The sequence below is a fragment of the Rhodococcus ruitaii genome (assembly GCF_055230935.1).
This window is the reverse complement of record NZ_JBUYWC010000012.1, coordinates 56,649-110,868: the sequence shown is the minus strand read 5'-3', so window position 1 is coordinate 110,868 and position 54,220 is coordinate 56,649. Positions and strand designations below refer to the sequence as shown.

General features: G+C 63.9%; 61 protein-coding genes and 1 pseudogene (2 of these 62 only partly in view). 31 read left to right on the top strand and 31 right to left on the bottom strand.

All coding sequences use genetic code 11. From position 1 onward, the window contains the following. The 7 genes from urtD to ACZI8W_RS17045 form a co-directional block, all read right to left on the bottom strand. Positions 1-517: the 5' portion of an urea ABC transporter ATP-binding protein UrtD gene (urtD, locus tag ACZI8W_RS17075; protein ID WP_463369689.1), read on the bottom strand. 266 nt of this gene lie to the left of the window's left edge; the window shows 517 of its 783 coding nt (coding positions 1-517); the start codon lies at positions 515-517; its stop codon lies off the left edge, out of view. After that, a complete protein-coding gene (urtC, locus tag ACZI8W_RS17070) occupies positions 514-1,632 on the bottom strand; it encodes an urea ABC transporter permease subunit UrtC (RefSeq protein ID WP_463369688.1) in 1,119 nt (372 codons plus the stop codon). The genes urtD and urtC overlap by 4 nt, the downstream gene beginning before the upstream one ends. Further along, positions 1,632-2,516 carry an urea ABC transporter permease subunit UrtB gene (gene urtB / locus ACZI8W_RS17065; RefSeq protein WP_463369687.1) on the bottom strand — a complete coding sequence of 295 codons (885 nt, stop codon included), beginning with the start codon at positions 2,514-2,516 and terminating at the stop codon, positions 1,632-1,634. Before urtB ends, urtC begins: the two co-directional genes overlap by 1 nt. A 30-nt stretch (positions 2,517-2,546) precedes the next feature. Beyond that, positions 2,547-3,815 (bottom strand): urea ABC transporter substrate-binding protein, encoded by a 1,269-nt coding sequence (gene urtA / locus ACZI8W_RS17060; protein ID WP_463369686.1) that lies wholly within the window; start codon positions 3,813-3,815, stop codon positions 2,547-2,549. A 218-nt stretch (positions 3,816-4,033) separates the two neighbouring features. Continuing rightward, positions 4,034-4,435 carry a TIGR03618 family F420-dependent PPOX class oxidoreductase gene (locus tag ACZI8W_RS17055; protein WP_463369685.1) on the bottom strand — a complete coding sequence of 134 codons (402 nt, stop codon included), beginning with the start codon at positions 4,433-4,435 and terminating at the stop codon, positions 4,034-4,036. Positions 4,436-4,450: 15 nt separating this feature from the next. Continuing rightward, the gene (gene ramB, locus ACZI8W_RS17050; protein WP_463369684.1) at positions 4,451-5,863 is read right to left on the bottom strand and encodes an acetate metabolism transcriptional regulator RamB; all 1,413 of its coding nucleotides are present in this window, start codon (positions 5,861-5,863) and stop codon (positions 4,451-4,453) included. Between the two features lie 54 nt (positions 5,864-5,917). Further along, on the bottom strand, positions 5,918-7,078 hold the full coding sequence (locus ACZI8W_RS17045; RefSeq protein ID WP_463369683.1) for a globin domain-containing protein: 1,161 nt from the start codon (positions 7,076-7,078) through the stop codon (positions 5,918-5,920). Positions 7,079-7,605: 527 nt separating this feature from the next. Here ACZI8W_RS17045 and aceA point away from each other — a divergent pair. The 4 genes from aceA to ACZI8W_RS17025 all read left to right on the top strand — a co-directional run bounded on the left by aceA (position 7,606) and on the right by ACZI8W_RS17025 (position 11,239). Continuing rightward, complete coding sequence (gene aceA / locus ACZI8W_RS17040) at positions 7,606-8,895, top strand: isocitrate lyase (protein ID WP_463369682.1); 1,290 nt, start codon at positions 7,606-7,608, stop codon at positions 8,893-8,895. Between the two features lie 169 nt (positions 8,896-9,064). After that, positions 9,065-9,961 carry a 3-hydroxybutyryl-CoA dehydrogenase gene (locus tag ACZI8W_RS17035; protein WP_463369681.1) on the top strand — a complete coding sequence of 299 codons (897 nt, stop codon included), beginning with the start codon at positions 9,065-9,067 and terminating at the stop codon, positions 9,959-9,961. Positions 9,962-9,975: 14 nt separating this feature from the next. Beyond that, complete coding sequence (locus ACZI8W_RS17030; RefSeq protein ID WP_463369680.1) at positions 9,976-10,167, top strand: hypothetical protein; 192 nt, start codon at positions 9,976-9,978, stop codon at positions 10,165-10,167. 10 nt (positions 10,168-10,177) lie between these two features. After that, entirely contained in the window at positions 10,178-11,239 is a 1,062-nt protein-coding gene (locus tag ACZI8W_RS17025) for an NAD(P)-dependent alcohol dehydrogenase (RefSeq protein WP_463369679.1), read from the top strand. 25 nt (positions 11,240-11,264) lie between these two features. Here the strand turns inward: ACZI8W_RS17025 and ACZI8W_RS17020 are convergent, their stop codons facing one another. Both ACZI8W_RS17020 and ACZI8W_RS17015 read right to left on the bottom strand, forming a co-directional pair. Further along, a complete protein-coding gene (locus ACZI8W_RS17020; protein WP_463369678.1) occupies positions 11,265-12,047 on the bottom strand; it encodes a SigB/SigF/SigG family RNA polymerase sigma factor in 783 nt (260 codons plus the stop codon). Continuing rightward, a complete protein-coding gene (locus ACZI8W_RS17015) occupies positions 12,044-12,415 on the bottom strand; it encodes an ATP-binding protein (RefSeq protein WP_463369677.1) in 372 nt (123 codons plus the stop codon). The genes ACZI8W_RS17020 and ACZI8W_RS17015 overlap by 4 nt, the downstream gene beginning before the upstream one ends. Positions 12,416-12,745: 330 nt before the next feature. Between ACZI8W_RS17015 and ACZI8W_RS17010 the strand changes: the two are divergent. Next, positions 12,746-13,144: pseudogene (locus ACZI8W_RS17010) on the top strand (STAS domain-containing protein); the annotation flags it as partial. Here the strand turns inward: ACZI8W_RS17010 and ACZI8W_RS17005 are convergent. From ACZI8W_RS17005 to ACZI8W_RS16995, 3 genes are read right to left on the bottom strand one after another with little or no spacing between them, the layout of a single operon-like run. Further along, positions 13,049-13,825, bottom strand: a complete 777-nt coding sequence (locus ACZI8W_RS17005) for a glycosyltransferase (RefSeq protein ID WP_463369775.1) — start codon at positions 13,823-13,825, stop codon at positions 13,049-13,051. The pseudogene ACZI8W_RS17010 and the gene ACZI8W_RS17005 sit on opposite strands and share 96 nt — an antisense overlap. A 57-nt stretch (positions 13,826-13,882) precedes the next feature. Next, complete coding sequence (locus ACZI8W_RS17000) at positions 13,883-14,239, bottom strand: hypothetical protein (RefSeq protein ID WP_463369676.1); 357 nt, start codon at positions 14,237-14,239, stop codon at positions 13,883-13,885. 9 nt (positions 14,240-14,248) lie between these two features. Continuing rightward, positions 14,249-14,488 (bottom strand): hypothetical protein, encoded by a 240-nt coding sequence (locus ACZI8W_RS16995; RefSeq protein WP_463369675.1) that lies wholly within the window; start codon positions 14,486-14,488, stop codon positions 14,249-14,251. A 241-nt stretch (positions 14,489-14,729) separates the two neighbouring features. Here ACZI8W_RS16995 and ACZI8W_RS16990 point away from each other — a divergent pair, with 241 nt between their 5' ends. From ACZI8W_RS16990 to ACZI8W_RS16980, 3 genes are all read left to right on the top strand, one after another. Then, a complete protein-coding gene (locus tag ACZI8W_RS16990; protein ID WP_463369674.1) occupies positions 14,730-14,975 on the top strand; it encodes a DUF6480 family protein in 246 nt (81 codons plus the stop codon). An 82-nt stretch (positions 14,976-15,057) separates the two neighbouring features. Continuing rightward, positions 15,058-15,294 carry a microaggregate-binding protein 1 gene (mbp1, locus tag ACZI8W_RS16985; RefSeq protein WP_463369673.1) on the top strand — a complete coding sequence of 79 codons (237 nt, stop codon included), beginning with the start codon at positions 15,058-15,060 and terminating at the stop codon, positions 15,292-15,294. A 261-nt stretch (positions 15,295-15,555) separates the two neighbouring features. Continuing rightward, positions 15,556-15,936 carry a hypothetical protein gene (locus tag ACZI8W_RS16980; protein WP_463369672.1) on the top strand — a complete coding sequence of 127 codons (381 nt, stop codon included), beginning with the start codon at positions 15,556-15,558 and terminating at the stop codon, positions 15,934-15,936. 96 nt (positions 15,937-16,032) lie between these two features. Here the strand turns inward: ACZI8W_RS16980 and ACZI8W_RS16975 are convergent, their stop codons facing one another. The 4 genes from ACZI8W_RS16975 to ACZI8W_RS16960 all read right to left on the bottom strand — a co-directional run bounded on the left by ACZI8W_RS16975 (position 16,033) and on the right by ACZI8W_RS16960 (position 20,466). Next, positions 16,033-16,602: a type 1 glutamine amidotransferase domain-containing protein gene (locus ACZI8W_RS16975; RefSeq protein ID WP_463369671.1), complete on the bottom strand. Its 570-nt coding sequence runs from the start codon at positions 16,600-16,602 to the stop codon at positions 16,033-16,035. Next, positions 16,599-17,186, bottom strand: coding sequence for a DUF2231 domain-containing protein (locus ACZI8W_RS16970; protein ID WP_463369670.1), 588 nt, complete (start codon positions 17,184-17,186; stop codon positions 16,599-16,601). Before ACZI8W_RS16970 ends, ACZI8W_RS16975 begins: the two co-directional genes overlap by 4 nt. 54 nt (positions 17,187-17,240) lie before the next feature. Then, entirely contained in the window at positions 17,241-18,263 is a 1,023-nt protein-coding gene (locus ACZI8W_RS16965; protein WP_463369669.1) for an SDR family oxidoreductase, read from the bottom strand. Positions 18,264-18,702: 439 nt separating this feature from the next. Further along, complete coding sequence (locus ACZI8W_RS16960; protein WP_463369668.1) at positions 18,703-20,466, bottom strand: glycoside hydrolase family 15 protein; 1,764 nt, start codon at positions 20,464-20,466, stop codon at positions 18,703-18,705. A gap of 209 nt (positions 20,467-20,675) precedes the next feature. Between ACZI8W_RS16960 and ACZI8W_RS16955 the strand changes: the two genes are divergently transcribed. From ACZI8W_RS16955 to ACZI8W_RS16945, 3 genes are read left to right on the top strand one after another with little or no spacing between them, the layout of a single operon-like run. Then, a complete protein-coding gene (locus ACZI8W_RS16955; protein WP_463369667.1) occupies positions 20,676-22,469 on the top strand; it encodes a thiamine pyrophosphate-requiring protein in 1,794 nt (597 codons plus the stop codon). Next, positions 22,456-23,583, top strand: coding sequence for an enolase C-terminal domain-like protein (locus ACZI8W_RS16950; RefSeq protein ID WP_463369666.1), 1,128 nt, complete (start codon positions 22,456-22,458; stop codon positions 23,581-23,583). Before ACZI8W_RS16955 ends, ACZI8W_RS16950 begins: the two co-directional genes overlap by 14 nt. 51 nt (positions 23,584-23,634) lie before the next feature. Then, entirely contained in the window at positions 23,635-26,550 is a 2,916-nt protein-coding gene (locus ACZI8W_RS16945) for an FAD-binding and (Fe-S)-binding domain-containing protein (RefSeq protein WP_463369665.1), read from the top strand. A gap of 141 nt (positions 26,551-26,691) precedes the next feature. Here the strand turns inward: ACZI8W_RS16945 and ACZI8W_RS16940 are convergent, their stop codons facing one another. Together ACZI8W_RS16940 and ACZI8W_RS16935 are read right to left on the bottom strand one after the other, a co-directional pair. Then, on the bottom strand, positions 26,692-27,345 hold the full coding sequence (locus ACZI8W_RS16940) for a superoxide dismutase family protein (RefSeq protein WP_463369664.1): 654 nt from the start codon (positions 27,343-27,345) through the stop codon (positions 26,692-26,694). 159 nt (positions 27,346-27,504) lie between these two features. Beyond that, a complete protein-coding gene (locus ACZI8W_RS16935) occupies positions 27,505-27,774 on the bottom strand; it encodes a DUF7218 family protein (RefSeq protein WP_463369663.1) in 270 nt (89 codons plus the stop codon). A 117-nt stretch (positions 27,775-27,891) separates the two neighbouring features. On the opposite strand from ACZI8W_RS16935, the gene ACZI8W_RS16930 reads away from it, so the two are divergent. From ACZI8W_RS16930 to ACZI8W_RS16920, 3 genes are all read left to right on the top strand, one after another. Then, a complete protein-coding gene (locus ACZI8W_RS16930; protein ID WP_463369662.1) occupies positions 27,892-28,422 on the top strand; it encodes a hypothetical protein in 531 nt (176 codons plus the stop codon). After that, positions 28,422-28,901, top strand: a complete 480-nt coding sequence (locus tag ACZI8W_RS16925) for a DUF421 domain-containing protein (RefSeq protein WP_463369661.1) — start codon at positions 28,422-28,424, stop codon at positions 28,899-28,901. Before ACZI8W_RS16930 ends, ACZI8W_RS16925 begins: the two co-directional genes overlap by 1 nt. 79 nt (positions 28,902-28,980) lie before the next feature. Beyond that, positions 28,981-30,498: a catalase gene (locus ACZI8W_RS16920; RefSeq protein WP_463369660.1), complete on the top strand. Its 1,518-nt coding sequence runs from the start codon at positions 28,981-28,983 to the stop codon at positions 30,496-30,498. 10 nt (positions 30,499-30,508) lie between these two features. On the opposite strand, the gene ACZI8W_RS16915 is transcribed toward ACZI8W_RS16920, so the two are convergent. Next, entirely contained in the window at positions 30,509-31,000 is a 492-nt protein-coding gene (locus ACZI8W_RS16915; RefSeq protein WP_463369659.1) for a DUF4383 domain-containing protein, read from the bottom strand. Positions 31,001-31,256: 256 nt separating this feature from the next. Here ACZI8W_RS16915 and ACZI8W_RS16910 point away from each other — a divergent pair, with 256 nt between their 5' ends. From ACZI8W_RS16910 to ACZI8W_RS16895, 4 genes are all read left to right on the top strand, one after another. After that, positions 31,257-32,345, top strand: a complete 1,089-nt coding sequence (locus ACZI8W_RS16910; protein WP_463369658.1) for an Rv2629 family ribosome hibernation factor — start codon at positions 31,257-31,259, stop codon at positions 32,343-32,345. A gap of 331 nt (positions 32,346-32,676) precedes the next feature. Continuing rightward, positions 32,677-34,299, top strand: a complete 1,623-nt coding sequence (locus tag ACZI8W_RS16905; RefSeq protein WP_463369657.1) for a phytoene desaturase family protein — start codon at positions 32,677-32,679, stop codon at positions 34,297-34,299. After that, positions 34,206-35,117: a HemK2/MTQ2 family protein methyltransferase gene (locus ACZI8W_RS16900; protein WP_463369656.1), complete on the top strand. Its 912-nt coding sequence runs from the start codon at positions 34,206-34,208 to the stop codon at positions 35,115-35,117. Before ACZI8W_RS16905 ends, ACZI8W_RS16900 begins: the two co-directional genes overlap by 94 nt. Then, positions 35,101-35,301 carry a CDGSH iron-sulfur domain-containing protein gene (locus tag ACZI8W_RS16895; RefSeq protein WP_463369655.1) on the top strand — a complete coding sequence of 67 codons (201 nt, stop codon included), beginning with the start codon at positions 35,101-35,103 and terminating at the stop codon, positions 35,299-35,301. Before ACZI8W_RS16900 ends, ACZI8W_RS16895 begins: the two co-directional genes overlap by 17 nt. A 156-nt stretch (positions 35,302-35,457) precedes the next feature. Here ACZI8W_RS16895 and ACZI8W_RS16890 read toward each other — a convergent pair whose 3' ends face one another. Continuing rightward, positions 35,458-35,613 carry a DUF6131 family protein gene (locus ACZI8W_RS16890; protein ID WP_463369654.1) on the bottom strand — a complete coding sequence of 52 codons (156 nt, stop codon included), beginning with the start codon at positions 35,611-35,613 and terminating at the stop codon, positions 35,458-35,460. Between the two features lie 151 nt (positions 35,614-35,764). On the opposite strand from ACZI8W_RS16890, the gene ACZI8W_RS16885 reads away from it, so the two are divergent. The 3 genes from ACZI8W_RS16885 (at position 35,765) to ACZI8W_RS16875 (ending at position 37,211) form a co-directional block, all read left to right on the top strand. After that, positions 35,765-36,193 carry a DUF5709 domain-containing protein gene (locus tag ACZI8W_RS16885; protein WP_463369653.1) on the top strand — a complete coding sequence of 143 codons (429 nt, stop codon included), beginning with the start codon at positions 35,765-35,767 and terminating at the stop codon, positions 36,191-36,193. A 160-nt stretch (positions 36,194-36,353) separates the two neighbouring features. Further along, positions 36,354-36,905, top strand: coding sequence for a Dps family protein (locus ACZI8W_RS16880; protein WP_463369652.1), 552 nt, complete (start codon positions 36,354-36,356; stop codon positions 36,903-36,905). 81 nt (positions 36,906-36,986) lie between these two features. Then, entirely contained in the window at positions 36,987-37,211 is a 225-nt protein-coding gene (locus tag ACZI8W_RS16875; RefSeq protein ID WP_463369651.1) for a hypothetical protein, read from the top strand. A 63-nt stretch (positions 37,212-37,274) separates the two neighbouring features. Here the strand turns inward: ACZI8W_RS16875 and ACZI8W_RS16870 are convergent, their stop codons facing one another. Further along, complete coding sequence (locus tag ACZI8W_RS16870) at positions 37,275-38,285, bottom strand: iron-containing redox enzyme family protein (RefSeq protein ID WP_463369650.1); 1,011 nt, start codon at positions 38,283-38,285, stop codon at positions 37,275-37,277. A gap of 153 nt (positions 38,286-38,438) precedes the next feature. On the opposite strand from ACZI8W_RS16870, the gene ACZI8W_RS16865 reads away from it, so the two are divergent. The 3 genes from ACZI8W_RS16865 (at position 38,439) to ACZI8W_RS16855 (ending at position 40,291) form a co-directional block, all read left to right on the top strand. Next, positions 38,439-39,416, top strand: a complete 978-nt coding sequence (locus ACZI8W_RS16865) for a helix-turn-helix domain-containing protein (protein ID WP_463369649.1) — start codon at positions 38,439-38,441, stop codon at positions 39,414-39,416. Further along, positions 39,413-39,985, top strand: a complete 573-nt coding sequence (locus tag ACZI8W_RS16860; protein ID WP_463369648.1) for a dihydrofolate reductase family protein — start codon at positions 39,413-39,415, stop codon at positions 39,983-39,985. Before ACZI8W_RS16865 ends, ACZI8W_RS16860 begins: the two co-directional genes overlap by 4 nt. A gap of 84 nt (positions 39,986-40,069) precedes the next feature. Then, complete coding sequence (locus ACZI8W_RS16855) at positions 40,070-40,291, top strand: hypothetical protein (RefSeq protein ID WP_463369647.1); 222 nt, start codon at positions 40,070-40,072, stop codon at positions 40,289-40,291. Positions 40,292-40,294: 3 nt separating this feature from the next. On the opposite strand, the gene ACZI8W_RS16850 is transcribed toward ACZI8W_RS16855, so the two are convergent. From ACZI8W_RS16850 to ACZI8W_RS16840, 3 genes are read right to left on the bottom strand one after another with little or no spacing between them, the layout of a single operon-like run. After that, positions 40,295-41,152: a polyphosphate kinase 2 family protein gene (locus ACZI8W_RS16850; RefSeq protein WP_463369646.1), complete on the bottom strand. Its 858-nt coding sequence runs from the start codon at positions 41,150-41,152 to the stop codon at positions 40,295-40,297. Positions 41,153-41,181: 29 nt separating this feature from the next. Beyond that, positions 41,182-41,538, bottom strand: a complete 357-nt coding sequence (locus ACZI8W_RS16845) for a DUF4873 domain-containing protein (RefSeq protein WP_463369645.1) — start codon at positions 41,536-41,538, stop codon at positions 41,182-41,184. A 41-nt stretch (positions 41,539-41,579) separates the two neighbouring features. Then, a complete protein-coding gene (locus ACZI8W_RS16840; protein WP_463369644.1) occupies positions 41,580-42,284 on the bottom strand; it encodes a TetR/AcrR family transcriptional regulator in 705 nt (234 codons plus the stop codon). Between the two features lie 211 nt (positions 42,285-42,495). Here ACZI8W_RS16840 and ACZI8W_RS16835 point away from each other — a divergent pair, with 211 nt between their 5' ends. The 6 genes from ACZI8W_RS16835 (at position 42,496) to ACZI8W_RS16810 (ending at position 47,789) form a co-directional block, all read left to right on the top strand. Continuing rightward, positions 42,496-43,707, top strand: a complete 1,212-nt coding sequence (locus ACZI8W_RS16835) for a DUF445 domain-containing protein (protein ID WP_463369774.1) — start codon at positions 42,496-42,498, stop codon at positions 43,705-43,707. A gap of 60 nt (positions 43,708-43,767) precedes the next feature. Continuing rightward, on the top strand, positions 43,768-44,313 hold the full coding sequence (locus tag ACZI8W_RS16830) for a helix-turn-helix domain-containing protein (RefSeq protein ID WP_463369643.1): 546 nt from the start codon (positions 43,768-43,770) through the stop codon (positions 44,311-44,313). 1 nt (position 44,314) lies between these two features. Further along, complete coding sequence (locus tag ACZI8W_RS16825) at positions 44,315-45,220, top strand: heparin-binding hemagglutinin (RefSeq protein ID WP_463369642.1); 906 nt, start codon at positions 44,315-44,317, stop codon at positions 45,218-45,220. Positions 45,221-45,309: 89 nt separating this feature from the next. Then, entirely contained in the window at positions 45,310-45,600 is a 291-nt protein-coding gene (locus ACZI8W_RS16820) for a DUF2516 family protein (RefSeq protein ID WP_463369641.1), read from the top strand. 106 nt (positions 45,601-45,706) lie between these two features. Continuing rightward, a complete protein-coding gene (locus tag ACZI8W_RS16815; RefSeq protein ID WP_463369640.1) occupies positions 45,707-46,651 on the top strand; it encodes an AurF N-oxygenase family protein in 945 nt (314 codons plus the stop codon). Positions 46,652-46,775: 124 nt separating this feature from the next. After that, entirely contained in the window at positions 46,776-47,789 is a 1,014-nt protein-coding gene (locus ACZI8W_RS16810) for an alpha/beta fold hydrolase (protein ID WP_463369773.1), read from the top strand. An 8-nt stretch (positions 47,790-47,797) separates the two neighbouring features. On the opposite strand, the gene purU is transcribed toward ACZI8W_RS16810, so the two are convergent. The 3 genes from purU to ACZI8W_RS16795 are packed head-to-tail and all read right to left on the bottom strand — an operon-like array spanning position 47,798 to position 50,098. Further along, complete coding sequence (purU, locus tag ACZI8W_RS16805) at positions 47,798-48,685, bottom strand: formyltetrahydrofolate deformylase (RefSeq protein ID WP_463369639.1); 888 nt, start codon at positions 48,683-48,685, stop codon at positions 47,798-47,800. Then, a complete protein-coding gene (locus ACZI8W_RS16800; protein WP_463369638.1) occupies positions 48,682-49,560 on the bottom strand; it encodes a class I SAM-dependent methyltransferase in 879 nt (292 codons plus the stop codon). The genes purU and ACZI8W_RS16800 overlap by 4 nt, the downstream gene beginning before the upstream one ends. A 10-nt stretch (positions 49,561-49,570) precedes the next feature. Then, a complete protein-coding gene (locus tag ACZI8W_RS16795) occupies positions 49,571-50,098 on the bottom strand; it encodes a GNAT family N-acetyltransferase (RefSeq protein WP_463369637.1) in 528 nt (175 codons plus the stop codon). Between the two features lie 65 nt (positions 50,099-50,163). Here ACZI8W_RS16795 and deoC point away from each other — a divergent pair, with 65 nt between their 5' ends. Next, a complete protein-coding gene (deoC, locus tag ACZI8W_RS16790; RefSeq protein ID WP_463369636.1) occupies positions 50,164-50,829 on the top strand; it encodes a deoxyribose-phosphate aldolase in 666 nt (221 codons plus the stop codon). 9 nt (positions 50,830-50,838) lie between these two features. On the opposite strand, the gene ACZI8W_RS16785 is transcribed toward deoC, so the two are convergent. The 4 genes from ACZI8W_RS16785 to ACZI8W_RS16770 all read right to left on the bottom strand — a co-directional run. After that, on the bottom strand, positions 50,839-52,413 hold the full coding sequence (locus ACZI8W_RS16785) for an ABC transporter substrate-binding protein (RefSeq protein ID WP_463369635.1): 1,575 nt from the start codon (positions 52,411-52,413) through the stop codon (positions 50,839-50,841). A gap of 293 nt (positions 52,414-52,706) precedes the next feature. Continuing rightward, entirely contained in the window at positions 52,707-53,306 is a 600-nt protein-coding gene (locus ACZI8W_RS16780; protein WP_463369772.1) for a TetR/AcrR family transcriptional regulator, read from the bottom strand. Positions 53,307-53,369: 63 nt separating this feature from the next. Continuing rightward, a complete protein-coding gene (locus tag ACZI8W_RS16775; protein ID WP_463369634.1) occupies positions 53,370-53,804 on the bottom strand; it encodes a nitroreductase family deazaflavin-dependent oxidoreductase in 435 nt (144 codons plus the stop codon). Between the two features lie 7 nt (positions 53,805-53,811). Next, a protein-coding gene (locus ACZI8W_RS16770) for a cytochrome P450 (protein ID WP_463369633.1) crosses the window boundary here: on the bottom strand, positions 53,812-54,220 show its 3' end. Its footprint extends 848 nt past the window's final position; 409 of the gene's 1,257 nt are visible here — the last part of the coding sequence; the start codon falls outside the window, past its right edge; the stop codon is at positions 53,812-53,814.

The window sequence follows — 54,220 nt, the reverse complement described above, 5'->3', positions numbered from 1 at the left end:
CATTCTGCACGAGCAGCATCCCGATCTCGAGCCACTGCTTCTGACCGTGAGCCAGGATGCCGGCGGCCGTGTCGCGGTGAGCGGTGAGGCCGATCGTTTCGAGGGCCTGTTCGATCTCGGGGAGGACGCCGCTGCGGCGGCGGAGCAGCTGCCACGGTGAGCGGCCTGCGCCGGCGGCGATGTCGAGATTCTGAAGCACCGACAGTTCCTCGAACACGGACGCGGTCTGGAAGGTGCGGCCGACACCGAGACGTGCGATCTTGTGGGTCTTCCTGCCGAGCAGTTCGACACCGGATTTGGTGACCGATCCGGTTGCGGGGACGAGACCGGTGACTGCGTCGACGAGCGTCGTCTTGCCAGCGCCGTTGGGGCCGATGAGAAACCTCAGATCGCCCTGGAACAGGGTGAGGTCGACTCCGTCGACGGCGGTGAAACCGTCGAATTGGACTCTCAGGGCACGGATTTCGAGGTACTCGGCAGACATGCCGGCGTTGCCGCCGAATTCGGGTGTGCTCATCGAGCGGGCTCCAGTTCAGGTTCGGACGGGGACGTCGTCGGATCGTCGGAGGAATCTGCTTTCGCGCGGCGTCGTCGGAGCTTGGCAAGCCCGGCGATTCCGGCGGGGAAGAAGCCGATGACAACGATGAACAGCAGGGCCTGCGCGTAGGTCCAGGCGGAGGGGAAGTTCTCGGACAGTGCGGTCTGGGCCCAGGCGACACCGATGGCACCGAGGACCGGGCCCAGCAGGGTGGTGCGGCCGCCGATCGCGACACCGATGAGGAAGGCGATCGAGGGCACGATTCCGATGTCGGCGGGGGAGATGATACCCACGATCGGAACGAACATCGCGCCTGCGATTCCGGCGAAGAACGCGGCGACGGTGTACGCGACGACCTTGATATTGGCCGGGTCGTATCCGAGGAATCGGACGCGTTCCTCTTGGTCACGGACTGCGATGAGCAGTTCGCCGTAGCGAGACTGCATGAGCTGGCGGGTCGCGGCGACGACGAGCAGCAGGATCGCGGCGACGATGAAGAACAACATTCGCCTGTTGGCGGGATCTGCCAGATCGAAGCCGAAAAAGCTGCGGAAGCGGTTGAGTCCGTTGGATCCTCCGGTGGACTGCTGACCGATGAGCAGGATCGCGAAGGCGGCGGCGAGCGCCTGCGAGAGGATCGCGAAGTAAGCGCCCTTGACCCGGCGCTTGAAGACGCCGAGTCCGAGCAACAGTGCGACGAGGGCCGGGAGCAGGGCGATCGCGAGGATGGTCACGATCGGGGAGGCGAACGGCGCCCAGTAACCGGGTAGTTCTCGGATTCCGGCGATTTGCATGAAGTCCGGGACGGTGTCGCCGCGGAGTTCGGCGTCGGCAATCTTGAGGTGCATCGCCATGATGTAGGCGCCGAGACCGAAGAACACGCCCTGACCGAGCGTGAGCATGCCGCCGCGGCCCCAGGCGAGTCCGATACCCACGGCCACGATCGCGAAGCACAGGAACTTGCCGAGTAGTCCGAGCCGGAAGTCGGACAGCACTGCGGGGGCGACGGCGAAAAGCAGCGCTGCAGCGAGGGCGAATCCCGTGGCTGTGCGCACGGGGCCGGGGCGAGTGAGGTCGCCGAAGGTCACCGACATCAGACCAGACTCCTTGTCTTGACCGCGAACAGGCCCTGGGGGCGGACCTGGAGGAAGATCACGATGAGTACGAACACAATCACCTTCGCGATCGAGGCGGTGGTCGAGTACTCGATGAACGAGTTGAGCAGGCCCAGAGCGACTGCGGCGATGACGGCGCCTTCGATTCGGCCGAGGCCGCCGATGACGACGACGAGGAACGCGTCGATCAGGTAGGCCGACCCGATGGTCGGGCTCGTCGACCCGATGAGCGTCAGTGCCACCCCGGCGAGGCCGGCGAGTCCGGAGCCGAGGAAGAAGGTGGTCAGGTCGGTGCGGCGGGACGAGATTCCGACGGTTTCCGCGAGATCGCGATTCTGCACGACCGCGCGGATCCGGCGACCCATGGAGGTGTATTTCATCGCGGTGATCAGGGCGACCACGCACGCGGTGGCGAGCACGAGGATGAACAGGCGGGTCTTGGGAACTACCGCTCCGAGGATCTCGATTCCGCCGGAGAGCCATTCCGGTGCAATGACGTTGACGGCTGGTGCGCCGAAGATGTCGCGGGCGAGCTGCTGGAGCAGCAGGCCGACACCGAACGTGACGAGCAGTGTGTCGAGGGGACGGTGATACATCCGCCGGATGAGGGTGACCTCGAGGAGGACACCGAGTGCACCGCCGACGAGGAAACCGACGAGGAGGGACACGAACAGGGAGACTCCTGCGGACGAGATCACCTGCTGTACCACGAACGCGGTGTAGCTACCGGCCATGATGAACTCGCCGTGAGCCATGTTGATGACGCCCATCTGACCGAAGGTCAGCGACAGCCCCAATGCTGCCAACAGTAGGATCGATCCGATGCTCAATCCTGTGAACAACTGTCCTGCAACAATATCCATATCGGTCCTCCTCGTCGACGGTGGTACCGGTCAGTTCCCGGAGAGAGACGCAGCCCAGTCGTAGGTCTCGAGGTACGGGTCGGGGTCGACCGGCCCGTCGGATTCCCAGATCGTGTAGATCAGGCCGTCGCCGCGGATTTCACCGATGCGTGCGGTCTTGGTGATGTGGTGGGTGTCGCCGTCGATCGTCACGGTGCCTTCGGGCGCGTCGAACGTCACTCCGTCGGCGGCCTCCTGGATCGCTGCGACGTCGAACGATCCGGCCTTCTCGACGGTGTTCTTCCACAGGTACACCGAGGTGTAGGCAGCTTCCATCGGGTCGGACGTCGGCTTCACCTCGCCGTACTTCGCCTTGTATGCCTCGACGAATGAAGTGTTCTCGGGCGAGTCGACGGTCTGGTAGTAGTTCCATGCGGTGAGCTGGCCCTCGATGTTCTGCGCGCCGATACCCACAACCTCTTCTTCGGCGATCGAGACCGACACGACGGGCATCTCCGCGGCAGTGAGACCCGCGTTCGTGTATTCCCGGAAGAACGCGACGTTGGAATCGCCGTTGAGCGTGTTGAACACGGCGTCGGCGTCGGCGGTACGGACCTTGTTGACGATGGTGGAGAAGTCGGTCGAGCCGAGCGGGGTGTAGTCCTCGCCCTTGATCTCGATACCGTTCGCGTCGGCGTAAGCGCGGATGATCCGGTTGGCCGTCTGCGGGAAGACGTAGTCGCTGCCCACCAGGTACAACGACGTCACACCCTGTTCTTTCAGGTAATCGAGTGCGGGCACGATCTGCTGATTGGTCGTTGCGCCGGAGTAGAAGATGTTCGACGACGACTCGAGACCCTCGTACTGAACGGGGTAGTACAGCAGGGAGTTCCGGTCTTCGAATACCGGAAGCATCGCCTTGCGGCTCGAGGATGTCCAACCGCCGAACACTGCTGCGACACAGTCGGAGCTGATGAGCTTCTCGGCCTTCTCCGCGAACACGGTCGGCTCGGAGGCGCCATCTTCCGCGACGATCTGGATCTGCTTACCGAGCACACCGCCGTCGGCGTTGATCTGCTCGACAGCCAGGGCGATCGAGTCGCGTACGGTGACCTCGGAGATCGCCATGGTTCCGGACAGGGAGTTCAAGGAGCCGACCTTGATGCTGTCGCCGGCGGTGTCGACGCACGATGTTCCGGCAGCGACGGAGGTGTCGCCGGTGGAGGTGTCACCTGCCCTGCTTCCGCATGCGGTGAGGGTGAGTCCGACGGCGACCAGCGCTGCGGCGCTCGTGGCGAACTTGGATCGGGCAACTGTCATGGGGGTGTCCTTCGCGGAAGGGGACCGGGCGGCGTATACAGCGCTGTATCCGTGGATCCACACGATAGGCGGGTGTTATTGCGCCGGAGTGTCTTCCGGTGACCGTTCCGTGAAGTTGATGACGTCGGTGTTACGTCGTGCTCACATCGGTTCGCGAGGGGAATTGCTTCCCGCTACCGCGATAGCGGTAGCGGGAAGCGAAAATGCGCGCGGGAAGGTCAGGCGGGGTCGAGTACGGAACCCATGACCCGCTCGACTGCGATTTCGATGACGACGCGGCGCGGGTTGGATCGGGGCTCGCGGTAGCGGGTCGCGTACAGACGCTCGCCCTTGGTGACGGCGTCATCGTCGCGTGCGACACGCGCCGGGCCCTCCAGCGTCAGCCACCGCCGACCGTCGATCTGGCTGACTGCGGCGTATTCACCTCGCTCGACGTTGAGCGACTTCTGCGTGCCCTCCGACGTGATGATCCGGACGAGCCCGGTATCAGCGTCCCACGTGAACCCGACCGCGACGACGTGAGGGGTCCCATCCTTGCGCAGCGTGGTGAGGGTCGCGAGGTGGTATTCGGACAGGAATTCGAAGGCTGTGTCGCCCAGCGCGGCGGGTGTGCGTGACATGTGGGTAGAGGGTACTCAGCGCACGAGGTACGGCGACACGGAGCTGCGGTGTTCGTTGATGTCGATGTCCTTACCGAGAGGAGGGAAGGCGCGCTGGGGGCAGTTCATCCGCTCGCACACGCGGCAGCCGGAGCCGATCGGGGTGCCGGGGTTCGACTCGTCGAGCTCGAGGCCTTCCGCGTAGACGAGCCGGTGCGCATGGCGCAGGTCGCAGCCGAGGCCGATCGCGAACGTCTTCGAGGGTTGTCCGAAGCGTGCCGCGCGGCGTTCGACCGTCCGTGCGACCCACAGGTAGCGTCTGCCATCGGGCATCTGCGCGATCTGAGTCATGATCTTGCCCGGGTATGCGAAGGTCTCGTACACGTTCCACAGCGGGCAGGTGCCACCGCTCGTCGAGAAATGGAACCCGGTGGCGGATTGGCGCTTGGACATGTTGCCGGCCCGGTCGACACGGACGAACGAGAACGGCACACCGCGCAGTTTCGGACGTTGCAGCGTAGACAGGCGATGCGCGACCGTTTCGTAGCTCTGACCGTAGAACGCCGAGAGTCGCTCGACGTCGTAGCGGAAACTTTCGGCGATCTCGTGGAACTGTGAATAGGGGAGGATCAGTGCTGCTGCGAAGTAGTTCGCGAGCCCGAGTCGTGCAAGCGTGCGCGACGAATCGCTGGTGAAGCCGCCGTCGTCGACGAGGCTGTCGATGAGATCGCCGCACTCGAGGTACGCGAGTTCGGCCGAGAGCTTGAACACCTGCTGGCCGCCCGACAGCTGCGGTGCAATCTCGAGGACGCGGGTCTCGGGATCGTAGCGGTGCAGGACGTTCTCGCCGAGGTCGATACGTTTGACGACCTGAACGTCATGGACCGCGGTCATGCGTTTGGCGATCTCGCCACCCACGTCGCCTCGGTGGAATCGAATCCGGTTGGCAAGCTCCTCTGCAGCGGTGTCGAGTTCGTGGAGATAGTTCTGCCGCTGATAGAAGTAGTCGCGGACTTCCTCGTGCGGCATCGTGATGGCGCCGCTTCCACTGCCGTCGCTGTAGCGATCCTCCGTCGCCGCGGCGAGTTGCGCGGTGGTGTTGCGGAACCTACGGTGCATGTTGACCATCGCGCGCGCCAGGCCGGGATGCGCTGTGACCATGTCGGCGATTTCCTGCGCATCGGCTTCGATACCCATCTCCTGGTCGAGCGCGACCTCCCGCATCTCGGCGATCAGGCGGGTGTCGTCCTGTGACGAGAAGAACGTCGTGTCGACGCCGAACACTTCGCTGATCCGCAGCAGTACCGGCACGGTCAGGGGTCGGACGTCGTGCTCGATCTGATTGAGATAACTTGCGGAGATCTCGAGTGTCTTGGCGAGTGCGGCTTGGCTGAGTCCACGCTCGGTCCGTAGCTGGCGCAACCGGGCGCCGACGTAGGTCTTGGCCATTCGCCCAGCGTAAGATGCTTCCACCAGCTTTGCAACGTCGGGTTCGCAACAAGGTTAAGGGATGAGGGCGTGCTCGCTCTCGAGCCCGAGCCACGAGCCCGGAGCGAATGCCTCGAAATGGATCGATGCCGGCGGCAACCCGGCGACGATCAACTCGGACCGGATCGACCGCATGAACTCGACAGGCCCGCACACGTAGGTCTGTGCGTTCGACGGCAACAGGACACCGGTCAGCGGGTTCCGCCCGTCGTCGTGCTCGACGTCGAAGTCCTTGTAGCGCAGGAACAGCTGTGAGTTGGGCAGCGACTTCGCCACCGCGCTGAACTCGATGCGCCGTACCTGTTCGTACGCGGACCTCTCCACATGCACGATGGTCACCTCGCGTGCCGGGTGATACGTGGCCAGATGCTGGATGGTCGCCAGCGTGTTGGTGACACCGATGCCGGCGGAGATCAGGAGTAGCGGGGTGTTGTCGTTCTCGACCACGACGCCGCCGAACGGCTGCGACACGGTGATCTGATCGCCGTCTCGGACCTTGTCGACGAGGATCGGCGACACGAGTCCATCCGGCACTCGCTTGACGGATATCGCCCACTCGCCCGATTGGCGGCCCTGGGTCACGGTGTACTGGCGGATCTGTTCTGTCTCGTCTGCGAAGCGGATGCGGACCGAGGTGTACTGGCCCGGGCGGTGGATGCGGAAGGGTTTGCCGTCGAGGGGGCGCAGGAACAGGGTTGCGGAGTGGGCACCGTCGTACTCGTGCGCGGCGACCAGGGCTTGCCGCCACACCTGGCCCGCCGTCACGCCGGCCTCGTGGTACATCTGCGACTCCTGTTCGGCCAGGGAGTTGGCCATCAGGGTGTACACCTCGTTCCATGCGGTCGCGACCTGAGGAGTGACTGCATCACCGAGGACTTCCCCGATCGCGGCGAACAGGTGGGTGCGCACGACCTCGTAGAGGTCGGACGTCACACCCAGGGACGCGTGTTTGGCGGCGATCCGGGCCATGATCGCGTCGATGTCGCCGGGATTCTGGGTGACGAGCAACCGTGCGAAGGAGGTGACGGAACTTGCGAGCGCTTGCTGCTGGGCGCTGCTCGCTTGGTTCGTTCTGTTGAACAGATTGGTGCGCAGTGAGGGTTCTGCGGCGAACAGCTTCTCGTAGAACGTCTCGGAGATCACGCCGATGTGCGCCTCGACCGCTGGCAGGGTCATCTCGACGATCGGACGCGACGTGGGTGAAAGAATGACTGCTCCTCGGTTGTGCGGACGGTGACCGTCGCAGGAGGGCGCGCAGTACGGTGCGCGACCGGCCCCGATCCGGTCGTGCGGCACATCGTACGACCGTCCAGGGTGTTTTCAAGGTCATCTACCTGGTGTGTGCATGCCACGGAATTCTGTGAATACGGTCACAGCGGGGCGTGTCGAGGAATCCCCCCGCGGACGGTCGCGGCGGGGAGGTGCTACCTCGCGTTCGGCAACGCACGGCCGCAAAGGTGGAGGTCAGTGCTACCGGCGGGTAACTTCTGCTCGCGATGGCATGATCGTTGGCCTCCCCATCGATTAGCAATATTTGCAAATCGACGGTCAAAAATTACCGAGATTGGCATTAGCAACAGGTAGCGGGCAGTTTTCAGGTGTGCCATTGTCGTCATGTACATCCGAATGGTCCGCAAAGGATGTGAAGTAGTACAGATGTACTGCTGACGTCGAGCGGAGTAGATCTAGAGAGTGGAGCTTTGATGTCGACCACCGGCACCCCGAGGACCGCTGAAGAAATCCAGAAGGACTGGGACACCAACCCCCGCTGGAAGGGAATCACCCGCAACTACACGGCCGAGCAGGTCGTGAAGCTGCAGGGCTCCGTCGTCGAGGAAGCCACCCTCGCCCGCCGTGGTTCGGAGATCCTGTGGGACCTCGTGAACAACGAGGATTACATCAACTCGCTGGGTGCCCTCACCGGCAACCAGGCCGTTCAGCAGGTGCGCGCCGGCCTCAAGGCCATCTACCTGTCCGGCTGGCAGGTCGCAGGCGACGCCAACCTGTCGGGTCACACGTACCCGGACCAGTCGCTGTACCCGGCGAACTCGGTTCCGCAGGTCGTTCGCCGCATCAACAACGCGTTGCTGCGCGCCGACGAGATCGCCAAGGTCGAGGGCGACACCTCGGTCGACAACTGGCTCGCTCCGATCGTCGCCGACGGTGAGGCCGGCTTCGGTGGCGCGCTCAACGTGTACGAACTGCAGAAGGCCATGATCGCGGCCGGCGTCGCCGGTTCGCACTGGGAAGATCAGCTTGCTTCGGAGAAGAAGTGCGGCCACCTCGGTGGCAAGGTGCTCATCCCCACGCAGCAGCACATCCGCACCCTGACCTCGGCTCGTCTCGCCGCCGATGTCGCCGATGTCCCCACCGTCGTCATCGCCCGCACCGACGCCGAGGCCGCCACCCTCATCACCTCGGACGTCGACGAGCGCGACCGCGAGTTCCTCGACGGCACCCGCACCGCAGAAGGCTTCTTCGGTGTCAAGAACGGCATCGAGCCCTGCATCGCTCGCGCCAAGGCGTACGCCCCGTACTCCGACCTCATCTGGATGGAGACCGGCGTGCCGGATCTCGAGGTCGCCAAGAAGTTCGCCGAGGCAGTGCGCAGCGAATTCCCCGACCAGCTGCTGGCCTACAACTGCTCGCCGTCCTTCAACTGGAAGGCACACCTGGACGACGCGACCATCGCGAAGTTCCAGAAGGAGCTCGGCGCGATGGGCTTCAAGTTCCAGTTCATCACCCTCGCCGGCTTCCACGCGCTGAACTACGGCATGTTCGACCTGGCCCACGGCTACGCCCGCGAGGGCATGACCGCCTTCGTCGACCTGCAGGAGCGCGAGTTCAAGGCTGCGCAGGAGCGCGGCTTCACCGCGGTCAAGCACCAGCGCGAGGTCGGCGCCGGCTACTTCGACTCGATCGCCACCACGGTCGACCCGAACACCTCGACGGCTGCCCTGAAGGGCTCCACCGAGGAAGGCCAGTTCCACTAGGAGCCGAACCGCATCTCCTGGTCTCGGCGTACAAGATCGGCGGCCCGCGACTTTCGTTGCGGGCCGCCGGCGTCGAAACCCGAGATTTCTGGATGTACCCGGTGAGTTACCCGTGTGCTCACCAGATCTGTTGTCACTCCAGCGCAGTCGAGGTTGAGGGAGAGCTGACGTGAACACCGACAAGGTTCAGCGCGTCGGCGTGATCGGCGCCGGCATCATGGGCTCGGGTATCGCCGAGGTGTGTGCGCGCGCTCACGTCGATGTCCTGGTGTTCGAGCAGACCCGCGAACTCGCGGCAGCCGGACGTGCACGGATCCTCCGGTCCCTCGACCGCGGAGTGAGTACCGGGAAGATCACCGAACGTGAGCGCGAACAGGCTGTGTGGCGGTTGCGGTTCACCTCCGACCTCGAGGACTTTGCCGATCGGCAACTCGTGGTGGAAGCGGTCGTGGAGGACGAGAAGATCAAGGCCGAGATATTCGCGGAGCTGGACACGATCGTCACCGACCCCGGCGCGGTACTTGCCTCCAACACGTCGTCGATCCCGATCATGAAGCTGGGTGTCACGACTACGGCACCCGAACGCGTCATCGGAATGCATTTCTTCAACCCCGTACCGGTACTTCCACTGGTCGAAGTCGTGACCACCCTCAAGACCGGCCACGCGGTGGCGGAACGCGCAGAGACGTTCGCGGGCGACATTCTCGGCAAGCAAGTCGTGCGGTCTTCCGACCGGGCAGGGTTCATCGCGAATGCACTACTCGTGCCGTACCTGCTCTCAGCAGTCCGGATGGTCGAATCCGGTTTTGCGACCAAGGACGACGTCGACAAGGCGATGGTCCTCGGGTGCGCCCACCCGATGGGTCCGCTCGCGCTGACCGATCTCGTCGGGCTGGACACCGTCAAATCGATCGCGGATTCCATGTACGACGAGTTCAAGGAGCCACTGTATTCGGCGCCTCCGTTGTTGCTCCGTATGGTCGAGGCCGGGCTCGTCGGCAAGAAGTCCGGAGCCGGCTTCTACGAGTACGCCGACAACGGCCGTGCGACCAAGAAGGCCGGGTAGTCGGCGAGCTCCCAATGCGATGTGCATGGGGGAGAAGCGATTCCTACTGGCACGGCGAAGGCACCCGCGACGAGATCATCGCGGTCCAGCTCGAGCCGTCGCTACGCAACCTGGTCGCCGCGGCACGCAGGGTGCGCCGGCGCGTTGCAGCCCAGGCGGGCACCAGCAACGACCCCGCGGGTGCGCCGTCGTTCGCGGGGGAGTAGACGTAGAAATATGAGCAACTCGGCTGTTCCGACCATCACCGCGGCTGCCTTCATCGCTACCGCCGCGGATGCCCCGCTGACGAAGACCACGATCGAGCGTCGGCCGCTGGGCCCGCACGACGTGCTGATCGAGATCGAATTCGCGGGCATCTGCCACTCGGACATCCACATCGCCCGCAACGAATGGGGAGGTACGAAGTATCCGGTAGTGCCCGGTCACGAGATCGTCGGACGTGTCGCCGCGATCGGTTCCGATGTTACGACGCACGTGGTAGGCGACCGGGTCGGCGTCGGATGTTTCGTCGATTCGTGCGGTGAATGCGACCCGTGCAGAACCGGATTCGAACAGCACTGCGTCAAGAGGGTCACCGCGACCTACAACTCCGTCGGCCGCGACGGGCAGGTCACACAAGGCGGCTACTCGACACACATCGTCGTGACCGAACACTTCGTGCTGAAGGTGCCGAACGGGCTCGATCCTGCAGCGGCGACGCCGCTGCTCTGTGCCGGAATCACCTTGTACTCACCGTTGAAGCGCTGGAACGCCGGCCCCGGCACCAAGGTCGCGATCATCGGGATGGGCGGGCTCGGGCACGTCGGCGTCAAGATCGCCGCTGCGCTCGGTGCGGAGGTGACCGTGCTCAGTCACTCGTTGACGAAGAAGGACGACGGTCTGCGCTTCGGTGCCGTCGACTACCGCGCGACGACCGACGAGAACCTCTTCAAGGAACTCCGCGGCACGTTCGATCTGATCCTCAACACCGTGTCGGTCAACCTCGACCTCGACCGATACCTGTCGCTCCTGTCTTTGCGGGGCGTCCTCGTCGAACTGGGCCTGCCCGAGAACCCGCTGTCGCTGCGGGCGTTCTCGCTCGGCAACAACGACCGTGCGATCGCGGGATCGAACGTGGGAGGGATTGCATTGACACAGGAGATGCTCGAGTTCTGCGCGGTGAACGGCATAGCCGCAGAGATCGAGTTGATCTCCGCCGATCGCATCAACGAGGCCTACGGCCGAGTGGTCGCGAGTGACGTGCGGTACCGATTCGTCATCGATGCCGCGACCTTCTGAGCCGGATCGGGTAGGAACGGGCTGGTCAGAAGTTGTTCCCGAGCTGATCTCGCAGTTGCGCGAGGGTCTTCGCCAGGAGACGTGAGACGTGCATCTGCGACACCCCGACCCGTTCGGCAATCTGTGTCTGCGTCATGTTGCCGAAGAAGCGCAGCATGACGATCGAGCGTTCGCGTTCCGGCAGTGCGTCGAGCAACGGGCGTAGCGCTTCGTTGTTCTCGACCTCGTCGAGGGCCGTGTCGTACTCGCCGAGTGTTTCGGCCAGGGTCAGACCGTTGTCTGTCTGTGACGACGGGCGGTCCACGGAAACGGTGGTGTAGGCATTGCCCGCAACCAGCCCCTGCAGCACTTCTTCCTTCTCGATGCCCAGTTCCTGCGCGAGTTCGCTCGGCGAGGGTGCGCGCCCGAGACGTTGCGACAGATCGGCCGTGGCATGGCTCAGCGACAGGTGCAGTTCCTTCATGCGCCGGGGAACCCGCACCGCCCAGGCAGTGTCGCGGAAGTGCCGGCGTACCTCGCCCATGATGGTGGGCACCGCGAACGACACGAAGTCGGCCCCGCGATCCGGATCGAATCTGTCGACCGCGTTGACCAACCCGAGACGTGCGACCTGGACCAAGTCTTCGAATGACTCGCCACGCCCATCGAAGCGCCGCGCGATGTGTTCTGCGAGAGGGAGACAACGCTCGACTACGCGCTCGCGGATCGCGGCGAGCTCGACATCCTCCCCGTCGAGGACAGCGATCCGTTTCAGGTCGTCGACGACGTCGGCGTAGTCGTCGTTCGTCTTCCTGTTGCTCGCATTCACCGAGCGGCGCCACGTTCGGAGATCGTCAGGTCGATGATGCTCAGCGTCTTACCGTGGCCGTCGATCTCCGACGACACGGATACCGAATCAGTGAGCGAATTGAGGACATGCCACCCGAACGACCGGGGTTGTCGAGCGGGGGCGTCGGGGCGGGCGGGGGCCGACAACCTGATCCTCACTCCTGACGGAGAGACTTGAAAGCTGCACAGAAGCGTCGATGATTCGGTCGAATTCACGATCAGTCTGGTAGCCGATTCATCGACCGCGAGTTTGATGTCCTCGACGGTGTCGAGATCGAAGTCGTGTTGCAACGCGATCGCCGCTGCGACCGCGCGCAGCACCGAAAGCTGGTCGGCATCGGCCTTCACCCGCAACTCGACGGTAGGGGGACTATGGTCGTGTGCCGAATCTAGCGACGCGGAATTCGCCATGGGTGCTTGTTCTCCGTGACTACGTGTAGCGGTGCTGAATGTCTGGTGGGTCCTGCTTCCTTCTCCAGACGAAGACTACCCAGCCCGGAGGGGGTTCAACCCGCCCAGCCCGGAAGGGTTCAACCCGATGGATTCGTGCGCGCGGCAGTGCCGATGCACCGTGGCCGACGCACGGTGAGGGATTGTGGCTCGGTTGAGTGTCTGTCGGGTTTGTACTACTGTCGAAGGCGGTTGAGCACACAGCCTGGAAGTTGAAGGTGCCGCAGAATGAGGCGGCGTTCCTGCGGGGCGATCGTGTGCCGCCGACGTCGCATCTGTAGCGCCTTCGGAGTTTTCAGACTCAAAGTTTCTCAGACGTTGGGAAGTGCAATGATTGCTACAGAGAACCTTGCCACGCCGATCATGTCCAGGCGTGTTGTTCCGCGTGATGCTTCGATCGGCAGGGCTGCTGGTGCGCAATTCTGCGCACAACAGATCAGCTCGACCTTGGTTCGCATCGGTGTCACCGGAGAAGTCGACCTCCGTAACGCGGAGGCATTGAATAGTTACGTGTGCAGGTATCGTCAGTCTTCACCACGGATCATTCTCGATCTGTCCGAGGTCGGGTTCTTCGGGGCAGCGGGGCTCGTAGTGTTTCGAGAGCTCGATGGAGTGAATCGACAGAACAGTGCACGTTGGGCACTCGTGTGCGGGAGACCGGTTCAGCGATTGCTGCGTGTTGCCGATCCCGAACAGCACTTTCTCCCGTTCACTTCGATGGAAAGTGCTATGCGATCGCTGAGTATCGCGGCCTGATGCCATTCGAAGATCGCAGCGGGCTGCAGTGGGCAGTGCGTTGTGAATCCGTTGCCGTGCATGGTAATCCGTGCACGGCAACGGTGTTTCATCGGGTAGTTGTCTGCGATACCGGTCCATGTGTGCAGGAAACGGGGTCGCCGCAATGACCGGTCGTCTGCATGCCATTGCCTCCAGCGCGGTTTGCGCAGTAGGAATTGCCTGTGCTTGCGCAGCCAACTGAGCGGCGACTCCCGAAATCCAGAAATGGGCGTGCACGACATCTGGACGTTCGCGTGACCATTCATTCTGGAGAAATGAACTGAAATCTCCTGTGGAGTAGAATAATTCATTTTCTGATAGGTGTTCGGAAGGGCCGGATGGAACGTGCACCACCTCGTAGTTCCCCGCGGTCTTCATTCGTTGGGGCAGGCCTGGCTGGTCGCGGCGTGTGTACACCACCACGCGATGCCCTGCCCGAGCGAGTGCCGCGGAGAGCTCAGCAATGTGAACGCAACGTCCGTCGAGATCTGCGTCATCGGAGGCAAGTGGACTCGCGCCTTCGGACACCATCGCGATGTGCATCGACTTCCCTTCCGCGGCGTCGAATGGCAGACCTCCAGTGTGGGGCTACCTCACGGCGGTCGCCGAGATGCCGGCGTACATCACCATCAGAACGAAGAGCGCCCACCCCGCTCCATGCCAGATGGGCCACCGCCCACCGTTCTTCCAGACTTGATAGGTGCGGACGAACGCCCCGAGCCCTCCCAGGAGAAGGACGACGACAGGTCCGAACATGAGAATCTGGCGAGCGGGTTCCGTGCAGACAGCGAACTCTTCGTCTGCGCAACTATCGCCGGATGTTGCCGACCACACGATCATTCCTGCCATGACCAGCAGCGCGATCGCGATCACTACGGCCGCATATCGGACGGCGTTACGAAATTCCTTCGGGTCGTGCCAGCGCTTCTCCACATCCTGCGTCATGGCCGACGGTCAGCTCCCGACCCGGTCGGTCAGCTGGTCTTGGCCGACTTGGCGTGCGCAATGGGCGCAGCAGAACATCGCGCCGTTCGCCTCGACTCCATGACCGAGGATCTTGCAGTGGCAGTGGGCACACTCCGGTGCCATTGCTTCGACTGCACACTCGAAGCTGTCGTATGTGCCGGTAAGGTTTTCGCGCGTGACAGTGAAAGCCTTGTCGTAGTCGTTTCCGCATGTATCGCACGTGGGCATGCCGAAGCTCCTTTCGAGTGAATTGCCGTGCTCATCGGATGCCCTGGTTCGTGACCGGGTAAACGTGCGGGTCGCGGTGCCGATTCGGGGTGGTGGCGGGGGTGTTCCGAGCGCTCGGGTTTCAATGGCGAGGTGAGCGGGCATTCGGTAGGGGCGACCCAATACGAATCGGTCGCTGATCGCCGGTTCAGAATCTTCGCGGATTCAGGATCTTCGACCGACACGTTGCCGAGGAGGGCACATGAGCGTCTCCGATCCCGAGCCGCACGGCAACACTGATCCGGCGCCCGAGAAGACGCCGGATCTGGATGCTGGTGGCGGCGTGCGTCCCGGAGCGACCCCGCCCGAGTCGGCGGGCACTTCGGGCCTGTCTGCGCCGGAACCACGTACCAGCTACAGATTTCCACCGACCGGGTGGGTGGCGGTCGGAGCGGCCCTGGTGATCTTTTTGATCTTCCTGGCTGCGGCTATCGGATTGCTGCTATGACGAGAGTGATCGACCGGAAGTCGAAGCGACAAGCAGACAGCCGACCGAGATGTGCAAGTCCACACGAGAAAGGATCGTCGGAATGACAGATGACAAGAGCGGCCCCAGCGAAGGCATCAAGGGCGCCGTCGAAGACGTGAAGGGTAAGGCCAAGGAAGCTGCCGGAGCCTTGATCGGAAATGACGAACTCACCCGAGAGGGACGTGCACAGCAGGATAAGGCCGAGAGCCAGCGGGAAGTCGCGAAAAAGGAAGCGGAAGCCGAAAAGGCACGCGGCGAAGCTGAGGTGGACGAAGCACGTCAGCGTTCACAGCAGTAGCGTTCACCTCAGTAGGCCGCGACAATAACTGTCGGGGGGCGTCCGAGGCCTGGTCAGGCCTCGGACGCTCGTCCGGCGGCATTCGTTCGTTCGAGGCAAAGAGCGATGCGGCAGCGCATGCTCGCCGCGATCCCACTCAGCGACGACGAACGCACCGCCGTCGACGACGGCCTCGCCCGGGTAGCGCCGTTTTCCCCGGCGGAGCCGTGTCGTCGACCGAATGGGCGTCGTTGACCGAATGGGCACAGGCCCCACGGCGACTTGGGTGAGGCCACCCACCAGCCGTCGTCCGTGAGCCTGGTGCCGTATCTACCATTCGTCCCCGTACACCCGGACGAGAACACGCACCGCACTTTCGGGCCGCTGCATCGACTCGATCCGCACGTGCCTGCCCCCGGCCGGCGCCCCGCTCCGGTGCCCGCCTGCCGTCAAATCCACGGCATCTACTACGCCGCGGCGCACTCGAACGGTCCCGCACTGGCGTTGTGGAACACCGAACCCCGCATCGAGGTGGTTCAGGTCCCGCGGGGACGTCCAGGACTTCGCGTTGGCGATCCGATGATGTGGCCGCGTATCGTCGAGGCCACGGTCGGTCTGGGAATGCGCGCCGACCTCGTCCCCCACTGCTCCCTCTGCCTGTAGGGCGGACGCTCGATGAGATCGACGGGGAGTCGGTTCGCCACCACGGCGAACTCGCTCGGTGTCGCTTCTGGCATCGTTCTGCTCAACTGTTCGCACTCATCGCACTCGCCCTTGATCGGAGAATACGTCGACCACCGCCGAACAGAACGCGGGAAGGTCGTCGGGATTGCGGCTCGATACCAGGTTCTGGTCGATCACCACCTCTTTGTCCACCACTGTGCCGCCGGCATTTCGGATGTCGGTGCGGACGCTCGGATACGACGTCAGCGTCCGATCGCGGACGACGTCGGCTTCGACGAGAGTCCACGGTCCATGACAGATCACCCCGACGGGTCGTCCCGAGGTGACGAAGTCGCGGACGAACGCGACGGCCTTGGCGTCCTGCCGAAGATGATCGGGATTGGTTGTCCCGCCAGGCAGGAGAAGACCGTCGTAGTCGTCTACCGAAGCATCGGCGACGACCTGGTCGACGGCGTACCTGCCAGCGGCCTGCACGTCTTTTTGCATCGCCTGGATTTCACCGCTCGCCAGTGACAGCAATCGCACCGTGGCGCCTTCCTGCTCCACTGCGCGCCGAGGCTCGACGAGTTCCACCTCCTCGACACCGTCGGTCGCAAGGATGGCGATGGTTCGGCCCGACAGGAGTCCGTTGTTTGCTGTGCTCATGATGGTCGACCCTCCTTCGAAGTGTGCTGCTTCCGCATACCCATCACGCGTGATTCCATGCGGCGAGATGCTCTGCGGCCCACTCGTGCGCCCTGCGCAAACGCCAAATGACCGCCGAGCGTGCCGCCGATACCGATCATCGCGGTCGCCACGGTGCTCGCTGCCACCGCAGCGGGACGGTTGCCTGTGTGTCCACGTCGTCCCAGGTAGGACAAACCCATCAGCGCGATGCCGCTTCCGTTGATCGCAGCATGGACCAGGCCCACCCGTCGTTGCTGTGTGTCGCATTCGGCGAAGTCCGCCCAACCTGTGAGCGCAGACGGTAAGGCGGCGACCAAGCCGATTCCGATCAACTGCCGGGCTGTCTCCGGTTTGCGGAAGACGAAGTCGAACAGCGGGGTACACGACCAGGCGCCGATCGGAATCGCTACCAGTGCGGGGTGCAGTGGGTGGCCGGGGGCCACGTCACCGCGCAGCAGATCGCCCTGTGGCCCCGAGGTGATGCGGCGGACAGCGTCGCGGACGGCCGTCGATGGGCGGTCGAGGGCCGTCGCGGATTCCAGTGTTGAAAACAATCCCGTCATAGAGGACGGGTACCTCGGACGAACGGTCCGAAACCGCGGGGCCCGAAAACGCGGCTATCGACGCCACCGGCTCCCGAGAGCAGACGCCACACCGACTGCGACTGCCCCTGCCGCGGCGCCGATGATCCCATGGTGCTGGGAGAACCACAGCTGCCGACACTGTGGGAGTGCCCGGTCGTCGAAAACGCCGTGTGCGCCGAAGTCGCGACCGTTCGGTCCGTCGGCCGGGTGCCACAGATTCGATGGCCGGTGTCGGTCGCGCGGCTGGTCGGTCTGCTGGGAGCTGAATCCGGTGGCGGCGAGGTACCGATCGAGTAGGCCAGGTGCGATCGCGTTGAGCGCGAGGGTGGTGGCGGTGCTGGCGCCGACCCAGTATTCGCGGCGTCGGGGGTGCTCGGCCGCGTACAGGACGGCGCGGGCGGCGACTTCCGGCTGGAAGATCGGTGGCACAGGCTGCGCGTGGTTCGGCAAGCGCGAGCGAACCCAGGAGAACTGAGGCGTGTTGACCGCAGGCATCTGGACCATCGTGACGCGGATGCCCGATTTGTTGTGCAAGAGCTCGCACCGCAGTGCCTCGCTGAAACCCTGGATGGCATGTTTGGCGCCGCAGTATGCACTTTGCAGAGGAATTCCGCGATAGGCGAGTGCGGATCCCACCTGCACGATGGTCCCGGCACCTCGCGGTTGCATACGGCGCAAAGCCGCCATGGTGCCGTAGACGTACCCGAGATAGCTGACTTCGGTCACGCGCCGGAATTCTCCCGGTGTGATCTCGTGCAGCGGCGCGAAGACCGAGGTGAACGCCACGTTGATCCAGATGTCGATCGGGCCCAGCGCGTTCTCGATTCCGGTCGCCGCTTCCTCGACCTGATCGGGGTCGGCGACGTCGGTGGGCACGGTGAGAACCTGTGCTCCGGCACGCTCGGCTTCTTCGGCCGCTCGCGCGAGACCTTGCTCACCACGGGCGAGCAAGGCGATTCTGTCGTGGCGCGCAGCGAATACACGGGTTACGGCGCGGCCGATTCCGCCGGAGGCGCCGGTGATCACCACGACGCGTCCGGGTTTCGGTGTGGTCATCATCTGGTGTTCAGCGCGGATACTCCTTCGTTCACGAGAGAGTATCCGCGCTGTCCTCCTTTCAAAGGAGTGTGGTGGCGGGGAACTTGTCGGTTGGGGGTGTGAGCAGGACCGCGACCGCCACCGACGCGCAGTTCGATCTGTCGCATGCGCAGTATCGGAACCGGCGTGCGGCGGAGTTGGCGAAGTCGACGATGGCGCGGAAGGCTGCGGATTCGGCGATCGAGTGGATGAAGCGGGAACGTGTCGAATGCTGCCGGAGTGATTCTGGCTGTGGCGGAGCGTGGCCACACCGGTGTCGACGATGTCGGTCACTGGGGTCCGCCTCCTTCGGGGTCGGGTGTGGTTTGAGCTGGGAATCTCCTGTCAACAAGGCAGGAGAGACGGTAAGAAGCGGATGTCCTTCCTGGAGTGGTGGGCTGCCTGGAGGTGCTGGTCGCTACTGGCGTTGACTGGGTCCGGCGAGATAGTGCGCCGCTTGGAAGAGCAAGGCATGGACGAATGCTTGTGGGAGGTTGCCGCGTAGCTGGCGTTCGATGACATCGAACTCCTCGGTGAACAGGGCAGGAGAGCCACACGCGGCTCTGTTGCGTTCGAACCAGCGGGCAGCGGCGACCCGGTTGCCTTGCTGGTGCTCGGCCACGGCCATGATGAATCCACACAGCAGGAACGCCCCTTCGGTGTCGGAAAGGGGGCCGTCGTGCTGGCGGAAGCGGTAGACGTAGCCTTCATGGCCGAGTTCGGCACGCACCGCAGCAAGTGTCGCTGCGGTGCGTGGGTCTGCGGCAGAGGGAGCGCCGCGGATACTGGGTAACAGCAGTGCGGCGTCGACCCGGTCGTCGTCGGGAGCGCGTTGCCAGCGGCCGGTGGAGTGCTGGCAGTCTCTGCCTGTGTCGGCGACCAGTTGTTCGGACAGTCCGGTCCACTGGGCCGCCTGCGCGGCAGGTGCGACAGCGGCGATGCGTCGGAGGCCGGCTGCGCAGATCAGCCGTGAATGGGCCCAACGACGACGTGCGAGTTCCCATATACCGGCGTCGGGCTCCCTCCAGCGTCGCTCGATCGCGTGCACTGCAACTTCCGCCGCCTTCCAATGCTCGCGATCGAGACGACCATGCCGTTCGGCGGCGGCCAGCAGCAACAGCGCCTCCCCGAATGCGTCCAGCTGGAACTGGTCGTTGACATGATTTCCGACGCGTGCGTCGGCCCCTGGGAAGCCCGGAAGGTCGAGCGAAGTTTCGTCGCGAACTCGGCCGCCCGTCACGGTGTAGGCGGGCACCAGATCAGAGCCGTCGGCGAGGAGACGGTCACTGACGAACCTGACGGCATCGTCGAGCAATGGATGCGGCCCGGCCTCGGCAACGGCTTGACCTGCGTAGCACTGATCGCGGATCCAGCAGTATCGGTAGTCGTAGTTTCGACCCTGCTCTGCTCGTTCGGGTAGCGCGGTCGTGGCCGCGGCGACCATGCCACCGGTGCAGCTCGTCAGGCCGCGCAAAACCGAATACGCGTGCTGGGCGTCGCGATCGGCGAGGGAACCTTCTATCTGCGGAACGGCGTTGTGCCAGGCGCATTCGGTGTGGTTCCACAACCGGTCTGCATCCGGCGGCTTGTTGGGCAATGGCCGATCACCGACTTCGAGAACCAGGTCGTGATGATGCCCGGCCGGTACGTCGAGGACGGCTTCGAGTCTGCGGTGCTGGTGGTGCACCGCCGGTGCTCCGGCAAAGCGAACCCGTAACGCCCCTGCCCGAAAAGTCCGTACCCCGTTGAGTTCGTTCGTCTGCTGCATCGGACGCGCACCGAAATCTGCGGCCAGATCGAGACTTACATCGAGCTGCGCATCACCTTCAACCGCTGTGATGCGACGCAGCACTATCGCGGTATGCGCATCTCCGGGAAAGGCCAGTGCCTCCCGGCATTCAACCGTGCCCGAGCTGGTGACCCAACGACTACGCCAGATCAAACTGCCGGGTTCGTAGTAACCGCCCCACGTGAATCGCCGAACGGAGGGGCGGACTGTGTACGCACCTTCTCCACCGAGCAAGGCGGAGAACACGGCCCCGGAGTGCCACCGCGGCGCGCACATCCACGCGATATCCCCACGCGGACCGATGAGAGCTCCGCGTTCCCCATCCGCGATCAGCGCGTATTCCCGAAGCACGTGCGGTGTCGGGCCGTCGTCGAGTACTGGGTGTCGCGTCATGCTTACCGCCTCTGCGAGCGCTACCCAACAGTCTGGGTGGTCATCCATTGCGCGTACCCGGCAGCGCGCTACCGCAACCATTGCGGAATGGCAAATTGTTCCGCGATTCGGTTTCGGTGACTCCGCACAGGGTAGACGAGATGCTGGAACTGCTCCGTGTGTTCCGGGAACGGCCTTCCGTACACCCGATTCGTGCTCAGGAGGACTCGATGGCCAGTCAGAATGTCGCGGACTTTCTGCTCGAACGATTGCGGGCGTGGGGGGTCGAACACGTATTCGGGTACGCAGGTGACGGAATCAACGGTATTCTCGCCGCTTGGGAGCGGGCGGGAAACAACCCTCGATTCGTTCAGGCCCGGCATGAGGAGATGTGCGCGTTCGAGGCCGTCGGATACGCGAAGTTCGCGCGGCGCGTCGGGGTATGTATCGCAACCTCCGGCCCCGGAGCGATTCATCTGCTCAACGGCCTCTACGATGCGAAACTCGATCATGTACCGGTGGTCGCGATCGTCGGACAGACGAACCGCTCCGCCATGGGCGGATCCTACCAGCAGGAAGTCGACCTGCTCAGCCTGTACAAGGATGTCGCCAGCGACTACGTGCAGATGGTCACCGTTCCGGAGCAGCTGCCCAACGCTCTCGACCGAGCGATCCGGACAGCGGCGACCCGACGGGCTCCTACCGCACTTATCATTCCGGCGGATGTCCAAGAACTCGAGTACTCCCCACCGACGCACGAGTTCAAAATGGTGCCGTCGAGCCTCGGATTCGACACCCCGACCCTCGCTCCGGACGACGCGGCGGTAGCGCGCGCTGCGGAAGTCCTCAATTCGGGTCGCAAGGTCGCCATATTGGTCGGGCAGGGTGCGCGCGGTGCACACAATGAGATCGCCGAGGTTGCCGATCTGCTCGGCGCCGGTGCAGCCAAAGCGCTCTTGGGGAAAGACGTGCTCTCCGATGAACTCGCGTGGGTGACCGGGGCAATCGGGCTGCTCGGTACCCGCCCGAGCTACGAGATGATGGCGGGCTGCGACACCCTTCTGACGGTCGGGTCGTCCTTTCCGTACGCCCAGTTCCTACCTGACTACGACCAGGCCCGAGGTGTGCAGATCGACATCGACGGTCACATGATCGGGATGCGATACCCGAACGAGGTCAACCTGGTTGCCGATGCGAGAACAGCTTTGCAGGCCCTGATTCCGCACCTGTCCCGGAAGGAGGACCGCTCCTGGAGAGAGGAGATCGAGGCCAACGTGGCGCGCTGGTGGGAGACCATGGAGATGCAGGCGCAGGTGGAAGCCGATCCCGTGAACCCGTTGCGGTTGTTCGCCGAGTTGTCGCCTCGACTACCCGAAAACGCGATCGTTACGGCAGATTCGGGCTCGTCGGCCAACTGGTACGCGCGTCAACTGCGGTTCCGCGGTCGGATGCGTGGCTCTCTTTCGGGGACTCTGGCGACCATGGGGCCCGGCGTCCCCTATGGGATCGGAGCGAAGTTCGCCTATCCGGACCGTCCGGTGATTGCGTTTGCCGGCGATGGCGCAATGCAGATGAACGGCCTCGCCGAACTGATCACCGTCGAACGCTATTGGCAGGAGTGGGCGGACCCCCGGCTGATCATTGCGGTCCTGCACAACAATGACCTCAATCAGGTGACCTGGGAAATGCGCGCCATGTCCGGATCTCCCAAATTCGCCCCCTCGCAGACCCTCCCGGATGTCGACTATGCGTCTTTCGCTGAGAGCCTCGGCTTGCGGACAGAGACCGTCACCACACCCGAGCAACTCGCCGGAGCATGGGAGAATGCTTTGTCAGCGGATCGGCCCACTGTCCTGGACGTGCATACCGATCCGGATATGCCGCCGATCCCGCCGCATGCGACCTGGGAACAGTTCAAGTCGGCCACCGCAGCAGTCCTACAGGGAGATGAGGACGCTTGGGGATTCATCAAGACCGGGATCAAGACCAAGGCGCAGGAGTTCCTCCCGCATGAGAACGGCTGAGTGTCCGACGATGATCGACACCCCGATCACCGCGCTGTCCGCGGCCGCGTACACGGTCCCCACCGATACCCCGGAGGCGGACGGCACCCTCGACTGGGATTCCACTACATTGGTGCTCGTCCAGGCCAGGGCCGCGGACCGGGTCGGAGTGGGGTGGACCTACGCACCCTCGGCCTGTTGCGCTGCAGTCGCCGAGCTTCTCGCGCCATTGGTCTGTCATTCGGATCCGTTCGATATTCAGGGGATCTACGAGCGGATGGTGAAAGCAGTTCGCAACGTCGGTCGGGCCGGTATCGCCGGGTGTGCGATCTCCGCCGTCGATATCGCGCTGTGGGATCTGAAAGCTCGGCTGTTGTCGGTTCCGCTGTGTCGGCTGCTCGGTGCGGTCCGTGACACAGTACCGGTATACGGATCCGGTGGATTCACCAACTATACGTCTCGGCAACTCGGGGATCAGCTCGGTGAGTGGGTGCACGACCAGGCAATCCCTCGGGTGAAGATCAAGATCGGCGAGTCGTGGGGGACTCACACAGACCGTGACCTCGCTCGAATCCGACAGGCCCGGTACATCATCGGCGATGACAGTGAACTGTATGTGGACGCCAACGGTGCATACGGACGCAAGCAAGCCATTCGGGCGGCCTGCGAGATGGCTGATGCAGAGGTGACCTGGTTCGAGGAGCCGGTCTCTTCCGATGACCTCACTGGGTTGGCGCAGGTCCGCGCCGCTGTGTACCCGGACGTATCTGCGGGCGAATACGGGTACGATCCACCGTACTTCGAACGAATGTGCGCTTCCGGTGCGGTGGACTGCGTGCAGGCCGATCTCACCCGTTGCGGCGGTGTCACCGGCTGGCGGCAGGCTGTCGCCATCGCTGCCGCCCATCACCTGCAGATCTCCGGACACTGCGCCCCGCATCTGCACGCGCATCCCGCCGCCGCCACCGCCAACCTGCGGCATCTGGAGTGGTTCCACGACCATGTCCGGATCGAACAGCGATTCTTCGACGGAGCACTCGACCCCACAGGCGGCACAGTTCGCCCCGATCTGGAGCAATCGGGTCACGGATTGTGCGTCCGCGTGCCGGATCTCGAACACTTCCGCGTCCGGTGACGGCCATAGCCCAGTTCGGCAAGGTGCCGGACCAATCCGAAGGAGGCGGTCATGGCCATCGATCACCGCCGTACCCGTACCCCGCTGTTCCAGGAACTCGAACAGCGATTGCGTGAAGACGTCGAGGGAGAGGTTCGGTTCGACTCCGGATCACGTGCTGCGTATTCGACCGACGCCTCGAACTACCGACAGATTCCGATCGGTGTTGTCGTGCCCCGCACTCCGGCGGCCGCGGCGGACGCGATCGCGGTGTGCCATGACTTCGACGTCCCGGTCCTTTCCCGCGGAGGAGGGACCAGTCTGGCCGGGCAGTGTTGCAATACCGCGGTGGTGCTGGACTGGAGCAAATATTGCACCGAGATCGAATCACTGGATACCGAGACCGGGGTCCTGGTAGTGCAACCGGGCATTGCCCTCGACACGCTGAACGACCACCTTGCGGATTCAGGGTGGATGATCGGTCCGAAGCCGTCCACACATGTCAGCTGCACCATCGGCGGCATGATCGGCAACAATTCCTGCGGCTCGACCGCCCAGGCCTACGGGAAGATGGCCGATTCGGTCCGTCGCCTCGAAATCCTCACCTACGACGGGCATCGGATGTGGGTGGGCTCTACGCCGGCCGACGAACTCGAGCGCATCATGTCAGAAGGAGGTCGACGCGGTGAGATCTACACCGCGTTGCTGCAACTGCGCGACTCGCACGCCGACGAGATCCGCGCCCGGTACCCGGACATCCCGCGCCGGGTATCCGGATACAACCTGGATCAACTGCTGCCCGAAAACGACTTCCAGGTAGCTCGGCTGCTCGTCGGGTCCGAGAGCACCCTGGTTACGATTCTGCGAGCGGAGCTGTCTCTGGTGAGAGTGCCGGCCGCAACTTCATTGTCCCTGCTCGGATTCGACGACATCTGTACCGCTGCAGATGCCGTTCCCCGGATTCTCGAGCATTCTCCCGCAGCCCTGGAGGGAATCGATCATCGGTTGGTGGAGCTCGAACACAGCCAGCATCTCGCAGCAGCTGCCCTGAGAGAACTACCCGACGGCACCGCATGGCTGATGGTGCAATTCGACGGCGACACCGATGAGGAGGCCGAGCGGAAAGCGACCGTGATGGTCGACGATCTGCACTCTACGACCACGGCGGCGAAGATCCTCGACGACCCCGAGTACGAGAAGCAGGTATGGGCCGCTCGTGAAGCCGGCCTCGGCGCCACTGCCTACCCGCCGAACAGCCCGGAAACGCACGAGGGTTGGGAGGACGCTGCCGTCCCGTCCCGGCTTCTCGGCAACTATCTGCGCGATTTCCGACGGTTACTCGACCGCTACGGATATGGGACGGCTTCGCTGTACGGGCATTTCGGACACGGTTGTGTGCACACGCGAATCCCATTCGATCTGCGCACCGCGGAGGGGATCGACAAGTATCGCAGCTTCGCCGAAGCATCCGCTCAGTTGGTTGTCGGGTACGGCGGATCACTCTCGGGCGAACACGGAGACGGACAATCCCGTGGTGAACTGCTTCCGATCATGTTCGGAGATCGGATCGTCACGGCATTCGGAAGCCTCAAGAGGATTTTCGATCCCGACGATCGGATGAACCCCGGCAAGATCGTCCACCCCGACCGCCTCGACGAAAATCTCCGCCAAGGTGTCGATTACCTGCCATTGGAACCAGCCACCCATTTCGCCTATCCTCACGACGAGTACCGCTTCAGCAGGGCAGCTGCGCGCTGCGTCGGTGTCGGCAAGTGCCGCGGGCATGAATCGGGTGTGATGTGCCCGTCCTACCGGGTCACACGTGAAGAAGAGCATTCCACCCGCGGCCGCGCCCGGTTGCTGTTCGAGATGCTCCAAGGAGACGTCATCACCGACGGTTGGAGATCTGCAGCGGTCAGAGATGCACTCGATCTGTGCCTGGCCTGCAAGGGCTGTCTGTCTGATTGTCCGGTGAATGTCGACATGGCCACCTTCAAGGCCGAATTCCTCTCCCACCACTACCGGTGGCGGATCCGACCCCGGTCGCACTATGCAATGGGCTGGCTTCCGCTCTGGGTCCGGTTGGCGTCCTACGCGCCCGGGGCGGCAAATCTACTCACCCACACCCCGGGAGTGTCCGCGGCACTGGCGTTCGCTGGTGGTGTCGACGCTCGACGATCATTTCCGCACGTCGCACGCGAGCGCTTCACCGACTGCTTCTCACCCCGGCCGGACGGCGTACGAGGCATCCGCGGACGAGTGATCGTGTGGCCGGACACCTTCACCAGTAACTTCGATCCACACATCGCCGCGGATGCCGTCACCGTGCTCGAAGCGGCCGGTTTCACCGTCGGGGTCCCCACGGATTCCGTGTGTTGCGGGTTGACGTGGATCTCCACCGGTCAACTCGGCATCGCCAAGAAGGCGTTACGGCATACACTGAGGGTGCTCCGGCCCGAATTGCAGGCCGGTACACCGATCGTGGTCCTCGAACCGAGTTGCGCCGCGGTTTTCCGCGCCGACCTGCCGAACTTGCTGCACGGAAATGAAGACGCTCACCGGCTCGCGAAGCAGACCGTCACCCTCGGCGAACTTCTGCATCAGAAGGCGCCCGACTGGCGTCCGCCCCACCGAGTCGATGCGGCCGCAATCATCCAGCCGCACTGCCATGAGTCTGCCGTCCTCGGATACGATGCAGACGAGAGGATCTTGGAGCGCGCAGGAGTCGATACCACCGTTCTCGACGCCGGGTGCTGTGGGCTTGCCGGTAACTTCGGATTCGAGCGAGGACACTACGACGTCTCCGTCGCCTGCGCTGAGGACAAACTACTTCCCGCAATCAAGGCGGTCGGCGTCGATACGCTGGTGCTCGCGGATGGGTTCAGTTGCCGCACTCAGATACGCGATCTGCTCGATGTAGTGCCGCTGCACGGAGTCCAGGTACTCGCCGCAGCGGTTCGAGGATCTACCGCTCTGCCGACGGTGTGACAGCGTCATCTCGAGCGCTACAGCCTCGAGCTCCGCCGAGTAGGGTGCCGGGCCAGCTCCTGCACACCCGTCTCAGTGCCGCAACCACCGGTTTCGGCGCGACCCCGCCGCGAGTACGGTGCCAGCTACCTGACTGGAAGACTAGAAATCGGTGTCGATGCACGCCAAGCGGTCACCGGCCATTCCGGCCTCGCCCGGACCTGTCATGGTGTGCTGTGCGTGGAGCACTACGGAGTTGGCCTCGTCGTCGCGGAATTCCCAGTCCACGGTCGTCGACGCTCGGGCAGCGCCGCTGTCGTCGGTCGTGATGTCGAGCCAGACTTCGTTCTGGGGGTTCGCGTAGGCCGGGTCTGTCGAAGGTGCTTCCGGGGTGGCTGCGGGGTCGAGGTCGTTCTGGTAGTGCGGCCCCGAGTCCGAAGGCTGCGGTCCGCACGGCTGCGTGTGCACGTGCACGCCGAAGTCCCGGGCCGGCGCGAGGCCCGTCGCGTCGAGAGTAATGGTCGTGCGGCCGTCCTCCTCCTCGGAGTCGACCGTCACCACAGAACCCACAGGCACGGCAGTTTCGTCGTAGGTGAAGGCATTGTCGTCGTCGCTCCCGGGCTCCCCGGGGACCTGAAATGCGCCGGCTACGCCGGGCGCCGGCGTGGGAAAATCGTCGGTCGTGGTCTCGGTGGTGGTCACAGGCGGTGTTTCGACGGTGGCATCGTCGGTTGTCGCTTCGTCGTCGCTGCAGCCGGCAGCGACGAGAGCGGACAACGACATTGCCGCTATCAAAGTAGTGCGTCGTGTGTTCATATATGTGGCTTACCCGCGGTGCACGGTCCTGAATCCTTGCGGCCTCGAACGAATGCGCCAACGCAACCCGGACTGTGTGCACCCGCAGTCGCGGACAGTCGCGGATCTGCGACAGACGAAGTCCACTACGACCGCGTCCTTGCGTGGATTCCACGAGGATCAGTGATTCCTCAGGGCGTCGATGAGGTCGTCCTTCGTCATCTTCGAGTATCCGGTGATGCCGATGTCTTTCGCGCGCTCCTTCAACTCGTGCACCGTCCGTTCCTCGTAGTCGGTGGCCGCGCCGCCCTTGTGCCCGACCGACGAGCGCCCCTCGTTCGCTGCGGCATTGGAGATGCGTGCCGCCTTCTCCTTCGAGTCGCCTTCCTCGCGCAGTTCCTCGTACAATCCCTGATCCTTCAGGTGTGGATCAGAACCCTTCTTCGGCATGGCATTTTCCTCCTCGGCGGTCCCCTTCAGGAATACCCGGGCGGTACGCCGCGAAACCCAGCCCGGCATTTCGCACGAAGGCCCGCGCACACGCCTTGATCGTGGGAGATTCGGACGATGGGCTCGGCTGATCGAATCCCCGACTCGGTACTGGACGATGTCGAGGCTTTCGCGCGTACGCAGACAGTCGCCTGGATCCGGCGAGGCGCGGTCGCCCTTCTCGCTGTGGTCGTCCTGGTGGGTCTCACCGGCAGGCTCGGTGTGCATAGCATGACCACGCACGCATCTGGCGGTGGATATGAACTCCAACTCGAATACCCGCGGGTCGCGCGACCGGGGCTGGACATCCCCTGGAATCTCACCGTCCGGAAGCCGGGCGGTTTCGCGGGGCCGGTGGTGATCGCCGTGGAGTCCGGCTACTTCGATGTATTCGAGAGCCAAGGCTGGATGCCGGAGCCGTCAGCGGAGACCGCCGACGCCGACCGCACCTACATGACGCTCGCCCCGCCTCCCGGAGACACGCTTGCGCTCAGGTTCGATGCGTATATCCAGCCCTCGAGCCAGCGTGGAGCGTCGGGCTCTGCCTCTGTCTACGAGAACGGAATCGATGTGGTCACAGTACATTTCACTACGTGGATTGCGCCCTGATGGAAATCGTCATTCGCGCGGCGGTTCTTTTTCTGTTCCTGTGGGTCGTCACCCGGATCGTCGGCCGGTCGACGGTCGGTGAGCTGAGCACGTTCCAGCTGATTCTCTACATCGCGATGGGTGACCTCATTCAGCAGGGAGTCACGCAGCAGGACTACTCCGTCACCGCAGCAGTCCTGACGATCGGTGTGTTCGCCCTGCTCACCATGGTGCTGACGTGGGCCAATTCCCGATTCTCGCTCGTGCGGGGTATCACACACGGTATTCCCGTCATCATCGTCCGTGACGGAGTTCCCGACCTGCACCGGCTACGTACCGAGCGGATGTCGATCGACGATCTGATGAGCAGCGCACGACAAAAAGGTATTCGCAGGTTCGACGAAATAGAACTCGCTGTTCTCGAGACCAACGGGCGCGTATCGTTTTTCACGCGGGCCGACGGCGGTGCGACCGAGTCAACGCATCCGGACATCACATGACGGGACGTCCGGGGTTCCCGTTTGGCCGTGACGCTCGTGGGTAACCGCCACCGGACACTGTCTGTTGAAGGAGGGCACGATGACGGATCCGAACTTCACGACCGACGACGCCGGTATTCCGGTTACGAGTGACGAGCACTCGCTCACTATCGGTACCGACGGACCTATCCTGCTTCAGGATCACTACCTGATCGAGAAGATGGCCCAATTCAATCGCGAGCGCGTCGCGGAACGGCAGCCGCACGCGAAAGGTGGCGGTGCGTACGGGCGATTCGAGGTCACCGAGGACGTCTCTGCCTACACCAAGGCAGATCTCTTCCAACCGGGCAAGAAGACCGACCTGCTGATCAGGTTCTCGACCGTCGCTGGGGAACGTGGCAGCCCCGACACGTGGCGTGACCCGCGCGGTTTCGCGATCAAGTTCTACACCGACCAGGGCAACTACGACATGGTCGGCAACAACACCCCGATCTTCTTCATGCGCGACCCGATGAAGTTTCAGGACTTCATTCGATCCCAGAAGCGCCGCGCGGACAACAACCTCCGTGATCATGATATGCAGTGGGACTTCTGGACGCTGTCGCCCGAATCCGCACACCAGGTCACCTGGCTCATGGGCGATCGCGGTATCCCACGCTCGTGGCGACACATGAACGGGTACTCGAGCCATACCTTCATGTGGGTGAACGCCGAGGGCGAGAAATTCTGGGTGAAGTACCACTTCAAGACGGACCAGGGAATCGAGTTCTTCACGCAGCACGAGGCCGACCAGATGGCATCTATGGACACCGACTATCACATGCGTGATCTGTGGGAACACATCGAGTCGGGTGAGTATCCGAGTTGGACCTTGAACATGCAGATCATGCCGTTCGCGGACGCGGATGACTACCGCTTCAATCCCTTCGATCTGACGAAGGTGTGGCCGCACGGCGACTATCCGCTGATTCCGGTCGGCAAGATGACGCTCGATCGCAATCCCACCGATTACCACTGTGAGATCGAGGAAGCCGCGTTCGAGCCGAGCAACCTCGTCCCCGGAATCGGTCCGAGCCCGGACAAGATGCTCCTCGGCCGGCTGTTTTCCTATTCCGATGCGCACCGACACCGTATCGGCGCCAACTACAAGGAACTGCCGGTCAACAAGCCGCATGTCCCCGTCCGGTCGTACTCGAAAGACGGCAACATGCGCCATCACAACCCCGGCGATCCGGTGTACGTGCCGAATTCCAAGGGCGGCCCGCATGCGGATCCGTCGCAGGTCGGAGCGACGGCGACTTGGCCGAGTTCGGGCGACATGGTCCGTGCGCCCTATGCACAGCATCGCGAGGACGACGATTGGGGCCAGGCCGGAACGATGGTTCGGGAACTCCTCGATGATGCTGCGCGGGACCGTTTGGTGGACAACATTGTCGGGCACCTACTCAACGGCGTGACCGAGCCGGTCCTCGAGCGGGCGTTCGAGTACTGGCGCAATGTCGATCGATCCCTCGGAGACCGGATCGTCAGCGGCGTCTCGGAGAAGAAATCGGAGAAGGACCCGAAGGCAGAACAGCAAGCGAACCCCGCGCGTTCCAGTGCGCAGACGAAGGCATGACTCGTGGTTGCTACCGGTGTCGGGAATGAGGCCACTTCCTGCGGGGCACACTCCCGGGCAGGAGGTGGTGTGTGCTGCCTCCGGGGTAGGCCGCCAAGAGAATCATGACGGTACCGAAGGCGATGTGCAGCCAGTTGTCGGCATCGTTCACTGGAAGAACATTCGTTGCGCTGTGGTGCTCGATGAGCATCCCATGTGCGGCAAGACCCAGATAGACGGCACCGCCGATGAGAAGGTAGACACGAGCCCAGAGCAGCCGGAGGGCAGCCAGTAGGCCCGCTGCGCCGAAGGCGAGGTGCACAACGTTGTGCACAGCGGAAACCTGGAACAACCCGAGCAGGTAGGCATGCGAGTCGACACCCACATGCATGATCGTGCTGTAGTTGGAGGTCAGGCCAGGGATGAAACCGAGCGCTCCGATCATCAGAAAGACCAGAGCAACGGCGAACGCGTAGCCCTGTACCCGTGACCGAGCCGCGAAGGCAGGATCGTCGGTGCTCATCGGCGCCTCGATTGTCGATGCACTGAACCAGTTCGTGGGTCGGTAGGTGTACCCGCTCGGCGTACAGCGAAACGCGCACGGCGGCGTGCTCGATGAACAGGCTTGCCGAACCTCCTTTCCCGGCCCCGCCAGTGGTGGATATGCATCCGACCGCGGTCGGGGCTTGTTTGGGCGAAGACCGAGTCGGGCATATGTAGGGGGCCGGGCGCGCAAGTTGTCACAGCCCGCAAGTTGTCACAGGAAGAGGTGTTGACTCGTGCATGCTGAGCGTTTCCGACGGGTGGTTGCCGCTGAGGGACCTTTCGCGTCGGTGTACTTCGAAGACAGTCACGATACCGAGGACGCCGCCAAGCAGCGGGAATTGACGTGGCGGTCGCTCCGGGAGTCGTTGGCCGAGGAGGGCGCTCCCGACACTGTCTTGGTGGAGCTCGACAAGGCGGTACTCGACAGTCCGCCCGCGGTCGGGCGGAGCGGCCGAGGCCTGGTCGCGGCGTCGGATCAGGTGGTTCTCGACCAGCACTTACTGCATCCCCCGGCGCAACCGGAAGCACGGTATTCTGCGATGCCGTATCTCGTCCCCGTAATAGAACATGCCGCCGCAACACCGTATCTGCTGGTCGCGGTCGATCATGAAGGGGCAGATATTTCCGTCCGTGACAGCCAAGGGCATCTCGTCCGCTCCGAGACAGTAGAGAGCGGGGAGTATCCCGTACACAAGGCGTCCAGCGCTGAAACCGCCGGCTACGGGGATCCCCAGCCCGCGGCCGAGGAAGCGGTGCGACGCAACATCGCTGCGGTCGCCGATCGGGTGACCGAGCTGGTCGCCGAGCCGGTGTTCGTGATCGGCGAGGTCAGTTCTCGGGCCGATCTTCTCGACGCTCTTCCCGAACGTGCTCGCGCGATCGCCGTCGATCTCGAAGGCGGTGCCCGCACCGCGGGAGCAAGTGCCGACATAGTTGAGGACGAGATCGATACGGAGCTGGCAAACCGACGACTCGCTGTGATCGATGATGCGGCGGAACGATTTCGCGCCGAAACAGGGCGGGGCTCTGGTTTGGCCGCAGAGGGGCTCGGTCAGGTATGCGCCGCATTGCGCGCCGGCAGCGTCGACACATTGATCATCGGAGATCTTGGGTCCCGCACCGTGCTGGTGGGAGATGAACCAACCTCCGTGGCCACCGACGCCGATCAGCTTTCCGAACTCGGGTCCTCGCGGGCTGTGACACACCGTGCAGATGAAGCGCTCCTCGTTGCGGCGATCGCGAACGCCGCGACATTGATCCGCACCGATGAGAGGATCGCGCCGAATGATGGCTGCGCAGCATTGCTTCGATTTGCGATGTGACCAGGTGCGTGCTCACCTGATCCTTGCCGATGTCGTCGCATCAGGAGCGGACCGAGCTCACGTTCGGGTTGTTGATCCCGAGCCGCTGTTGGACGACCTGCACCGAGCCCTGTCGAACGCATCACCTCCGACCAGTGGAGTCACTCCGTCAGGGGAGCAGTGGACGTGACGCTGCTGGGCCGCTTCTACGAGAGATTCTGCGATCACGCCGTGACGGTCGGTCGCTCGCGGGGCCCGGCTCCCGTAGCGTGAGAGGCACGCAATCGGCGTCCTCTGGATGGCTCCGCGGCGCCGATGCGTGAGCTTCCAGACCTTCGAGGAGAATGACTGCATGAGGTCCGCCGACAACGTCGCGTCCCGCGACACAGGGCTGGGCACCGTGGATGCGGTTGTCGTCGGTGCCGGCCCCAACGGACTGACGGCGGCTGCCGTGCTTGCTGATGCGGGCTGGGAGGTGGTCGTCCTCGAGGAACAACCGATACCCGGTGGTGCAGTCCGCAGCGCTGAACTGTATCCCGGCTTCACGGCCGACCTGTTCAGTGCGTTCCACCCGCTCGCGGCCGTATCGCCTGCGTTTCGCTCTCTGGATCTCGAATCGCATGGCTTGCGCTGGAGTCGCTCTGCCGCCGCCTTCGGACATCCCTCGGGGCCGGAGGACGACGATGCTGTGGTCGTGCGGCAGGATCCGGACGACACTGCCGCAGACCTGGAACGGCGCTGCGCCGGCGACGGGAAAGCATGGTCGACATTGGTCGAACAGTGGACGCGGATCCGTGAGCCGTTCCTGCAAGCGCTCCTCCGTCCGTTTCCACCGGTGCGAGGAGTGGCATCGCTGGTCCGTGAACTGGGGACCGGCGAGTCGCTGCGCTTCGCGAGGATGCTTGCGTTGCCGGTGGTACGTATGTCCGAGGAACTCTTCGGTGGGGAATCCGCACGACTGCTGATGCTCGGCAATGCCATGCACACGGATGTGCCACCGACCGCTCCCGGAAGCGGTGTCATGGGATACATCCTGACCATGCTTGCGCAGGATGTCGGATTTCCGGCGCCCACAGGAGGTGCGGGTGCACTGACTGAAGCGCTTGTGCGGCGTGCGGAAAGTGTGGGTGTTCGGGTCCTGTGCGGACAGAAGGTTATTCGGATCGAGGTCGACAAGGGGCGGGTAGCAGCTGTCCGGACAGCCGCAGGCGAACGAATCCGCGTTCGTCGTACGGTGCTCGCAGACGTGTCTGCGCCTGCCCTCTACGGGCAGTTGCTTCACGGAGACGTCGTCAGCGACCGGATACGCTCGGATCTTCGCGGATTCCAATGGGATACACCGGTCGTGAAGGTGAACTATGCGCTCGGACGCCCTATTCCCTGGCGCTCGAGGTCGTTGGCAGGGGCGGGGACGGTGCACGTAGGTGCCGATACCGGCGCGATGGTGCGGTGGGCTGCGGATATAGAGACGGGTGTGGTACCCGAGTCGCCGTTCATGCTGGTGGGGCAGATGACGACCACTGACCCGTCCCGTTCTCCGGCCGGTACCGAGAGTTGCTGGGCTTACACACACCTCCCTCGGGGAATGACCGACGACGACTCGGCGGACCACCTCGCCGAGCGCGTGGACACTCAACTCGAGGCATACGCTCCGGGATTCGAGGAATCGATTCTCGGGCGCACCGTGCAGCGACCGGGCGACCTGGAGGCCGCAGACTCCAATCTGGTCGGAGGTGCTGTGAACGGAGGCACGGCACAAATCCAGCAACAGCTGTTGTTCCGGCCTCTTCCTGGATTCGGTGGTCCGCGTACACCGGTCGATGGTCTGTTCCTCGCGAGCGCCGGCGCTCACCCGGGAGGTGGAGTTCACGGGATGTGTGGATGGAATGCTGCGTGCGCTGCGCTCGTAGACGAGAAACCTTCCGGTTCATTTCGGCGTGGCCTGCACGGCATCACGCGACGGATCTTGACGTAGTCGTGACCCAAGATTTTCGAACTGCCCGTGGCATGCGGTTTCGATCTCGACGGCGTGGGGTAACCATCTTGCATCCCGTGATCCGAGGTGATGACGTCGTGACAGCTCCGCCCATTCCTATCCGTTCGAAGAACATCCGCGTATGGCGAATGCCCGGCGTCTACCGGCCCCAGGAGGATTCGTTCCTGCTTGCGCAGGCGCTGGAAGAATCCGGTGGGGCTCGGGGTGCTCGAGTTCTGGATTTCTGTACGGGTACGGGTTTCCTCGCTGTCACCGCGGCCCAACTGGGGGCTGCGTCGGTGATAGCGATCGATATCGCGCAGCGCGCTGTACTGACCACTCGGATCAACGCCCGCGCACGGGGATTAACCGTACGCGTAGTGCGTGGCGGGTTGGACGCTGCCATCGGCACCGGGCCTTTCGATGTCGTGCTGTCCAACCCGCCCTACGTACCGCACGAGGGCGGCCCCGCTGATCCGAGATGGGACGCGGGGGCCGACGGCCGGTGCGTGCTCGATCCGTTGTGTGATGGTCTATCGAATCTGTTGTCAAACAGTGGGTTTGCTCTGATCGTTCAGTCCGGCCTCTGCGGGGTCGAGGCAACTCTCGATCGTCTGCGCGACCGTGGGCTGAAATCCGCAGTCGTTGGTCGGCGGAATATCCCGTTCGGTCCTGTGGTGCAGAGCCGGATTCGATATCTCCAGCGCGCGCAGTTTGCGGACAGAGATACGGTGAACGAGGAAGTGGTGGTGATCCGTGCAGACAGAACCGAACTCGACGACAACGTCGACCGCGCCCCCCGTGAGAGACGGCCGTGATGTGCGTGAGGTGCGGCTCGTGAAAGGTGGCCCGGCGCTCATCGAGGGGCCTGTTCGTATTGTGGCGGAGGACGGCACCGAGACCGAATCCGATCGGTTCTTGGTGGCAGTGTGCCGATGCCGTCGAAGTGCATCATATCCCTTGTGCGACACCAGTCATCGCAGGAATCAGCCTCACCAGTAGTGACCTGCCCGGCAGCCGACCCCAGCCGACCCTCGCAGGCGTTGTCACGCCCGGCAGTCGCGTGTTCGGCTAAGGCGGAGATGGCTATCGCCTCGGCCTCTCACAGGTCCTCCCGGACCTCGATACCACCGGGGCAATACCGTCGCTACCACCGGGTCAATACCAATGGGCGCGACCACCGACCGCCCGGCCTGTCGCTCCCAGGATTGCAAGGATCACCCCGACGACCAGGAGGATCACCCCGATCGTGGTGAGAATAGAGACTCCTGTGAGCCATCCGATCACCAACAGCACCAAGCCCAGAATGATCATCGCGTCACCTCGCTGTATTTCCGTCGCCAGCCGGCATCGGAGTTGAATCTCGGATACCCCTGCGCTCCGGTTGCGAAACCGAAGCTGGCTACATCTTCCTCACATCGTGAAACCATGGCGGTGTCCCGCACGGAGTGGCATCGTCGGAGATATGCCTACATCTGAGAACCCCGGGGCGAGTGTTCCCGGCGAATACAGCGTCGACGACGAAGACCAATTGCAGCCTGAGGACACGCTCATCGATCGCGGTCAGGACGACGTTCTGGACGAGGGATATTCGCCACCGGAACGTCCGCTCGCGATGGAACCTCACGACAGCCTCGAGTCGCGTCTCGGGGAGGAAGTGCCGGACCCCGCGCTCGATGACTCGGCGGACGGCGCGCGTGCCGACTGTCCGCCTTCCGACGATGAAGTCGGAGAGGAGCGCTCCGGTCGCCTGGTGGCGCCCGACGAGGGGGTTTCGGCAGACACCGAGAAGGATCTCATCGGTACCGATGTCGGTGTCGATGGCGGCGCGGCGCCCGCGGAGGAAGCTGCTGTGCACCGATTCGATGAAGACGACGCCGGCCCTGAGGGTTGAGCGAGGGGCTCTGCATGGACGTGGCGTTCCCTGCAACGACTGGAGCTTGGCAGCATGAACAGCTTCGTCCGGTGGGAAGAAACACCATCCGGAGGTTTCGGAGTGGTGTTGTGAAGGGTATGCGGTTGCCACCTACAACAACACCCCGAGGAGACGAAACATGTCGAAATCCACGTCGAATTACACAGTCCCCGGTTTGAGTGACAAGGACGGCGCTGGCGTTGCACGCGTTCTGCAGGAGCGACTCAGTGCCTACAACGACCTGCACCTGACGTTGAAGCACATCCACTGGAATGTCGTGGGACCGAACTTCATCGGCGTGCACGAGATGATCGATCCGCAGGTGGAACTCGTACGCGCCTATGCCGATGAGGCGGCCGAACGTATTGCGGCTCTGGGTGAATCCCCCCTCGGGACGCCTGGTGCGATCGCGAAGTACAGGACGTGGGACGACTATTCGGTTGTCCGCGACACCGCGCAGGCACACCTTGCCGCACTCGACCTCGTGTACGACGGCCTCATTACCGACAATCGCAAGGCCATCTCGAAGGTCGGCAAGATCGACCCGATCACCGAGGACCTTCTCATCGGACAAACCGGTCAGCTGGAGAAGTTCCAGTGGTTCGTCCGCGCACACCTCGAGAGCGCATCCGGCACTCTCGCCAACGCCGATGCGCATACGGAGAAGAATGCCGCGAAGTCGGCGCGCTGACCTGCACCGAGCCGAACTCGCTACATCCGACGACGCAGACATCGACCCGATTGCGGTTGAGTACCCCAAGATCGGCGAGACATGACGAATTCACCCGAACACCAGCGACCCACCACGGCCAGCCGCCTCGCGGGTTGGGGCGGATACGCCTGCATCCTCATCGGGATCGTGATCATTGCGCTGGTACTCGCAGCTGCTGGCGGCGGATTCGAGGGTTGGGTGACACTGGGAATCATTGCCGGTGCCATCGTGTTTCTACTGGGAGCGGTGTTGATCACCATCAACTTCCGGCATCGCAGACTGTAGGTGGTTCCGGTCGCGCTGCGACACACGAACAGACAGACACACGAACAATCCTCACCGCGCTGGTCAGGTAACCGGCGCGGTGAGTGATGTCCGGTCGTCCTTCCACGCGGTCAGCAGACGTTGCGCAAGGCGATACTCCAAGAATTCGGTGGCGTTTGCTCCGAACGCGATGTCTGCAGCGCACCCCGGATCTTTCGCAAGGAGATCTCCGACCACATCGTGTCGCAGTACCAGTTCGTGTACGGCGTCCGCCTCGACGTGTTCCGAGTAGAAGGTGATGCATGCAGGGGGCGAGTGAAGACGTTCCAGAGCGGAGACCATCCGGCGGGAGCTCGGTGACGAGGTGACTTCGGTTGCTGCGAACATACCCACCAGCATCGGCGTCCGTATCCTGTGCAGTCCGCACAGCGACATGAAGTTCACCGTCGCGAGGGTCTCTGCGGGCACGCACTCGAGATAGCCGAGATAGGCGTTGCTCAATCCGGCGGCAGCCAACAGGTCTGCAAACAGCCGAGAGTGCACGCGGTCGGCCTGACCGCCGCCGTACTCGTCGAACTCGACGGCGACGAGTGCGGCCTTCGCGCGTCCGGTGAGACGTGGAATTGCCCACGCATTCGGATCGGCTTCCTTGAGGTGGTATATGGAACGATGCACGAAGAATTCGCGAACGTGCTCCCACGTTCCGTAAGCAGCAAGCTGGTGCGAGAGACCCCACGCGTCCCGAGGCTCATGACACAGGTGGTCGAGGACCGCGTTCGGATCGTCTCCTTCGGGGACATCGCGTCGCAACGCGTGGAGGAAGAGTTGTTCCAGTTGGGCGCGCACGCCGAGTGGGCCGGGCATCCATTCCCATTCGGGATCGGCACCGTCGAATCCTCGGTAGTGCAATTCGTACAGCACGGTGAGCGCGAGCTGTACGTCTTCACTGTATGGCTCGCCGTGCGCCACGTGGATCGACCACAGCCCTGCCTCGGCGGGTCCGCGCAGCCGTGAAATCACCTCGCCGCTGATCGGGCCTCGAGGTGAGGGCAGAGGCGCTGAATGCACGTCGCAGAGGCGAATCGGTGAAGGCATGACCTGTGAATACCCGTTCAAGCGTGCGTGGAACCGTCGCCTGGCGTGCTATTCGTGGGTATCGAGGGCTGTGAGGGCGCTCCACAGGACCCGAGGAAAAGCTGAGCAAGAACGGTCAAGCGCACTTCTCGCCCACTGCGCAACACTGTGTACATGACCGGATCCGGACGCGACCGATTGCGCGAACTGCTCGATGCTGTCCTCGACGAAGACCACGCGAACCTCGACGACATGGCGCGCGGTGCTTTCGCATCGCCGTGGCATTTCAGTCGTGAATTCTCGCGCGGTACAGGAGAATCCCCGGTCTCCTTGCGTCGTCGAGTGATGCTCGAGCGCGCGGCGTGGCAGTTGCGCGACGGACGCGGTGTCACTGATGCCGCCTTCGCCGCGGGATACAGCTCGGTGGAAGGGTTCAGCCGCGCGTTCTCTCGGGCGTACGGCTATCCGCCGAGCACGACCGAAGGGCACGCACTCGCGCCGCCCGGCTGCTCGCACTGGCTACCTGCTCCCAACGGAGTCCACTTCCATCCGCCGATGCACCTGTGGGTAGAGGACGGTACCGGAGGATACGGCCGGAGCATGGGTGGCGGTCAGGTGACCGCGCAGATGGTCCATCACGACCTCGACGACACCCGGGCGTTGCTGAACACCGCATCCGATCTGGGAGCGGACGACTACGAACGCGTGAGGTTCCCGGGGCTCGTGGTGCTCGCGTGGGACGGCCCCGATGAATCGATCGCGCAGGTGCTCGGCAATCTCGTGTGGTCGAAACAGATCTGGCTCGCGTCGATGATCGGCGCAGACGAACCCGTGCGGTCGGGCAATGATGCTGCGTCGCTGTGCGCGCTGTTCGATGTGATCGCGCCACTGTGGGCCGAAGCCGTACGTGACATCGACAGGCGCAACGCCTGGGGCGATCGCTTGATCGATGCGTTGTGCGACCCACCCGAGAGTTTCGTGCTCGGTGGCGTCATCTCTCATGTACTCACATTCGCGGCGCACCGACGACAACTGGTGCGTCACATGCTGCGCGCCGCCGGCCGCAGCGTCGACAACGGGGACCCGCTCGAATGGCAGCGCGGAGTCTCATCACACATGCTCGGAGACGAGCCGGAAGGAAACCCGACATGACCCGGATGATCTTCTACACGGCGAGCACGCTCGACGGATTCATTGCAACGGAGGACCACAGCCTGGACTGGTTGCTGTCACGCGACATCGATCACGAGGGACCTGGCGGGGGAGCAGCGTTCATGTCGCGGATCGGTGCGGCCGTGATGGGTGCCTCGACGTATCAGTGGGTCCTGGACCACGCCGGGGTGGACAAGTGGGAGTACGAATTCCCCTGCTGGGTCTTCACCCACCGCGAGGGCATGCCCGTGGCGGAGGGGCCCGACGGACCGGGCGACATCCGATTCACGCAGGACGACGTGCGCACGGTCTACGACGAGATGGCAGCCGCGGCCGGTGATCGCGACCTGTGGATGATCGGCGGGGGAGACCTCGCGGGGCAGTTCGCCGACGCCGGCCTGCTCGACGAGATCATCGTGTCTTGGGCTCCTGTCACGATCGGCGCGGGCAAGCCGTTGCTGCCCCGCCACGTCGAGCTGGAACTCACCGACCTTGCGCGCAACGGAGAATTCGCGATCGCAACCTATCGCGTGAAGCCGTCTGCCACGCCGGGCGCTGACCTCCGGTAACCACCGTCCGACCTTGTGACGGGCATAACCCGGGGGTACCGTCGGAATCAACCGAAACGCAGTCCTCGGGGAAGGAGACAGGCTATGAAGCTCAACCTCTTCGTCGCGTGGTCGGCATTCGCACTCGCACTCATCGGGGTGATCACGATTGCCTTCACCCTGGTTGCCGCCGGATCCGGGCACGGTGGGTTCGCGCTGACCAGCGGGATCGTGGCCGCCGTTGCGGTGGCGCTTGCGATCGGAATGGTGGGCGGTGCGACCAGGCGCGATCATCATCGTCATATCGAGACACCGCACCTGTTCTGACGATCAGGATTCTGCCAGCCGCTGCTTCTCGGCCTCGACGTCGAAATTCGGTTCCGGCCAGTCGAGGTCGAGACGCTGGAATGCGTCGATGAGTAGCTCCATCACTGCGAGGCGGCTGTACCACTTGCGGTCGCACGGTACGACGTACCACGGTGCGTAGTCGGTGTTCGTCTTGTCGAGCATGTCCTGGTAGGCCTGCTGGTACTCGGGCCACAGTGCGCGCTCGTCGACGTCGCTCGGATTGTACTTCCAGTGTTTGTCGCTGCGTTCGAGCCGCTCGGCGAGGCGTTCTTTCTGTTCGTCGAGAGAGACGAACATCCCGACCTTGACGATGGTCGTGCCGCTGTCGACGAGGTCGCGTTCGAACCGGTTGATCTCGTCGTAGCGGCGACGCCAGACGGACTCCGGGACGAGTTCGCGTACGCGGGCGACCAGGACGTCCTCGTAGTGGGATCGGTCGAATACACCGAGTTGCCCGTCGCGGGGCAGCGCCTTGTGGATACGCCACAGATAGTGGTGGCGTTTCTCCTCCGGTGTCGGCACACCGAACGCCGTATGATCGACCCCCTGCGGATCCACATGTCCGATGACGTTGCGGACCATTCCGCCTTTACCGGCGGTGTCCATACCCTGAAGGACGAGGAGCACCGAACGTTCGTCGCCGAGACGACCGTTCGCGAAGAGCATTTCCTGCAGGTCCGACAGCACGGCGCCGCGTTCTTCGATCAGCTTCGTCCCGCGTTCTTTGTCGCCCTCGAATCCGGGCGTGCCGTTCGCGTCGAGGTCGGCGACCGTGTTGTGCGGTCCCGCGCGGAGGATCTCCACTGCGGGGGTGTGCCATCCGTCGCCGTTGTTTCCCATGGCCACGAGCGTGCCATACGAATGTCGGTTCAGTCGGATTCCTCGGTCTGTGTCGTGTAGGGCGGCGGTGAGGTGCCGTCGATCATGTGGCTTCCCCACAGATCGATCTCGGTGATGCGGCCCATGGCGGTGGCGGTACTTCCGTCGATCGCCGGGATCCGGAGTGTCACTTCGGTGCCCGCACCCAGTGGAGTTTCGGGTGTGAGGGCGGCACCCAATCGGCGTAGGCGACCACGCCACCGGTGTCGCCCCACGATCGGATCGAAGTGCCCGGACAGTTCGACGTCGACGGTAACGTGTTGCGCTCCGACGGTGACTTCGGCCGGACCCCGATAGCCGTCCGGGTCGTCGGCTTCGTTGTGGTGTGGTGGCAAGGCATCGGACATGCCACCCAATTTACACGTAACTCGAGGTTACGTGAACGGTGTCAGGCCTCGTCGGGGAGCAATGGGTGCGGCTGCGCCTTGAAACGTCCGGGTGACCCCGAGGCCTTGGCAATCCCGGTCATCCCACCCCACACCATCATCGTCAGGTAGTCGACGAGATCGTCCGCGGTCATGGATTTGTTCGAGATCCACCAATGCGTAGCCAGCTGGATTGCACCGACGATGCCGTACGCCCACGGCAGCGACCCGCCAGAATCCATCTCGAGTAGCCGCAACCGCTCCCCGAGGACCGCCGACACCAGCTCGGCGATCATTCGTTCGGAGTCGGCGACGACGTCGCGGCCCGCCGACGAACTGTTCGACATCACGTAGAGGTAGACCTCGGGATCCTCAGCGACCGTCTCTACGTATGTCGTGATTGCGACACGGGTGAGGTCGTACTCGTCGAGATCCTCCGACACCGCAGCGTAGATGCGCGGTGCGAGGACCGTCTCGACATACCGCATCATGGTCGCGGTCGTCAGATCGTTCTTGTCGGTGAAGTATCGGTACAGCACGGTCTTGGACACGCCGATCTCGGCTGCGATTTCGTCCATCCCGATGTCGTGCCCGCGGGCGCGGATCGCCCTGATGGTGCCCTCGACGAGTTCTTCGCGGCGGGCGATCTTGTGCTCATGCCAACGACGTTTACGACCGTCCTGCTTCGTGGGCTGTGAATCGGTCGCGTCGGGTGAAGAAGTGGCCATGTGTTTCGGTACATCCATTCGGTCTCGATCGTCCGCTCAGTCTACGGGCGCGCACTCCCGGTGGGATTCGGTGGTGTACGTGGTGTGTCCGTGTTGAGTCGGGGATGACATCTGCGGGCGCGGTGCGGTGGCGGTGATCGAATTTCGGCACAATGGTCCGGTGCAGTACATCACTTTCGAGGACGACACCAAACGCCGGGATCTACGCCGGATGAAGGCGGTGGCCACAGGATTTCTGATCGTGGCCACCGCGGTGTACCTGTTCTGCCGGTGGCAGGAATCCCAGGGCGCCGGTGCATGGGTCGGCTACGTACGCGCCGCGTCCGAGGCGGGCATGGTCGGTGCTCTCGCCGACTGGTTCGCGGTGACTGCGCTCTTCCGCCATCCGCTGGGGATTCCGGTGCCTCACACGGCGATCATCAAGCGGAAGAAGGATCAGCTCGGCGCGAGTCTGAGTTCCTTCGTCGGAACCAATTTTCTCGCACCCGACGTGGTGTCGGCGAAAGTCGAATCCGCACAGATTCCGCTGAGACTGGGCGGTTGGATGGCGGAGCAGCAGCACGCCGAGCGGGTTGCGAAGGAGACCTCGACGATCCTGCGCGGGGTGGTGAGCATCCTTCGTGAGGACGATATTGCCCAGATCATCGACCACACCATCGTCAAGCGGATCGCCGAGCCCGAGTGGGGGCCACCCCTCGGGCGCATCCTCAGCGAACTCCTCGCCGAAGGACGGCAACGTCCGTTGATCGACATGCTCGCCGAACGAGCACATCAGTGGGCGCTGGGAAGTCAGGAGACCATCGATCGCATCATCACGAAGGATTCGCCGGCGTGGTCCCCGAAGTTCGTGGACCTGATGCTGGGGGAGAAGATCCACCGGGAGCTGGTCGACTTCACCTGGAAGGTCCGTTCCAACCCTGAACACGAGGTACGGCTCGCAGCCGAGAAATTCCTCGTCGACTATGCGCGGGATCTTCAGCACGACCCGGTGACGATCGCCAAGGCCGAGAAGCTCAAGGCCGAGATCATGGGCCGCGAGGAAATCACGCAACTGGCATCTGCGACCTGGCGGGTGGCCAAACGCATGATCCTCGAGTCGGTCGACGACCCCGACAGCACGTTGCGCCGAAAGGTGGCGGAGAGCGTCGAGCGCCTCGGTGTCCGGCTGTGCGAGGACACCGAGATGCGCGGAAAGGTCGACGGATGGCTCCTCGCCGGTGTGCGGTTCATCGCCGCGAACTATGCGGACGAGATCACCTCGGTGATCCAGGAGACCGTCGAACGCTGGGACGCGGAGGAGGCGAGTCGCAAGATCGAGCTCGCTGTGGGGCGTGATCTGCAATTCATCCGGATCAACGGCACCGTTGTCGGTGCCCTGGCAGGGCTGTCCATCTACACGCTCTCCGAGCTGCTGTTCGCATGATCTACCTCACGTGCTAGCCGAGTGCTTGCTGTAGCTAGCACCTCTCCGTACGCTGGGTGTATGTCCACGATTCGAGATTCGGCCGAAGCGGCCGACGACGACCAGGACGGGAACGCTGGGTCCGCAGAAGGTGCGGGGGCTGCCGAAAGCGCAGGACCCACCGATATTGCTGCACGGGTGGTGGGCAACGCCGCCCAGGACATCGGGAGCTTCATTCGCTCCCAGCGCGAAGCCGCCCAGGTGTCGCTGCGGCAACTGTCGCACCTGGCCGGGGTGAGCAACCCGTACCTCAGTCAGATCGAGCGTGGGCTGCGCAAGCCGTCCGCAGAGGTTCTTGCGCAGATCGCGAAAGGACTGCGGCTGTCCGCCGAAGTCCTCTACGTGCGAGCCGGAATCCTCGAGGAGCGACCGCACAGCGCGGCACGCGACGCGCTGCTCGCCGACACCGCATTGTCGGAGCGGCAGAAGCAGGTCCTGCTCGACATCTACGACTCGTTCTGTCGCGAGAACGAGACGGTCCCGGCGGACTCGGCGCCCCAAAGGGTCGCCGACGCCGTGGTTCCAGCCGATCGCGGAAATCTCACAGACTTCGACGAGGAGAACTGACATGACCGATCCCAACGTTGCACTTCGCACATCCCTCTACGCAGCTGTCGGTGCCGGCGACGCCGTCGTCCAGGCCGTCGCCGACGTCGTTGCCCAGGTGCGTGAGCGCGCCGAAACCACCCAGTTCGACGTGAACGACCGCGTGGAGACCGCACGCGAGCGCATCGCCGCCGTCCCGGCCGATCTCACCGAGACCATCGAGTCTCTGCGGACCCGACTGGGCGAGCTGCCTGCCGAGCTTCCTGAAGAGCTCGCCGACCTGCGTGAACGATTCAGTGCGGAGGAGTTACGCAAGGTTGCCGAGGCCTACCTGAAGGTCGCGTCGGACCTCTACGCCGCATTCGCCGAGCGCGGCGAAGAGACCATCGAACGTCTGCGTCAGCAGTCGGCCGTCGAGGAACGTCTCGGTCGCGCCGAGGCGGCCTTCGGGGACGTCGTCGACCTCACCGAAGATGCCCTGGGTACCGTCGCGCGGCAGACGCGCGCAGTCGGTGAGCAGGCAGCCAAGATCGCCGGACTCACCGCAGACCGCATCACCGACACGGCCGCCGAGGTCGGCGACGCGATCACCGACGCCGGCGACGACGCGGCTCTCCGCGTCCTCGAACTCGGGGATCAGGCCGAGGAGGCGAGTGATGAGGCGGCAACTCGTGTCGAGTCCGTCGCGGACGAGGTGGACGAGGCCGACGCGGCCGTGACGACGAAGGCCGACGCGGCCGTGACGACGAAGGCCGACGCGGCCGTGACCGAGGCCGCGACGGACGAGTCGGTCGCACCGGCGACCGCCGCCTCGAAGGCCGTCGCGAAGAAGGCCCCGGCCAAGGCTCCCGCAAAGAAGGCCCCGGCCAAGACCGCAGCGAAGGCTCCCGCCAAGAAGGCTGCGCCCCGCAAGACCACCGGCGCCTGAGAGCAGTAACCCGGCCCCGACCGGGTCGATCTCGATCGGCTCCCGCGCATGAAAGTTGCGCGGGAGCCGATTCTCGTAGACTGGGTGCTGTGCCGAATGTCGATTCTCTCGCCGGTCTGATCATGCTCCTGCTGCAAGTCATTGCACTCGTAGGAGCCGGCTTCGCGTTGTTCCATGCAATTCGTCAACCTACCGAAGCGTTTCCCGCGGTAGACAAGCTCACCAAACCCGTATGGCTCGGAATCCTCGCGGCCTCGCTGATCGTTCTGTTGCTCTTCGGGGCAATCGGAATCCTCGGCATCATCGCGGTGGTTGCGGTCTGCGTATACCTGGTGGATGTGCGTCCGCGGGTCGAGGAAGTGCAGAAGCCGCGCTGGTAGTGCGAGCCCTCCGTTCGACGACCGCCTCGGCCGGCTTGCTTGACAAGTGTGATGCAGATAATGACACTTCGAGTAACGGGTACTATTCGAGGCGAGGTGGTTTGCGATGTCCATCACCCGAGTCAACGGGTCGATCGAGGGTGCGTCCGGTCGGGTATGCGGGTTGCCCGGACCCGACGGAAAGCAGGAGACAGCGCAACGACTCCTCGACTCGGCGGCACGTAAGTCCTATGATCCTGGCCTCGAAATCGACTGGAACGCCCCGATCCCGGACGACAAATTCGGCATGACACCCGAATGGTCCAGCCTGTACGGCACGGACCTGTGGGAACAGATGTCGGACCAGCAGCGGATCACTCTCACGACGCATGAAGCGGCGAGTATCGCCGGGACAGGCATCTGGTTCGAGATGATCCTCATGCAGATGCTCATCCGGGATCTCTACCAGCAAGACCCTTCCAGCCCGTACGTTCAGTTCGGTCTTACCGAGATCGCCGACGAATGTCGCCATTCCATCATGTTCGCGCGTTCGGCAAAGCGGCTCGGCGTGCCGTCCTACCGGCCGAAGCAGTGGATCCGCGTAAGTGGACGCGGGTTCAAAGCGGTCGCATCGGGTGCGCTCGCGTTCGGCGCCACGCTGTTCGCCGAAGAGATCCTCGACATGATGCAGCGCGATTTCATGCGCGACGAACGCGTCCAGCCGCTCACCCGCACAGTCAGTCACATCCACGTCGTCGAAGAGTCGCGGCACATTCGGTACGCCCGCGAGGAAACTGAACGCAGGATGCGTAAGGCCACGAGGGCCCAGCGCGCGTACGTTCGCATGCACCTTGGTGTGTCCGGCTATCTGATCGTGACGAATCTGATCAACGACCAGGTGTATGCGGCGGCCGGCCTCGATATCGCCGAAGCCAAGGCTGCGGTGCGAGCAAATGTGCATTACCACGACAAATTACGGCAGGGTACGCGGCGGACGGTCGAGTTCCTCGACTCGGTGGGGCTGATCGGCGGTCCGTCGGCGCAGCTGCTCCGCAAAGCGCACGTGCTGTGAGCAGGCGTCACACCCGCACTGACAGACACCACATCCACGCTCGAGACCACCCCGAAAACCGATCGCCAGAACCGTCGACGCGCACCCAGGAGAGCACGTGAAGAAGAAGACCCGTCGTCAGGCCATGCTGCTCGCAGTAGGAGCGGGTGTGCTCGCCGCTGCCGTGGGGGGCGTGGTCGCGACCCGCCGCCGCTCCACGGCGGCGCGGACGACGGATGCACCCCCCCACGTCCTTCTCTCCCCTCCGAACCTGGAAGCCGACGAGATCGAGGTCCGGACCGATGACGGAGCCCGGCTCCGCGTACTGGCCTACGGTGATCCGGATGCACAGCCGCTCGTGTTCAGCCACGGGTGGACGTGCAACGGGATGTACTGGACCCCGCAGATCAACGCGTTCGCCGATCGATACCGCGTCGTCGTCTACGACCAGCGCGGACACGGCGCAAGCGAGGTCGGCACGCGCAGACTCGGCCCCGACGTCCTCGCCGACGACCTCGCCGCGGTCCTCGACGCCGCGGTTCCAGTGGGACGCAAAGCAGTGCTCGCCGGGCACAGCATGGGCGGGATGAGCATCATCGCGTGGGCGGAGCGGTTCCCCGAACAGGTCTCGCAGAAGGTCGCGGGTGTACTCCTGGCGAGCACCGGGATGGACAACCTCGTTGCGGATGCTGCTTTGATTGCGCTTCCCGAACGATTTCCGCGCGTGTCGGTGAAGGTGGCACGTCCATTGATGGGTGCGCGGATGCCGATGACGGAATCGAGGTTCACCACCCGGGCCCTCAAGTACGTGGCGCTCTCACCCTCGGCCAGCCCGGCCGAGGTCGACTTCTGCGAGAAGATCGTGCTCGCATGCCCACCACGCACACGCGGAAGCTGGGGATTCGCGTTGAGCACCCTCGATATCCACGAGGGCCTCGAACGCCTCGACGTCCCCACCACCGTGCTCGTCGGCTCGGCCGACCGGCTCACACCTCCGGTGCACGCGCGACGGCTCGCGGCCGGCCTCGAGAAAGCCGGAAACCTCGAGCGCCTGGTCGTTCTGGACGGCGTCGGCCATATGAGCTCCGTCGAAGCCATCGACGCGTTCGACGACGAAGTGCTGCATCTCGTCGAACGCGCCGGAGTGATGGTGTCCTAGTGTGACGCTCAGTTGAAGATCACCGTCTTCCGGCCGTGCACGAGTACCCGATCCTCGAGGTGCCAGCGCAAACCACGGGAGAGGACGAGCTTCTCCACGTCGCGCCCCTGCCGCACCATGTCGGCGACGCTGTCGTGGTGGCTCACCCGGATGACGTCCTGCTCGATGATCGGACCCGCGTCGAGTTCTGCCGTCACATAGTGGCACGTCGCGCCGATGAGCTTCACGCCGCGAGTGAATGCCTGATGGTACGGCCGCGCACCCACGAACGACGGCAGGAAGCTGTGGTGGATGTTGATCGCGCGTCCGGCCCAGTGATCACACAGGTCCGCCGGCAGGACCTGCATGAACCGGGCGAGGACGACGGCATGCGGATCGTGCGCGTCGACGATCTTGCGAACTTGCTCGAACGCCGGACCGCGCTCGGCCGGATCGGACGGGAAGGAGACGTAGTGGTAGTCGATACCGTGGCGACGCGCGACCTTCTCGAGGTCGCGGTGGTTGCCGACGACCGCGCACACCTCGGCCTGGAGCTCACCCGCCGCAACGCGGCCGAGCAGATCATGCAGACAGTGTGCCTCTTTGCTGACGAGCAGCACCACGCGCTTGCGCTCGCCGGTGTCGGACAGCGTCCACTCGGTGTCCGGCCCGATCTCGTTCGCCACCACAGCAAACTGTTCTCGCAGCTCGTCGATACCGAACGGGATCGACGAGGCTCGCACCGCCTGCCTGGTGAAGAACCAACCGCCGTCCTGATCGGCATGGTAGGCGGCCTCGACGATCGACCCGCCGATGTCCGCCAGGAACGTGGAGATCTTCGCGACGATCCCGGTGCTGTCGGGGCAGCCCAGGGTCAACACGTAGCGGCGGTCGTCGGACGAGGTGGAACGAGTCATGCTCGCGATTGTGTCAGGTGTTCCGACGCTGCAGTCCGGGGACGTCGTACGGTCGCGGTGCCCACGAGCGTGGTGAAGTCGATCGTGTGAATGCCGCGTGCTGTTACTTCGTCGGCGATGCCGCGGCGGACCGCCGCGATCTCCTCGTCGTCGAGCCCGTTCAGCGCCGCCCGGTAGCCGGTGCCGGTGACGAGATTCCAGCACAACTCGTCGGTAGCGGGCAGCAGGTTCGACAGGACGCGCACGTCGACGGAGTGGGTTCCGGCGTCGGCCAGCCACGCCTCGAACGTGCGGGGAGTGTCGATCTCGCCGAGGGGAGTGCGTGCACGCAACGACCCGCGTTCTGCCAGGTCGGGGTTGAAACGTGATGCGACATCGAACACGACCTGGGCGTACTCGTCCAACGACCCTTTCCGCCACACCGTCACGCCCACCCGGCCACCGTGTCGGACGAGATCGACGAGGTGTGCGAACGCCCGATGCATATCGGGAAGGAAGAACACACCGTAGGAGATCGCGAGGGCGTCGTATCCATCGGCGGGAATGTCCGATGGCGCCTCCCAGGTGGTCACATCGGCACACACGAAGTCGATGTTCTGCAGTGCCCGGGCTTCGGCGATCAATCGGGCGTTCTCGAGCAGCTCGGAGGAGAGGTCGACGCCGTGCACGCGACCGGACGGACCCACCGCCGCAGCCGCGGGAAATGCCGACGCACCTGCTCCGCAGCATGCGTCCAGCACCGTGTCGCCGGGGCCGAGCCCGAGCTGGAAGGCCAATACCCTCCCGGCGGGACCCCACACCGTCTCGGTGAGGCGATTGAACGTGACGCTTGCGTCGTCGAATGTACGAGCTGTGTCCGCGGTGTCGTCGCCCATGCCTGCGAATCTAGCCGAGCTCGTAGAACGGTGGGGCGTACCGGAATATCCCTTTCGTGTCCGGGTCGTAGCAGCTCAGCGCGCGGGCCTGGAAATGCGGTGTAGCCCACGCCTCGACATCGGGCGTGATCCCCAGTTCGGCCGCCGGGACGAAGCCGAATCGAGGGTAGTAGTCGCGGTGGCCGAGCAGGACCACGACGCTTTCATCGAGTGCATCGGCCGCGCCGAGAACCGCGTGCATCAACGCGGCGCCGGTGCCTGTGCCCTGTTGGCCGGGGCGGACCCCGATCGGGCCGAGCGCGAGTGCAGCGGAGCCGTCGATGCTCGCGCGTGTCACGCACACGTGCCCGATGACAGCTCCGGTGGAGTCCTCCGCGACGAGTGACAACTGCGGTATCCAAGCGGGACCGGCGTGCAGTGCCGCGACCAGGTCCGGCTCCGCGGGCTCGTGACCGGCCGGTGTGGACGCCCGGAACGCGTCGTGATGGATCGCCGCGATGGCGTCGGTGTCGGACGGGAGTTCTCGACGGATCAGCACGTTCGCAGTGTGCGCCGGCGTCGTCGAGCCCGGCAACCGATTTTCGCGTGTGGAAAGCTGGCGGCATGCCGGATTCCACGTTCTCCCGCTCCCACGTCGCCTCGATGATCGATCACACCCTGCTCAAGCCCGAAGCATCCGCGGCGGACGTGCGGGCACTCGTCGACGAAGCCCGCGATCTCGGGGTGTACGCGGTGTGTGTCTCACCGTCGATGCTGCCGGTACGCGCAGACGGTGTGGTCGTCGCGACGGTGGTGGGCTTCCCGTCGGGTAAGCATCATTCGCTCATCAAAGGGGCCGAGGCGCGCCTCGCCGTCGAGCAGGGTGCCCGCGAGGTGGACATGGTCATCGACGTCGGAGCCGCGGTCGCAGGTGAGTACAACGCCGTGCTCGCTGACATCCTCACCGTTCGCGAGGCGATCGGGTTCGACGCGGTACTCAAGGTGATCATCGAGTCGGCTGCGCTCTCGGACGCGGCGATCGTCGAGGTGTGCCGGGTCGCGGAGAAGGCCGGTGCGAACTTCGTCAAGACCTCCACCGGGTTTCATCCCGCGGGCGGTGCCTCGGAGCATGCGGTGCAGATCATGGCAGAGACCGTCGGCGGCAGGCTCGGAGTCAAGGCCAGCGGCGGCATCCGCACCGCGGAGGCCGCGGTGCGGATGCTCGAAGCGGGAGCGACCCGGCTCGGACTGTCGGGGAGTCGCGCGGTGCTCGACGGGCTCCCCGAGTGACCTGGTGGATCATTCGATCCAGATTTCCTCCACCAGAGGCGAACCCAACGTGTAGAGCTCCACACCGTGGACATCGGTGTCGTAGATGACTGCGGGTGTCGCCTTCGTGTACCAGACACCGACGCTGATGTCCTCGAGTCGTTCCTGGGCCACTGTGTATGCCTCGACGCGTTCCGCCTGCACGTCGGAGGCGCGTCCTCGATCGAGTGCTTCGTCGAGTTCCGGGTCGTTGACGCCCATGAAATTGCCGGGCGATGCAGAGTGGAAGGCCGTCCACAGAGCGTAATCGGGATCCTGGATGATGGCCGACGTGATAGACATGTCGAAATCCCGTGCTGCAGTGCGCGCCTGGGCATTCGCGATGTCGTGGATCTCAACCTGAACCTCGACGTTGTCGTAGGCACTGAGCTGCGCCTGGACCGCCTCGGCGAGAGTTCTGCTCTCACTCGAGGGATACGACATGAAGGTGAAAGAGACCGGCTTTCCCTCGGCCGCGAGTTCGTCGAACAACTCCTGCGCCTCTTCGCTGTTCGTCTCGGCGAATGGCAGGTCCTGGTAGTACGGCGATTCCTCGGGGAACAATGTTGTCGGCACGGTGCCCTCGCCGTTGTAGACGATGAGGTTCAGATTCTCGGTGTCCAATGCGAGCTGCACAGCCTGCCGGGCACGGATGTCATCGAACGGCGCCCGACGATGGTTCAGTGCGATGATCTGGCCTCCGCCGGTGGGGATCACCTCGGTGTTCAGCCCCTGGGCCTCGGCGGTATTGACATTGTTGGCGCTCGATTCCAGCGCGAGATCCGCAGCGTCGGTGGTCATTGCGTTCATGCGCTGCGTGGCTTCGTGCGCCGTGCTGATCGTCAGTGTGTCGAGGTAGGGCTTCGGTGCGTCCCAGTAGGCGGGGTTCTTCGCCATCTCGATCTGGCCCTGGCGCGTCCAGCGCACCACATCGAACGGTCCGGCGCCGGCGGGATCGGCGTCGAACGCGGACGTCCCCTTCTCCAGGGCGGTCGGCGAGGCAATCCAGTTCAGGGACGTCGCTGCGACACTCTGTGCAAAGTGGGGATTCGGCGCGATCAGGGTGACCCTCAGCGTGCCTGGGTCGATGACCTCGGTGCTTTCGATCTGGCTGGCGACTCGGATTGCGGTGGACCCGGTGGACGGCTCTTTCAAGCGATCCCAGTTGTACTTCACCGCTGCGGCGTCGAGTGGAGTGTCGTCGGTGAAGGTCAGGCCGGGCCGTAGTGCCAGATCGAAAGTGGTTCCACCGTCGGTCGTGGAGAAGTCGGTGGCCATCTTGTACTCGATCTCGAAGTTCTCGGTGCTGTTGACCATCAGGGTGCCGTAGAGCGCATTCCCCAAGGGCGCCATGTGGGCCCACGTGTTCGACAGCTTGGCGGGGTCGAGTGTCGGCGGTTCGGCGATCTCCAGGATCGTGGCGGAGCCGCCGGAAACGGGCTCACCATCGTTCGCGGAGGCGCCCGAGTCGGAGTCGCCGTCGCCGCCGCACGCGGCGACGAACGCGAACAACGTGAGGGACAGCAATGCGGCGGGTAACTTCCGTATTCGTCTGTGGCGGATCATCGTCGACCTCTCGATCAGGTTGTGGGTGGGTAGATTTCGGTGACCGATGCTCGACAACTTCTCGTGACGGGGCGGCACGGGAGTCGGCTGTGGACGTGCGCGACGAGGCGCCCGAGCGAATGAGGCTGTCTCCGAAAACATGAACGGCAAAGCAGCTTTCCGTTACTCCCCACCTCGAGGGCCGCTCGCCGTAGGGGAGTGATCTGCACCATATCTACGGTTGTGGTTCTGTGGCAAGCATCGAATTATATTGAGCATCAGCTCTATCGACCGAATCGATGGAGCGCGTCGGGTCAGCGTACGGTACCGCCGAGGGCCCTGAGACAGAACTGCCACAGCTGCTCCTGGACTTCCGCGACAGTGCCTGCCGCGTATGCATAGTGGTGGTACACCGAGCGGGTGAGCTCGACGATGAACCAGGCGTCCTGCTCCGTGTCGCTGGAGGTCACCAGACCCGCGTCTGCGGCGGCCCGGATCTCGGTGTGAATGAGGTCGACCAGGGGGCGGTCGGCCTCGGCGAGCTCTTTCGGGAAGACGCGATGCAACCGCCAATGGGTGGCCACGATGAACTGGGCCAGGGTGTAGCGCTCCGGGTCCCTCGACCGACCACCCAACGCGGCGGTGATGTAGAACCGTAGGCGCTGCAGTGGGTCGGTGAGGCCGGCGGCAGCGGCGCTCATCTGCCGGCATGCGTCGCTGAGCCCGTCGCTGATGACGGCGAGAAGCAGCTCGTCCTTGCTCGCGAAGTAGCGATAGAAGGTCTGGAGGGCCACTCCGGCTTCCTTCGCGAGTTCCTGGGTGGTGAACGAGTCGCCCTTCGCCTCGACGAGGCGGTGCGCCGCGTCGAGAATCGCACGGATCTGATTCTCGACGCGCGAACGTGACCGTTGCACGGCCACCGATCGTTCGACCGCTCGTTCTTCAGCCCGGGACATGGTGTCCGATTCTAGCCGTCGTCATGTCGGTGACAGGACCACGACCGGGATGTCCCGGTCGGTTCGGGACTGGTAGAGGTTGTAGTTCGGCCACCGGTCCGTGACGATCTTCCAGAGCCGGGGCTTCTCCTCGGCGGTGGCGGTGCGTGCCACCACCGACATCTGCCTGTCCTGTACCTGCAGCTCGGCGTGTGGATCGGCCTGCAGGTTGACGTACCAGAGGGGATGCTTCGGTGCGCCGCCCTTCGAGGCGACGACGAGGTAGTCGTCTCCATCCCGGGCGAAGATCAGCGCGGATGTCTTCGGTTTTCCCGAACGACGGCCCGTCACGGTGAGGAGGAGCGTCGGCACGCCGTTCCAGATGTATCCTTCCTGTCCGCCGCTCTCGCGATAGACGCGGACGTGCTCGTCGCCGCGGAGGCTGATGTCCGTCGGTGTGTACTCGGGTTCTGCCATGGTCACCTCACTTCGTATCGAAGAGGACGGGAATCGCGGTTGCTCCGCGCTCGTACATCCCGACGAGTCGCGGTGGTTCGGCCTCCGGATCGAGCCGGAGCTCTGGGAGCCGATCGAGCAAGGCATTGATTCCCACGGTCATCTCTCCGCGGGCCACGTGCATCCCCAGGCAGATGTGGGCGCCCTGACCGAATGCGAGCGTCGACCTCGTGGGCCGGGTGATGTCGTATTCGTCGGGTCGTTCCCATCGCTCGGGGTCGCGGTTCGCGGCACCGACGCACAGGTGGACGACCGAGCCCTTCGGGATATCCTGCCCGTAGAAGTCGATGTCCTCGGTGACCCACCGGGAGAACATCGGGTCGGTGGGCATCCACCGCAGGGTCTCCTCGATCGCTGCGCGCAACCGGCCGCGATCG

What these genes read in the sequence shown, in the direction of transcription:
- urtC (WP_463369688.1), bottom strand. Translation starts at nt 1,632, where the DNA reads ATGTCGGTGACCTTCGGCGACCTCACTCGCCCCGGCCCCGTGCGCACA.
- urtB (WP_463369687.1), bottom strand. Translation starts at nt 2,516, where the DNA reads ATGGATATTGTTGCAGGACAGTTGTTCACAGGATTGAGCATCGGATCG.
- urtA (WP_463369686.1), bottom strand. Translation starts at nt 3,815, where the DNA reads ATGACAGTTGCCCGATCCAAGTTCGCCACGAGCGCCGCAGCGCTGGTC.
- ACZI8W_RS17055 (WP_463369685.1), bottom strand. Translation starts at nt 4,435, where the DNA reads ATGTCACGCACACCCGCCGCGCTGGGCGACACAGCCTTCGAATTCCTG.
- ramB (WP_463369684.1), bottom strand. Translation starts at nt 5,863, where the DNA reads ATGGCCAAGACCTACGTCGGCGCCCGGTTGCGCCAGCTACGGACCGAG.
- ACZI8W_RS17045 (WP_463369683.1), bottom strand. Translation starts at nt 7,078, where the DNA reads ATGACCCTGCCAGCGGTCGAGGCGCACATCGGCGTGATCTCCGAGACG.
- aceA (WP_463369682.1), top strand. Translation starts at nt 7,606, where the DNA reads ATGTCGACCACCGGCACCCCGAGGACCGCTGAAGAAATCCAGAAGGAC.
- ACZI8W_RS17030 (WP_463369680.1), top strand. Translation starts at nt 9,976, where the DNA reads ATGCGATGTGCATGGGGGAGAAGCGATTCCTACTGGCACGGCGAAGGC.
- ACZI8W_RS17025 (WP_463369679.1), top strand. Translation starts at nt 10,178, where the DNA reads ATGAGCAACTCGGCTGTTCCGACCATCACCGCGGCTGCCTTCATCGCT.
- ACZI8W_RS17005 (WP_463369775.1), bottom strand. Translation starts at nt 13,825, where the DNA reads ATGGTGTCCGAAGGCGCGAGTCCACTTGCCTCCGATGACGCAGATCTC.
- ACZI8W_RS17000 (WP_463369676.1), bottom strand. Translation starts at nt 14,239, where the DNA reads ATGACGCAGGATGTGGAGAAGCGCTGGCACGACCCGAAGGAATTTCGT.
- ACZI8W_RS16995 (WP_463369675.1), bottom strand. Translation starts at nt 14,488, where the DNA reads ATGCCCACGTGCGATACATGCGGAAACGACTACGACAAGGCTTTCACT.
- ACZI8W_RS16990 (WP_463369674.1), top strand. Translation starts at nt 14,730, where the DNA reads ATGAGCGTCTCCGATCCCGAGCCGCACGGCAACACTGATCCGGCGCCC.
- mbp1 (WP_463369673.1), top strand. Translation starts at nt 15,058, where the DNA reads ATGACAGATGACAAGAGCGGCCCCAGCGAAGGCATCAAGGGCGCCGTC.
- ACZI8W_RS16975 (WP_463369671.1), bottom strand. Translation starts at nt 16,602, where the DNA reads ATGAGCACAGCAAACAACGGACTCCTGTCGGGCCGAACCATCGCCATC.
- ACZI8W_RS16970 (WP_463369670.1), bottom strand. Translation starts at nt 17,186, where the DNA reads ATGACGGGATTGTTTTCAACACTGGAATCCGCGACGGCCCTCGACCGC.
- ACZI8W_RS16965 (WP_463369669.1), bottom strand. Translation starts at nt 18,263, where the DNA reads ATGACCACACCGAAACCCGGACGCGTCGTGGTGATCACCGGCGCCTCC.
- ACZI8W_RS16960 (WP_463369668.1), bottom strand. Translation starts at nt 20,466, where the DNA reads ATGACGCGACACCCAGTACTCGACGACGGCCCGACACCGCACGTGCTT.
- ACZI8W_RS16955 (WP_463369667.1), top strand. Translation starts at nt 20,676, where the DNA reads ATGGCCAGTCAGAATGTCGCGGACTTTCTGCTCGAACGATTGCGGGCG.
- ACZI8W_RS16950 (WP_463369666.1), top strand. Translation starts at nt 22,456, where the DNA reads ATGAGAACGGCTGAGTGTCCGACGATGATCGACACCCCGATCACCGCG.
- ACZI8W_RS16945 (WP_463369665.1), top strand. Translation starts at nt 23,635, where the DNA reads ATGGCCATCGATCACCGCCGTACCCGTACCCCGCTGTTCCAGGAACTC.
- ACZI8W_RS16940 (WP_463369664.1), bottom strand. Translation starts at nt 27,345, where the DNA reads ATGAACACACGACGCACTACTTTGATAGCGGCAATGTCGTTGTCCGCT.
- ACZI8W_RS16935 (WP_463369663.1), bottom strand. Translation starts at nt 27,774, where the DNA reads ATGCCGAAGAAGGGTTCTGATCCACACCTGAAGGATCAGGGATTGTAC.
- ACZI8W_RS16930 (WP_463369662.1), top strand. Translation starts at nt 27,892, where the DNA reads ATGGGCTCGGCTGATCGAATCCCCGACTCGGTACTGGACGATGTCGAG.
- ACZI8W_RS16925 (WP_463369661.1), top strand. Translation starts at nt 28,422, where the DNA reads ATGGAAATCGTCATTCGCGCGGCGGTTCTTTTTCTGTTCCTGTGGGTC.
- ACZI8W_RS16920 (WP_463369660.1), top strand. Translation starts at nt 28,981, where the DNA reads ATGACGGATCCGAACTTCACGACCGACGACGCCGGTATTCCGGTTACG.
- ACZI8W_RS16915 (WP_463369659.1), bottom strand. Translation starts at nt 31,000, where the DNA reads ATGAGCACCGACGATCCTGCCTTCGCGGCTCGGTCACGGGTACAGGGC.
- ACZI8W_RS16905 (WP_463369657.1), top strand. Translation starts at nt 32,677, where the DNA reads ATGAGGTCCGCCGACAACGTCGCGTCCCGCGACACAGGGCTGGGCACC.
- ACZI8W_RS16900 (WP_463369656.1), top strand. Translation starts at nt 34,206, where the DNA reads ATGGAATGCTGCGTGCGCTGCGCTCGTAGACGAGAAACCTTCCGGTTC.
- ACZI8W_RS16890 (WP_463369654.1), bottom strand. Translation starts at nt 35,613, where the DNA reads ATGATCATTCTGGGCTTGGTGCTGTTGGTGATCGGATGGCTCACAGGA.
- ACZI8W_RS16885 (WP_463369653.1), top strand. Translation starts at nt 35,765, where the DNA reads ATGCCTACATCTGAGAACCCCGGGGCGAGTGTTCCCGGCGAATACAGC.
- ACZI8W_RS16880 (WP_463369652.1), top strand. Translation starts at nt 36,354, where the DNA reads ATGTCGAAATCCACGTCGAATTACACAGTCCCCGGTTTGAGTGACAAG.
- ACZI8W_RS16875 (WP_463369651.1), top strand. Translation starts at nt 36,987, where the DNA reads ATGACGAATTCACCCGAACACCAGCGACCCACCACGGCCAGCCGCCTC.
- ACZI8W_RS16870 (WP_463369650.1), bottom strand. Translation starts at nt 38,285, where the DNA reads ATGCCTTCACCGATTCGCCTCTGCGACGTGCATTCAGCGCCTCTGCCC.
- ACZI8W_RS16865 (WP_463369649.1), top strand. Translation starts at nt 38,439, where the DNA reads ATGACCGGATCCGGACGCGACCGATTGCGCGAACTGCTCGATGCTGTC.
- ACZI8W_RS16860 (WP_463369648.1), top strand. Translation starts at nt 39,413, where the DNA reads ATGACCCGGATGATCTTCTACACGGCGAGCACGCTCGACGGATTCATT.
- ACZI8W_RS16855 (WP_463369647.1), top strand. Translation starts at nt 40,070, where the DNA reads ATGAAGCTCAACCTCTTCGTCGCGTGGTCGGCATTCGCACTCGCACTC.
- ACZI8W_RS16850 (WP_463369646.1), bottom strand. Translation starts at nt 41,152, where the DNA reads ATGGGAAACAACGGCGACGGATGGCACACCCCCGCAGTGGAGATCCTC.
- ACZI8W_RS16845 (WP_463369645.1), bottom strand. Translation starts at nt 41,538, where the DNA reads ATGTCCGATGCCTTGCCACCACACCACAACGAAGCCGACGACCCGGAC.
- ACZI8W_RS16840 (WP_463369644.1), bottom strand. Translation starts at nt 42,284, where the DNA reads ATGGCCACTTCTTCACCCGACGCGACCGATTCACAGCCCACGAAGCAG.
- ACZI8W_RS16835 (WP_463369774.1), top strand. Translation starts at nt 42,496, where the DNA reads ATGAAGGCGGTGGCCACAGGATTTCTGATCGTGGCCACCGCGGTGTAC.
- ACZI8W_RS16830 (WP_463369643.1), top strand. Translation starts at nt 43,768, where the DNA reads ATGTCCACGATTCGAGATTCGGCCGAAGCGGCCGACGACGACCAGGAC.
- ACZI8W_RS16825 (WP_463369642.1), top strand. Translation starts at nt 44,315, where the DNA reads ATGACCGATCCCAACGTTGCACTTCGCACATCCCTCTACGCAGCTGTC.
- ACZI8W_RS16815 (WP_463369640.1), top strand. Translation starts at nt 45,707, where the DNA reads ATGTCCATCACCCGAGTCAACGGGTCGATCGAGGGTGCGTCCGGTCGG.
- ACZI8W_RS16810 (WP_463369773.1), top strand. Translation starts at nt 46,776, where the DNA reads ATGCTGCTCGCAGTAGGAGCGGGTGTGCTCGCCGCTGCCGTGGGGGGC.
- purU (WP_463369639.1), bottom strand. Translation starts at nt 48,685, where the DNA reads ATGACTCGTTCCACCTCGTCCGACGACCGCCGCTACGTGTTGACCCTG.
- ACZI8W_RS16800 (WP_463369638.1), bottom strand. Translation starts at nt 49,560, where the DNA reads ATGGGCGACGACACCGCGGACACAGCTCGTACATTCGACGACGCAAGC.
- deoC (WP_463369636.1), top strand. Translation starts at nt 50,164, where the DNA reads ATGCCGGATTCCACGTTCTCCCGCTCCCACGTCGCCTCGATGATCGAT.
- ACZI8W_RS16785 (WP_463369635.1), bottom strand. Translation starts at nt 52,413, where the DNA reads ATGATCCGCCACAGACGAATACGGAAGTTACCCGCCGCATTGCTGTCC.
- ACZI8W_RS16775 (WP_463369634.1), bottom strand. Translation starts at nt 53,804, where the DNA reads ATGGCAGAACCCGAGTACACACCGACGGACATCAGCCTCCGCGGCGAC.